Consider the following 46,393-nt stretch of genomic DNA (forward strand, 5'->3'; position numbering starts at 1 on the left):
GGCCCGCGCGCGTTTCGGCATGCGCGCCAAGCGCCGGCATGGCGCCACGGTGCGCAGTTCCGGCCGCGTCTTCAACGACTGGGTCGAGCGCGCCCGCGCCGATGTCGCTCTGCTCACCACAGAGCTCGCGACCGGTCCCTATCCCTATGCCGGCATCCCGTGGTTCTCGACGGCCTTCGGCCGCGACGGCGTGATCTCCGGCTTGCAGATGCTGTGGCTCAATCCCGGTCTGGCGCGCGGCGTGCTGGCCTTTCTCGCCGAGCACCAGGCGACCGAGACCTCGCCCTTCATCGATTCCCAGCCGGGCAAGATCATGCACGAGACGCGCAAGGGCGAGATGGCGGCGCTGCGCGAGCTTCCCTTCGGCCGCTATTATGGCGGCGTCGACACGACCCCGCTCTACATTCATCTCGCCTGCGCCTATGCCGACCGCACCGGCGACATGGCCTTCATCGACACGCTCTGGCCATCGCTCAAGGCGGCCGCCGAATGGACGGAAGAGGCAAGCCGGGCGACGGGTTTCGTGACTTACCAGCGCGCCGCAGAGTCTGGCCTGGCCAACCAGGGCTGGAAGGACAGTATCGACTCGGTCTTCCATGCCGACGGACGTATTCCCAAAGGGCCGATCGCCCTGGTCGAGGTGCAGGGCTATGTCTTTGCCGCCTACCGGGGGCTCGCGGCGCTGGCGCGCCGCCGTGGCGAGTATGCCGAGGCCGAGCATTGGGAAAACCGCGCCGAAGAAATGCGGGTTGCCGTCGAGCGCGATTTCTGGATAGACGATCTCAACTTCTACGCCCTGGCCATCGACGGCGAGGGCAAGCCCTGCGAGGTCCGCACGTCCAACGCCGGTCATCTCCTCTATGTCGGGCTGCCGCAGCCGGAGCGCGCAAAGATGGTCGCCGACCAACTGCTCTCGGCCTCTTTCCATTCCGGCTGGGGGTTGAGGACGCTCGCCGACGACGCGGTGTTCTTCAACCCGATGTCATACCACAACGGCTCGATCTGGCCGCACGACACCGCGCTCTGCGGCGTCGGCCTGGTGCGCTACGGCGAGCGCGACAGCGTGGTGCGGCTGATGAGCGGCACTTTCGAGTCGGCCGTGCACTTCAACATGCGGCTGCCGGAATTGTTCTGCGGCTTCACCCGGGCGCCGGGCGAGGCGCCGATAGCCTACCCGGTCGCCTGCCTGCCGCAGGCCTGGTCGGCAGGCTCCACCTTCATGCTGATGCAGGCCTGCCTCGGTCTGGAAATCGATGGATGGCAAGGCGAGTTGCACGTCACGCGCCCGAGGCTGCCGATCGGTATCGATACACTCACGCTCCGGCATTTGACGGTCGCCGACAAATCCATCGACCTGACCTTCCAGCGGGTCGGTGACCGGGTCGTTGCCTTCCTTGCCGACCGGCATGAAGGCATGGTCCCGCTTATCGTACGAACCTAGAACAAAGGCTGGCAAGGTTACCTCCGGAAACCGAAAAATGTCGGAACCGATCGCAACTTTGTGCGTTGCAAACTGGTACCGGCCTACCGGTCCGCAGCCGGCAAGAACGAAAAACAAAATAGCGGACAGCCTGAGGCAACCTGGCATTCAATGACACAGTACGGCGTCGACCTCTTGTGGGTCCTTATCCTAGCGAGTCTCGGACTTTCCGCTCTCGCGATCTTCGTTTCAGTATCCAGGCACCGTCATCAGCATTCGAAGGCTGTAAACTCGCCCACTTCGGGTGACGACGTCGCGTCGGAAGCCGCGCGCAAGGTATTGCGCGAATTCGAGAAGAACGGGCAGTCGGTTGACGCCGCCCTCGTCACCTGGTCACCGGAGACGCTGCGCAAGATCCTCGCCGAGGATCTGCCGGACGCGCAGGTCCTCATCGTCTCCAACCGCGAGCCTTACATCCATAACGAAAAGAACGGTGACATCGAACTGGTCGTGCCGGCGAGCGGACTGGTTTCGGCGCTGGAGCCGATCACGCGCGCCTGCGCCGGCACCTGGATCGCCTATGGCGGCGGAAGCGCAGATCGCCAAATGGTCGACAGGGACGACCGAGTGCAAGTGCCGCCCGAAAATCCATCCTATGCACTGCGCAGGGTCTGGCTGACCGAAGAGGAATATCAAGGCTACTATCTCGGCTTCGCCAATGAAGGGCTGTGGCCGCTCTGCCATATCGCCTTTACCCGACCGACCTTCCGCGAGTCGGACTGGGAGGCCTATGAGGCCGTCAACCGCAAATTCGCCGACACGGTGGTTGCCGAGGCCCGCAACGAACGACCGATCGTGCTGGTCCAGGATTACCATTTCGCGCTTTTGCCGCGCATGATCCGCGAACGCCTGCCGGAAGCGATCGTCATCACCTTCTGGCACATCCCGTGGCCGAACTCGGAAGTGTTCAGCATCTGCCCGTGGCGTGAGCGCATTCTCGACGGGTTGCTGGGCAGCTCGATCATCGGCTTCCACACCCAGTTCCATGCCAACAACTTCACCGAGAGCGTCGACCGCTTCATGGAGAGCCGGATCGAGCGGGCGGATGCTGCCATATCCTACGGCGGCCAGACGACGCTGGTGCATGCTTATCCGATTTCGATCGAATGGCCTGTCGAACTCCTGAACAGGCTGCCGCCGGTCGAGGAATGCCGCCAGAGCATCCGCGAGCGGTTCGGCATTCCGGCGGATGCCAAGCTGTGCATCGGCGTCGAGCGCCTCGACTACACCAAGGGCATCCTCGACCGCTTCCATGCGCTGGAGGAGCTGTTCATTCGCTACCCCGAAATGATCGGCAAAGTGGTTTTCCTGCAGATCGCAGCGCCCAGCCGGGGCACGTTGCCGGCCTATAAGCAGCTGCATGACGAATGCCAGCGCCTCGCCGAGGAACTCAACGAGCGCTATGGCAGTGGGAGCTATCGCCCGGTCGTGCTCGTGGCCGAGCATCACTCGCAGAAGGACGTCTACAAGATCTACCGCGCGGCCGACATCTGCCTGGTCACCAGCCTGCATGACGGCATGAACCTCGTGGCCAAGGAATTCGTCGCCGCGCGCGACGATGAAGAGGGCGTGCTTCTGCTCAGCACGTTTGCCGGCGCCTCGCGCGAATTGCTCGAGGCGCTGATCGTCAATCCTTACGACGCCGCTATGATGAGCGAAGCCATGCGGCAGGCGCTGATCATGGGACCCGACGAGCAGCGCGAGCGCATGCGGCGCATGCGTGAGATCGTGCGCGACAACAACGTCTATCGCTGGGCCGGCAGCATGCTGCTCGACGCGGCGCGGCTGAGGAAGCGCGGCGAGCTCGACCGGGTCACCGCATTATCCGAACGGCCGGCGAACGCCAACGGCGACAATGTCGTCTCCATATTCGAACGCAAACAGGCAGCCGGATACCGATGAATATTCAGACAGATTTGACGCCGCGCCTTCCCGACGGCCGGTGGGCGCTCTTCCTCGACATTGACGGCACCTTGCTGGAGCATGCCGCACATCCGGATAGCGTGTCGGTCAGCGACGACCTGCGGCTCCTTCTGGAGACGGTCGAGCGCCGGCTGGACGGCGCGCTGGCCTTCATCACCGGCCGTTCGATCGCGGCAGTCGACGGACTGTTCGAGCCCTTGAAGCTGCGGATCGCCGGTCTCTACGGGCTGGAGCACAGGCTGACACCGGACGGGCAAATCGGGGCCGCCGACGAGCCGGCGGATATGGCCGCACTTGCCGACGAGATCGAGCTGGAGCTGGCAAGCCAGGCCGTCTATGTCGAGCGCAAGGGCCCGGTGCTGGCCATTCACACAAGGGCGGCGCCGCATTTGCTCACCCGCGCGACGGAACTGGTCGAGGCGGCACTTGCCCGGCTGCCGCAAGGCTACCGCGTGATCGCCGGCAATGCAGGTGTCGAGCTGATGCCGCTGGAGGCGGCCAAGGGTGCCGCGATCCGGCGCTTCATGCAGCTCGATCCCTTCACCGGCCGGCGCCCGGTCTTTCTCGGCGACGACACGTCCGACGAAAACGGCTTTGAGACTGTCAATGCCGCGGGCGGGATCTCGATCCGCGTGAAACCGCAGGGCGAGACCACGGCACGTTTCGCCATTGCCGATGTCGCGGGCGCGATCGCCTGGCTTGAAGCCAATTTCGGTGGCGGCGCCGGACAGGCGAACCGCGACGATCTCGTTGCCTAGAGCAATTCGAGGTGCGCGAAAACGGCCCCGCTACGGGAACCGTTTTACACAAGACTGCAAAGCGGCTACTTGCTGCCGCCGTTCTCCTTAACGCTGCTGCAGAACTCCGGATGGCTGTTGGCTGCGTTGGCATTCTTGGCCTCATCCGCGCAAGCAGTCATCATCGCGGTCTGGTCTTCCGGCGACAATGCCTTCCACGCCTTTGTGAAGGCATCCTTACTGACCATCGTCTTCATGCTGGAGTCTGTGTAGAAGGGTTGCATTTTGGCCGGGTCGTCGAGTGCTGACGTACCGGTCTGTCCGGCGGCGAGAGCCGAGCCGGCGACCATCGAAAGCGCCATGGCGCCGAAGCAGATCATCTTGATGTTCATAACATAGACCTCCTGTTTCTCCGGATCGTTCGAGAAACGATCATGTTACCAACGGAAGGTCTGGATCAAAGTTCCTCCATTCCCATGCAGTGCAGAAAAAGTTTCTGAAACAAACGTGCCCACGAGAGCCGAAACTTTTCCGTCATCCGCCGTTAGGTTTGGTTGCACTACGCCGGGACGCAATCACTAGCAGGAACGCTGCCGTTTCCAGGTGACAAGGCGCGATCAGTTCCTGTCGACCGGCTTGGAGCGCATCCGGGAAACGGTCTCGCGCTCGGCGCGTTTGGAGCGCATCGGCGGCAGGCCGCGATCCACGAGGTCCATGTCTTCCAGCACCATGTCGCCCATGCGCTTGAAGGCGACGTCGAGCGCGCCGGCGCGGTGGGCCGAGCGCAGGAAGCCGGGGAGGGCGCGCACCGGATGCTTTTTTGCCAGCGGCTCTTCCGGGAAGACGTCGCTCGCGGCAACGATATGGCCGCTTCGCACGGCCTCCATCAAGGCCGGGAAATCGACGACGCCAGCGCGGCTTAGCAGGATGAAGGCAGCCCCTTTGCGCATTTTCGCGAAGGCGTCGGCGCCGAGAAAACCCTGGTTCTCGCTGGTCACCGAAGCGACGACGAAGACGAAATCGCTTTCCGACAGCACCTTGTCGAGCGAGGCCGGCTCGACGCCATGCTCGACCAGGACGGAAGGCGGCAGCCACGGATCGAAGACCCTGGTGCGGGTGCGGAAGCCGGTCAGCAGGCGATTGAGCGCGCGGCCGAGATCGCCGAAGCCGATGATGCCGACATCGGCGCCGGAGAGGAGACGCGCCGTCTGGTTGCCGTCGCCTCCCCACAGTTCCTTGCCTTGCCGGAAGGCGAGGTCGGCATCGACGATGTCGCGCGCCAGGTTGAGCGCCATGGCAAGACCCAGTTCGGCGACCGGCTCGGCGAAGACCAGGCCGGTGGTGACGACGTGGATGCCGCGGGCAAACAGCGTCTCATAGGGCATGTTGTTGATGAGATTGGTCTCGACGTTGAAGATGCAGCGCAGCGCCGTCATCTTGTCCAGCGTCTCCGGCGCTATCGGCGGCTGGCCGACGATGTAGCGCGCCTCGGCCAGTATATCAGGCGGCAACCCAGCGACGCCTTCGGGCGTTGTCTCGACGATGCGATATTTCCTGCGAAACAGCGCCAACTGCGGCGGCGTGAAGATCAGGTCGAGCGTGCGCGGTTCGGGCGCGCTGATCACCAGCGGCAGGGCCTTGTCGGACATCGTTTATCCTCCCAGTGCGATTGGATCGCGTCAATCAGATTTGCGTTCTTTACTCAGGATTAAACGATTTACAACTGCGAAAAATCGATTTATCGAATTAAACTAGAAAGGCAGCAAGCGGCTGTCTGCCCTCAGGAGGCGGTCAATGGCGCAACAGGAAGTCCAGCGGCAACGTCCGTCGATCCACGATGTGGCAAGCCATGCCGGCGTGTCCGCCGCGACCGTCTCCAAGGTGCTGGCCGGCGTCACCACGGTTAAGCCGGAAAACGCGCAGCGCGTCCTCGATGCCGTCGAGCTTCTGGGCTACCGCGTCGACCCGCTCGCTTCCGACATGCGGCGGGCCAAGCGCCGCATCATCGGCGCCATCATGCCGGAATTCGAAAGCGAGTTCTTCGGCCAGATGGTGAGCGAGCTCGAAGGCTTCGCCGAGCAGCGCGGCTATACGCTTGTCGCCGCTTCCAGCCGTGAATCGGAAGCGCGCGAGAAAGAGATCCTTGCCCGCATGCATGACTGGCGCGTCGCCGGCGTCGTGCTGGCGCCGGTGCGCAACGAGCACGGGCCAGCGGCCGGTTTCATGAAGGCGAACGGCATGACCGGCGTGCTGATCGACCGCGTGCTTGCCGACGACGCCTTCGACACGGTTTCGGCCGATAGCGCGGCGGCAAGCGCTGAAGTGGCGCGCGCGCTTGTCGGCCAAGGCCACCGCCACATCCTTGTCGTCGGCCTCGGCCAGCAGGCGGCGACGGTGCGCGCCCGTCTCGAGGGGTTCCGCAACACGGCGCTCGATCTCGCGCCGGATGTCCGTATCGACGTCGTGCTTTGCGAAAGCGACGTCGAGCCGTTGCGGACGCTGCTTCGCGACTATTTCAGCAAGCGGGAAGCCGGCGGCGACCGGCCGACGGCGGTCTATTCGCTCTTCCTCAAGGGCACGCTGGTGGCGCTGTCGGAATTCCGGCGGCGCGGCTGGCATTGCCCCAACGACATCTCGCTGGTCGGCTTCGACGACGCCGAATGGATGCAGGTGACCTGGCCGGCGATCGCCGCGGTGGTGCAGCCGGTGCGCGAGATCGCCGGCAACGCGATGGAGGTCTTGTTTCGCAGGATCGAAGGCGAGGGGGGGCCGCCGAGGGCGCGGCTCGAGCCTTGCAAGGTGTTAATGCGGGAATCCGTTGGCTCGCCAGGCAGCGTCCCGCATTCCGGGGGAGGAGACCGACAATAGCCCCCATTGTCGACAACGGAAGAAGGGCGCCGGCCCTGGCCGCGGCATCCGGCGCAAACAACAAACGGAGGATGGAATGACATCGCTTTTCCCAAAGTTGAATCGATTTACTCTGGCATTGGGCGTGGCTCTGGCATTTTCGGCCATCGGTGTCGCCAAGGCCGAGGACGGCGAATATGGCGTGCTGATGAAGACGCTGGCCAATCCGTTCTGGGGCGCGATGGCCCAGGGCGTCGCGGATGGCGCCAAGGAAGCCGGCGTGAAGTATTTCCAGCAGGCGGCCGAAAGCGACCAGGCGGCCGAGCCGCAGCTCAACCTCTGCAACACGATGCTCGAGCGCAAGCCGGTGGCGATGATCACCGCCGCCATCAACTCGACCAACCTTTTGCCCTGCCTGAAGTCGGCGCAGGACGCCGGCATCAAGATCGTCGACCTCGACAATAATCTCGACCAAGCGGTGCTCGACAAGGAAGGCGTCAAGGTCACCTTCCACATCGGTTCCGACAATGTGGCGGCCGGCGCGCAAGGAGCGGAATACCTCGTCTCCAAGCTCGGCAAGGACGCCAAGGGTCCGGTGCTTGTGATCGAGGGTCTCTCCGGCAACATCACCGGCGAGAAGCGCGCCAAGGGCTTTGCCGACAAGCTCAAGGAACTGGCACCGGGGCTGCAGATTGTCGCCTCACTGCCGGGCGACTGGGATCGCGGCAAGGCGGCCTCGATCGCCACCGACACGCTGACGGCGCATCCCGATCTCGTCGCCATCTTCTGCGCCAATGACGGCATGGCGCTGGGCGCGGTGGAATCGGTCTATGCGGCAGGCAAAGGCCAGCAGGTGACGATGATCGGCGTCGACGGCAATGTCGATGCGGTGAAGTCGATCAAGGAAGGCCGGCTCAACGCCTCCGTCGCGCAGCTTCCCTATCTCGTCGGCAAGCAGGCGGTGGAGAACGTCAAGAAGGCGCTGGCCGGCGAGAAGGTCGAAGAGAGCATCGCCGTGCCCACCCTGGTGCTGACCAAGGATGTGCTCGACGCCGGCAAGGAGCCGATGCTGCAGTATGTGAAGTAGGAAGGGAATAGGCAGTAGGCAGTAGGGCAAGAGGCATGTCCTGCCCCTCAGACCGCGTCACACTCCTTACCTGCTGCCCTACTGCCTAATCCCTACTGCCTTACCCCCTATCCGAAGGGCAAAAACATGGCTTCCGAAACGGCGCAGCCCGGCTTCTGGGCTCGGGTGCAGCGCGCATCCGTCGAGAGACTCCACATCAGGCTGGAGTCGCTGCTGGTGCTTGTGGCGCTGAGCGCGGCGATGGCGCTGCTGTCGCCTTTCTTCCTGTCGCTCAGCAATTTCCTCAACATCCTCTTGGCGACATCGACGATCGGCGTGCTGGCGATCGCCGCCACCTTCGTCATCGGCTCGGGCGGGCTAGATCTGTCGCTCGGCTCGGTCATGGGGTTGGCCGGCGTGGCGGGCGCCTTCGTCGCCGTCAATCTCGGCTGGCCCTCGGTCTTCGCGGTGATAGCCTGCGTTCTGGCTGGAAGTATCGCTGGCTACATCAACGGCCAACTGGTCACCCGCGCCTTCGTGCCCGCTTTCATCGTCACGCTCGGCATGCTCGGCCTTGCCCGCGGGCTGGCGCTGGTCATCTCGCAGGGCAGGGCGATCTACGGCCTGCCGGCCGAGATCGTCTATATCGGCCAAGGCCGACCGCTCGGCGTCCCGATGCCGGTGATCATCTTCGTGCTCACCGCGATCGTCGCGCATTGCGTGCTCGCCTATACGCGGTTCGGCCGCCACACGCTGGCGCTCGGCGACAGCGAGGGTGCGGCGCGCGCCGCCGGCATCCGTGTCGAGCAACATCGCCGCATCATCTACACGCTCTCCGGCGCGCTTGCCGGGCTTGCTGGCCTGCTCTTCACCGCCCGCGTCAATGCCGGTGATCCGACCGCCGGCATCAACTACGAGCTCACCGCCATCACCGCGGCGATCATCGGCGGCACCAATCTGTTCGGCGGGCGCGCCTCGATCCTCGGCACGATGATCGGCGCGCTGATCATGGGCGGGCTGCAGAACGGGCTGACGCTGCTTGCGGTGCCGCGCCTCGATCCTCGGCACGATGATCGGCGCGCTGATCATGGGCGTGCTGCAGAACGGGCTGACGCTGCTTGCGGTGCAGTCCTACTACCAGCAGATGGCGATCGGCGCGGTGCTGATCCTCGCGGTCTTCATCGATCAGTACCAGGTGCGGAAGGAGTCGCGCGTATGACCCTTCTTTCGCTCCACGGCATCCGCAAGAGTTTTGGCGCTGTCGACGTGCTGCACGGCGTCGACCTCTCGGTCGCGGCCGGTGAAGTGGTCGGCCTGGTCGGCGACAATGGCGCCGGCAAGTCGACGCTGATGAAAACCATAACGGGCATCTACCGCGCCGACACCGGTTCGATCGAGTTCGACGGCAAGGACATTCTCGCCCTCGACCCCGGCCAGCGCCGCCGCCTCGGCATCGAGATGATCTACCAGGATCTTTCCCTCGCCAAGCAGCAGGACGTTGCGTCGAATATCTTCCTTGGCCGCGAGCCGACGAAAAGGCTGCTCGGCCTGTTCCCCGGCTTTGTCGACAAGGCCGAGATGGATCGCCAGGCGGCGCGAATGGTCGAGCGGCTCGGCGCGCATCTGCCGTCGATCAACCGGTCCGTCGGCTCGTTCTCCGGCGGCCAGCAGCAGACGGTGGCGATTGCGCGGGCGCTCACCTTCAACCCGAAGCTTGTCATCATGGACGAGCCGACGGCGGCGCTCGCCGTGCGGGAGGTGCAGAGCGTGCTCGATCTCATCCGGCGGCTGAAGTCGGAAGGCATCGCAGTCATTTTGATCTCGCACCGGCTGAACGACGTGCTGTCGGTTACCGACCGCATCGTCGTGCTGCGCCACGGCAGGGCGGATGCCGATCTCGTCACCGCCAAGACCAACATGAACGAAGTCGTCAGCCGCATCGTCGGCGGCGGCGATATCAGCGCCGCGGCGGCGCATGAGCAACGAGGCTGACATGAATACATTTGGACTGCACACTTTCGCCATCGCTCCGGTCTGGGACCTCGCCCGCATCGAGCCGCAGATGGACCGGCTGAAGGAACTCGGCATCGGTCTGATGGAGATTCCGCTGCTGCGCCCTGAGGAGATCGACACCAAGCACACGCGCGGCTTCGCCAACCACTATGGCGTCCAGCTCATCCCGTCGCTCGGCCTGCCGCGAGCGCTCGACGTGGTCGAGCGGCCGGAGGAGGCGCTCGACTTCCTGCAGCCGGCCTTCAAAGTGTGCAACGAAGTCGGCGCAGAGGCGCTTGGCGGCGTCACCTACGGCACGATCGGCAAGACCACAGGGCGGGCGCCGACGCGCAAGGAGATCGACGGCATGTGCCGCTTCCTCGAACGCGCGGCGAAGGCGGCGAAGGCCCGCAGCCTGAAGCTCGGCATCGAGCCCTGCAACCGCTACGAGACGCATCTCATTAATCGCGGTGTCGACGCGGCGCGGATCATCGAGCGCGTCGGTGCCGACAACATCTTCATCCATCTCGACACCTATCACATGCATATCGAGGAAGAGAGCTTTGCCGCGGGCTTCGAGGCGGCGGCCCCCTTCCTCGGTTATGTGCATGTGTCGGAGGCCAATCGCGGCGTGCCGGGGCGCGGCATGCTCAACTGGGCGGCCTGCATGAAGGCGATCGCCGACATCGGCTATCAGGGCGCGATCACGCTCGAAAGCATGAACCATGTCGATGTCGATATCGCCGGTGGGCTGGCGGTGTGGCGCCCGGTGGCGGAAGACCCGCGCGACGTCATCGAGGTGGGCCTGCCGTTCCTGCGCGAGGAAGCGCGCAAGGCGGGATTGACGCTCGGATAGCGAAGTTTACTTGCGGTCTCGGCGCGCCAGCCAGCGGCGGCGCGCCTCCTGCTGTTCGGCAAGTTCGGCCTCGTCCCAGTAGCCGATGAGCACGCCGGAGCCGAGGATAGGGTCGAAATGCTCGATCTTGTCGTCGATCTCCGTCAGCCATTCGTCCGGAACGGTGATGCGGTTGTTGGGCAGCGCCAACCAGCGCATCAGCGCTTGCCGCAACCGCTCTATATCGCTGGCCGCCCATGGGTCGCGGCCGAGATCGCACAGTTCGCCGGGGTCGTTCTGCAGGTCGAAGAGCATCGGCTCGACACCTTCGCCATGGACGAGTTTGAAGCGGCCGTCGGTGATCATGTAGAGCTTGCAGTTCGACACCGGCATGGCGAGCTTCAGCCGCGCCGCGTCGCCGCTGTAGTCGTATTCGCTAACAGCAAAGTTGCGCAGGCTTGTCCGTTCGCCGGAAGTGAGCGACAACAGCGAACGGCCTTCGAGGATATGCGGCTTGGCCCTGCCGCCGAAATAGTCGAGGAAAGTCGGCGCGAGGTCGATCATCTCGACCAACGCATCTGAGCTGGTCCCGCGCGTGGCGTCGGCTTCCGGGCGCGGATCGTAGACGATCATAGGCACTTTGACCGCGACATCGTGGAACAGGTATTTCTCGCCGAGCCAGTGGTCGCCGAGATAGTCGCCATGGTCGGAGGTGAACACGACAAGCGTGTTCTCGAACAGGCCGCGCTTCTCAATGAAGTCAAACAAATGGCCGAGCTGGTCGTCGATCTGCTTGATCAGGCCCATGTAGCAGGGGATGACGGTCTCGCGGACCTCGTCGCGTGAGAAGTTCTTCGAGTAGCGCTCCTGCTGGAAGGCCTCGAAGATCGGATTTGGCGAGGCGCGCTCCGCCTCGCTGCGGATCGGCGGCTGGATATCCGCCTTGCCGTACATGTCATGATAGGGCGCCGGCACAATATAGGGCCAGTGCGGCTTGATGTAGGAAAGATGCGCGCACCAGGCTTCGCCATTGGCTTCGGCCTCCTCGATGAAGCGCATGGCACGGCGGGTCATGTAGGGTGTTTCGGAATGCTCGTCCGGAATGCGCGCCGGCTTGTCGGCATGGACGAGCAGCCAGCCGTTGAAATTCTCGCCGTTCGTGCCTTCGCCGGAATTCGCCCAATGCTCCCATGGGTTGGCGGCGTCGAAACCCTGCTCGCGCAGATAGCTGTCGTAGGCCGGATCGGGGTCGTAGCTGGTCGAGGGATGCAAGCCGTCGTCGCGCTCGAACGGCTCGAAGCCACATTCGGCGACACGCACGCCGATGATGGAATCCCTGGCGATGCCGAGGCGCTCCATGCCTTCCTCGTCGGCGCTCATGTGCGTCTTGCCGATGAGAGCGCAGCGCACGCCGATTTCGCGCAGGTGATCGCCCAGCGTCGGCTCGCCGACCCTCAGCGGCACGCCGTTATGCGTCGAGCCGTGCGAGCGGACATAGCGGCCGGTATAGGCGCTCATGCGCGAGGGACCGCACACCGTCGATTGAACATAGGCGTTGGTGAAGCGCACGCCGCGGTCGGCGAGCCGGTCGATATTCGGCGTCTTCAGGCTCCTGTGTCCGGCGCAGCCCAGATAGTCGAACCGCAGCTGGTCGCACATGATGAAAAGGACGTTGCGTTTTGAGGTCATTGCTATCCGTCGGAATGGCTCTCGGTAATGCCAGAACGGCGAAGGTAATGAAACGCGGCCAAATATCATTTTCTTGAGCCACCAACTGGTGCAATGTCACCTTGGAGGACCGAAACCGTGCCATTCGTCAGCACCGGCGGCGTCACGCTGCACTATCGCACGATCGAAGCGACCGGCACTTCGCGCCCGATCATCTTCATCAACTCGTTGGGCACCGACTTCCGGATCTGGGACGACGTCGTGGCGCGGCTTGCCGGCGAGATGCCGATGCTCGTCTACGACAAGCGCGGCCATGGGCTTTCCGACATCGGCGGCGGTGTGCGCTCGATCGACGACCATGTCGACGATCTGAGCGCGCTGATCGATCACCTAGGCTTCGACAAGGCGGTGCTCTTCGGCCTCTCGGTCGGCGGCATGGTCGCCCAGGGGCTTTATGCCCGGCGGCCAGATCTCGTCGAGGCGCTGATCCTCAGCGACACGGCGCACAAGATCGGCACCGCCGAGAGCTGGAACAGCCGCATCGCGACCGTCGAGCGCGACGGCATCGAGGCGATCGCCGATGGCGTGCTGAAAGTGTGGTTCACGCCGGATTTCCATACGAATCGCGCTGCCGAACTGGCCGGCTGCCGCAACATGCTGACCCGGCAGGCGCTGCCCGGCTATATCGGCACATGCATGGCGGTGCGCGACGCTGATTTCACCGATGCTGCCTCACGCATCGCTGTGCCGACGCTCTGCGTCGTCGGCGACCAGGACGGCTCGACGCCGCCCGATCTCGTGCGCTCGCTGGCCGACCTGATCCCCGGGGCACGCTTCGAGGTGATCCGCGGCGCTGGGCACATTCCCTGCATCGAGCAGCCCGACGCACTGACCACCCTGATCCGCGACTTCGTCGCCTCGTTGCCTGAGGGAACGCATGCCCATGGATGACGACCCCAAGAATACCAGCCGCTACCGGACCGGACTGGAGGTCCGTCGCTCCGTGCTCGGCGATCAGCATGTCGACCGCGCCGTGGACGCGGCAACCGATTTCGATCGGCCGTTCCAGCAGCTGATCACCGAGGCTGCCTGGGGAACGGTGTGGGCGCGCCCCGGCCTGTCGAAACGCGAGCGCTCGATCGTGACGCTGGCGCTGCTCGCAGCCCTTGGCCACGACGAAGAGGTGGCCATGCATGTGCGCGCCACCGCGAACACGGGGGCCTCGCGCGACGACATCCGCGAAGCCTTCCTGCATGTCGCGATCTATGCCGGGGTGCCGGCGGCCAACCGCGCCTTCAGAATCGCCAAGGAGGTGTTCTCGCAGATGGACGGAGCCCCTCATGCCTGAGCCGGGCTCCAACCGGACGCCGGAAACCGGCGCCTTCTTCCAGCGCGACCGCCAATGGCACCCGCCGGCATTCACGCCGGGCTACAAGAGCTCGGTCCTGCGCTCGCCGCAAAAGGCGTTGGTCGCCTTCGACAATACGCTGTCGGAACTCACCGGTCCGGTGTTCGGCCATGCCATGCTCGGCGAGCTCGACAACGACTTGATCCACAATTTCGCCAAGCCAGGCGAGAGCGCCATCGGCGAGCGCATCATCGTCCATGGACGCGTGCTCGACGAGCGCGGCAGGGGCGTGCCCGGCGTGCTGCTCGAGTTCTGGCAGGCCAATTCCGGCGGTCGCTACCGCCACAAGAAGGACGGCTATCTGGCGCCGCTCGATCCGAATTTCGGCGGCTGCGGCCGCACGATCACCGCCGAGGACGGCGGCTATGCCTTTCGCACTGTCCGGCCCGGGCCATACCCCTGGCCGAACGGTCCGAACGACTGGCGGCCGGCGCATATCCACTTTTCTCTCTTCGGCCACGGCTTCGCGCAGCGGCTGATCACGCAGATGTATTTCGAAGGCGACCCGCTGATCTGGCGCTGCCCGATCGTCGGCGGCATCTCCAACAGGGCCGCCATCGAAGCGCTGATCGCCGCGCTCGACATGCAGTCGACGATCCCGATGGATGCGCTTGCCTACAAGTTCGACATCGTGCTGCGCGGGCGGCGCTCGACGCTGTTCGAGAACAGGCCGGAGGGCAATTGATGGCGCAGTCGCTCGACCGGCTGAAGGAGAGCCCTTCGCAGACCGCCGGACCCTATGTCCATATCGGGCTGACGCCGAATTTCTGCGATATCGGCGGCGTCTACGAAAGCGATCTTGGCTCGACCATGGTCAACGATCAGACCAAGGGTGAGCGGATCGAGCTGCGTGTCCGGGTGCTCGACGGCACCGGCACACCGCTCAAGGATGCGCTGATCGAGATCTGGCAGGCGGATGCCGCCGGGCTCTACAATTCGCCCGCCGAATTGCGCGGTACGGCCGATCCGAGCTTTTTAGGCTGGGGCCGGCAGCCGACCGACATGGAAACCGGAATCTGCCTGTTCCGGACGATCAAGCCCGGCCGTGTGCCGTTCCGCGACCGCCGGCTGATGGCGCCGCACATCACGCTGTGGATCGTGGCGCGCGGCATCAATATCGGCCTCAACACGAGGCTCTATTTCTCCGACGAGGAGAAGGCCAATGCCGAGGATCCGATCCTCGCCCGCATCGAGCATCGCGCGCGGGTGCCGACGCTGATCGCCGAGCGCCAGGGCGACGCTTACGTTTTCGATGTACACTTGCAGGGCGAGAAGGAGACGGTCTTCTTCGACAGCTGACCGTGGCCGACATGACCGTTTCGCCGTTCGATCATCCGCTGCTTTCCGGCTTTCTCGGCGACGACGAGGCGGCGAGGCATTTTTCCGTGGAAGCCGATATCGCCGCGATGCTCGCCTTCGAGCGGGCGCTGGCCGAGGCGGAAGCCGAGTGCGGCGCGATCCCGCACGAGGCCGGGGCGGCGATCGTCAAAGCACTGGCCGCCTTCCGGCCGGACACCGCAAAGCTGCGCGCCGGCGTCGCCAAGGACGGCGTCGCGGTGCCGGAACTGGTGCGCCAGATCAGGGCGGCGGCCGGTGCGCAGCACGGCGAATTCGTTCATTTCGGCGCGACCAGCCAGGATGTCATCGACACCTCGCTGGTGCTGCGCCTGCGCCAAGCCATCGACCATATCGGCCTGCTGCTCAGCGAGAATATCGTGCGGCTCGCCGGGCTCAAGGAAGAATTCGGGGACAGGGCGCTGACGGCGATGACACGCATGCAGCCGGCGATACCGATCACGGCAGCGGACCGGATCGCTTCCTGGCGGACACCGCTCGAGCGCCACCAGCAGCGCTTGAAGGAACTGTCCGGCCGGCTGCTGGTGGTACAATTCGGCGGCGCCGCCGGCACGTTCGACAAGCTCGGCGACAAGGCGCCGGCAGTGCGCGTGGCGCTTGCGGCCAAGCTCGACCTCGGCGATGCACCGCAATGGCATAGCCAGCGCGATGCGCTTGCGGAGTTCGCCGCTTGGCTGTCGCTCGTTACCGGCAGCCTCGGCAAGTTCGGGCAGGACGTCGCGCTTATGGCGCAGGCCGGAGCCGACATCGAACTCTCGGGCGGTGGCGGTTCGTCGGCCATGCCGCACAAGCAGAACCCCGTTAAGGCCGAAGCGCTGGTGGCGCTTGCACGCTTCAACGCCACGCAGCTTTCCGGCATGCATCAGGCGCTGGTGCATGAACAGGAGCGCTCGGGCGCGGCCTGGACGCTGGAATGGCTCATCCTGCCGCAGATGGTGGTAGCCACCGCTGCCGCGCTCAGGCTCGCCGCCGAACTCGCCGGACAGATCGAGAGCCTTGGCCACTAACGCATGTCGCCCAAAAGTGCGCAGCGGTTTTGGGACAACGACATGTAGGAAGGGATTTGATGCGCACACGGGTCGCCATCATCGGCTCGGGACCGTCGGGCCTGCTGCTTGGCCAGCTTCTCGCGACCATCGGCGTCGAGACGATCATCCTCGAACGATCGAGCCGCGAGCATGTGCTCGGCCGCATACGCGCCGGCGTGCTCGAGCAGGGCACGGTCGAACTGCTCGGCGAGGCAGGCGCGGCGGACAGGCTCCATGCCGAAGGTCTGCCGCATTCCGGCATCTCGCTCGCCTTCGATGGGCGCCTGCACCGCATAGACCTCACTGGCCTGACCGGCGGCAAGCACGTCACCGTCTACGGCCAGACCGAGGTGACGCATGATTTGATGGACAAGCGCGAAGCGGCGGGGCTTGTCAGCGTCTACGAGGCGGCGAACGTCGCGCTTCACGACTTTGACGGTGCAGCGCCCTTCGTCACCTATGACAAGGATGGCGTCAGCCATCGTGTCGATTGCGACTTCATTGCCGGCTGCGATGGCTATCACGGCGTCAGCCGCAGGTCGGTGCCGGAAGGCGCGCTGAAAACGTTCGAGCGGACTTACCCGTTCGGTTGGCTGGGCGTGCTGGCTGAAGTGCCGCCGGCCGACCATGAACTGATCTACGCCAATCACGAGCGGGGTTTTGCGCTGTGCTCGATGCGCTCGCTGCGCCGCAGCCGCTACTATGTGCAGGTCCCCGCCGACGAGCGCGTCGAAGCCTGGTCGGACGATCGCTTCTGGGACGAGTTGCGCCGGCGCCTGCCGCCGCAGACGGCCGCCGCCATCACCACCGGTCCGTCCTTCGAGAAGTCGATCGCGCCGCTGCGCTCCTTCGTTGCCGAGCCGATGCGTTTCGGCCGGCTGTTCCTGATCGGCGACGCCGCCCATATCGTGCCGCCGACCGGCGCCAAGGGCCTCAACCTCGCTGCCAGCGATGTGCGCTATCTCTTTGCCGGGCTTCGCGAATTCTTTTCCGACAAATCGGAGGTGGGGCTCGACGCCTATTCTGCCAAGGCGCTGGCCAGGGTGTGGAAAGCGGTGCGCTTCTCCTGGTGGATGACGACGATCCTGCACCGCTTTCCCGAGACGGGCGAATTCGGCCAGCGCATCCAGGAGGCCGAGCTCGACTATCTCGTGCACTCCAAGGCTGCGTCGACCGCGCTGGCGGAAAACTACGTCGGCCTGCCGTATTAATCGACTGGAGCAATCAAACCCGCTCAAGCGCAATCGCGATGCCCTGACCGACGCCGATGCACATGGTGGCTAAAGCGTAGCGGCCGCCGCGCTCGCGAAGCTCGAGTGCGGCCGTGCCGGTGATGCGGGCGCCTGACATGCCGAGCGGGTGGCCGAGCGCGATCGCGCCGCCATTCGGATTGACGTGCGCGGAATTCTCCGCGATGCCGAGCTGGCGCAGCACGGCGATACCCTGCGAGGCGAAAGCCTCGTTCAATTCGACAACGTCGAACTGGTCAGGCGTCAGGCCGAGACGGGCGCAGAGCTTCGTCGTGGCCGGTGCCGGGCCGATGCCCATGACGCGCGGCGCCACGCCGGCGACAGCACCTCCGAGGATGCGGGCGATCGGCGTCAGCCCATGTTTCCTCGCCGCTGCTTCCGAGGCGACGATGAGGGCGGCAGCGCCGTCATTGACGCCGGAGGCATTGCCGGCCGTCACAGTGCCGCCCTGCCGGAACGGCGTCGGCAATTTGGCCAGCGCCTCGATCGTCGTGCCGGCGCGGGGATGTTCATCCTTGGCGACAACGACCGGCTCGCCCTTTTTCTGCGGGATGGTCACCGGCGTGATCTCTTTCGCCAGCCGGCCATTGGTTTGGGCGGCCACGGCCTTGTCCTGGCTGCGCACGGCAAAGGCATCCTGATCGGCTCTGCTGACGGAGAAATCCTCGGCGACGTTCTCGCCGGTCTCGGGCATGGAATCGACGCCGTATTGCTTCTTCATCAGCGGGTTGATGAAACGCCAGCCAATGGTGGTGTCGTAGATCTCGGCATTGCGCGAGAAGGCGGTGTCGGCCTTGGGCATGACGAAGGGCGCGCGGCTCATCGATTCGACGCCGCCGGCAATCATCAGCTCGGCCTCGCCGGCCTTGATGGCGCGCGCGGCAATGCTGACGGCATCCATGCCGGAGCCGCAGAGCCGGTTGACGGTCGAGCCAGGGATATCCTGGGGAAGGCCGGCAAGCAGCAGCGCCATGCGCGCGACGTTGCGGTTGTCCTCGCCGGCCTGGTTGGCGCAACCATAGACGACGTCGTCGACCGCGGCCCAGTCGACACCTTGATTGCGCTCCATGAGAGCTCTCAACGGAACGGCGCCGAGATCGTCGGCGCGCACCGAGGACAGCGCGCCGCCGAAGCGGCCGATCGGCGTGCGGATGTAATCGCAGATGAAGGCGTCAGTCATTTATGCAGCTTTCCCTTTGGCGGTACCCGCATGCGCCGCCTTGGTGCGGGCCTGCAGGTCGCGCAATGTCTTCAGCTCGAGTTCCGTCGGCGTCGGCGTTTCGTCAAGCGCCTCGGCAAATTTTACGACCCAGCCACAGGTCGCCTGCACCTGCTCGCGGGTGACGCCGGGATGCAGCGACACCACGGTGAATTCCTTGGTCGCCGGGTCAGGCTTCCAGATGGCGAGGTCGGTGATCAGCAAGGTCGGACCGGCCGTGTCGATGCCGAGACGCTTGCGGTGGTCGCCGCCTTCGCCGTGGCCGAAGGAGGTGAAGAAGTCGATCTTTTCGACCATGCTGCGCTTCGACTGCGCCATGGTGATGTAAACCTCTCTCGACGAGGTGGCGATCTCCGGCGCGCCGCCGCCGCCGGGAAGGCGGGTCTTCGGATGCACATAGTCGCCGATCACCGTGGTGTTGATGTTGCCGAACTTGTCGAGCTGCGCCGCGCCCAGGAAGCCGATCGAGATGCGGCCGCCCTGCAGCCAGTAGCGGAACATCTCGGGCACCGCGACCGTGGTGACCGCCGTCTCGCATAATTCGCCGTCGCCGATCGACAATGGCAGCACGTCCGGCGCGGTGCCGATGGTGCCGCTCTCGTAGATCAGCGTGATGTCCGGCGCATGCGTCAACCGTGCGACATTGCAGGCGGCCGACGGCGCGCCGATGCCGACGAAGCAGACATCGTCGTTTCTCAGCGCACGGCTGGCGGCGATCGTCATCATCTCGTTGGGGGTGAAGCCCAGATCCTCGCTCATGCGGCTTTCCTCAAATGCTCGACGCGGGCGGCAAAATCGCCCGCGCTGCTGTCGATGACGTTCTTCTTGATCCACGCCTGAAAGCGGTCGCGGTCGGCGGCGATCTCGTCCCATTCGAGATAGGCGGCGTTGTCGCGCTCGTAATAGCCATGCGTGTAGGAGGGATGCGAGCCGCCGGGAACGACCGAGATCGCGGCGATCGTCCAGCTTGGCAGCACGGTAAGGTTCGGGTGCAGATCGTCGAAATTGTCGACCACTTCCTCGACCGTCACCACCGCGTGCCTGGCGGCGAGCACGGCTTCCTTCTGGATGCCGATGATGCCTTCGACCAGCACGTTGCCCTTCCGGTCGGCCTTCTGTGCGTGGATGAAGGTGACGTCGGGCCGGATCGCCGGAACGGCGGCAAGCACCTCGCCGGTGAACGGGCAGGTGACGGACTTGATGTTCGGATTGACCGCGGCAAGACCCGCGCCGCGATAGCCGCGAAACACCGCGCAGGGCAGGCCGGCCGCACCTGCTTCATAGGCGTTGGCCATGCCGGCGTGGCTGTGCTCCTCGACCTCGATCGCGCGCGGAAAGCCGTTTTCGATGGCGTCGCGGGCGCGCCTGAGCAGGCCGACGCCCGGATTGCCGACATAGGAGAAGACGATCTTTTTCGCCATGCCCATGCCGATCATCTGGTCGTAGATCAGGTCGGGCGTCATGCGGATCAGCGTCAGGTCGCGAAAGTCCTGGCGGATCGCCTCATGCGCGGCGGCGGTCGGGATCAGATGGGTGAAACCCTCGAAAGCGACCGTGTCGCCATCATGCAAATTTTCCGCGACAGCCTCTTTCAGCGGCAGGAACTTGACCATCGTGGCGGCTCCGGGGATTCAGAAAGTTCGCATTGCGAACACAAGTTTTCCATGGGCAAAGCGGCGCGTCGAGGAATTCTTCTTCGTTTGACGGCGGCCAATACCGCTCGCAGGCACGTTTGAGTCTCATCCAGCATGATATCTTCATCCCACTGCGCGCCTGGCTGCAAAAGCCATGACGCTGATGCTGGAAGCAAACCGTTGAGAGACCAGACCGGTGGAGCAGATACATCCGGCGATTTTTCTCTTTGCAGCCCGTGCCCTGCGGGATTTCGGCGACGGTTTCGTGGCCGTACTATTGCCCGTCTACCTGCTCGCCCTCGGATTCACGCCTCTGCAGGTCGGGGTTATCGCCACGGCATCGCTGCTTGGTTCCGCGCTGCTGACCATAGGTGTCGGGTTCCTCGGCGCCAGACACGATCATCGTCAACTCCTGCTGGCTGGCGCTGGTCTGATGATTGCTACTGGCGTGGCCTTTGCCGTCGTCCATGACTACGCTTTGCTGTTGGTCGTCGCGCTCGCCGGCACGATCAATCCCTCGGCCGGCAGTGTCAGTGTGTTCGTGCCACTGGAGCACGCCGTGCTCACGCGCGAGGTCACGGAGCGCGAGCGCACCAGGATGTTCGCACGCTACAGTCTCGTGGGCGCGTTCGCAGGCGCCGCAGGCGGACTCGCTGCGGGAATACCTGACCTTCTGGCGCCAGTTGGCCTCGACCGACTTGCCGGCATCAAGGCCATGTTCGTCCTTTACGCGCTTCTCGGTCTGCTCGGTGGTTCGCTCTACGCGTGCATCCCGCGCCGCCCGGCGTTGGCTACCGGCACAGCCGCCGCGCTTGGCCCCTCGCGCTACGTTGTCTTCAAGCTTGCGGCCCTGTTCAGTCTCGATGCCTTCGCGGGAGGCTTCGTCGTCCAATCGCTGCTCGCCCTTTGGCTTTTCGAGCAATTCAACCTATCGCTTTCGCAGGCAGGTGTTTTCTTCTTCTGGTCGGGCGTGCTGTCGGCGCTCTCGTTTCCTGTGGCCGCCCGACTGTCGCGTCGCATTGGCCTGATCAACACAATGGTGTTCACGCACATTCCGTCCAGCATCGCTCTGATTTTGGCGGCGCTAGCGCCAACGCTCCCATTGGTGCTTGTCCTCCTGTTGATCCGGGCCGGTCTGTCGCAGATGGATGTGCCGACCCGCTCGTCCTACGTAATGGCCGTTGTCACGGATGCGGAGCGGGCAGCCGCCGCGAGCTTCACGTCGGTGCCGCGCAGTCTGGCCGCCTCGGCCAGCCCTGTGCTTGCGGGCGCTCTCTTCGCGGCTTCGTTCCGAGCATGGCCACTGCTCGTCTGCGGGGTGCTGAAGATCGTCTACGATTTGCTGTTGCTGATGCAGTTCCGGGAGCTGAAGCCGCCGGAAGAACGCTGACGCGTCTTCCGGACTCAGGATCGAAGATTGTCGTTCCCTCGCGAATTTTTAGCGATTGACGTCGCCCTTCAAATCCAATATTGAACAGGGTTATACAGGTTCATTGAACAGGTATTGATATGGCCCGCCGCGCGACGCAACTCACTCCCGGCACGGGCAAGCCCGAGCAGATTGCGACGGTTCTGGAGCACGAGATCCGCTCCGGCGTGCTCGGCTTCGGCGATCGCCTGCAGAGCGAGAACGAGCTTGTCCAGCGCTTCTCCGTCAGCCGCAATACGGTTCGCAAAGGGCTGGAAGAGCTTTCCAGCCGCGGACTGATCACCACCAAGGTCGGCATCGGTTCCTTCGTCACCTTCGACGGCACGCCGGTCGATGATGCGATCGGCTGGTCACGCGCGCTCGCCAATGCAGGTGCCAACGCCGAAACCCGCACGTTGCGGCTCGAGATCATCGAGGATGCCGAGCTAGCGGCAAGACTCGGCGTCGAGAGCGCATCCTTCATCGCCGTCGATCGTGTGCGTACCAATGCCGATGACGGTCATGCCATTTCGATCGAGCGCAGCCGCTTGCCGCTGTCGCCCGAACTGGAAGACGTGCCGCTGCGCGGACTTCGAGAAGGCTCGCTGCACCAGACGCTGCGCGCGGCAGGGCTGGTGCCCGACCATGGCGAGGAGTGGGTCGACATCGAAATGTTGAGCACCGCCGACGCGGCCATTCTGGATTGCGCGGTGGGCACGCCCTTCCTCAGGACGCGGCGGCTGACGCGCGCCGCCGACGGACGTGCCATCGAATTCGTCACCAGCCTGCTCAACCCGGCGCACTTTGCGCTGCATCTGGAGTTCTGAGCATGGCGGATGCGGCCGAGATCATCGACCGGGCGATGGGCGCGCTGATCGGCGGGGCGCTTGGCGATGCGCTCGGCATGCCGACACAGCTTCTGTCGCTCGCCTGCATCGCCGAGCTCTACGGCCATGTCGAAGATTTCGTCGCGCCTGCCGCCGATCATCCGGTGTCGAAAGGCCTGCCGGCCGGCACCATCACCGACGACACCGAGCAGGCGCTGCTGCTTGGCCGCATCCTTGTCGAATCCGGCGATCGCTTCGACCATGCTCGCTGGGTCAACGCGCTGCTTGACTGGGAAAGAGACGTGAAGGCGCGCGGCAGCTACGACCTGCTTGGCCCTTCGACAAAGCGCGCCATCGACGCCATAAATGACGGTGTGCCGCCTGAGGAAGCCGGAAGTGGCGGCGACACCAATGGCGCGGCGATGCGCATTGGCCCGGTCGGCATCATGATGCCGCTGGAGCCACTTCAGGCTCTGGTTGCGAAGGTGGCGGAAACCTGTCGCGCCACGCACAACACTTCGATCGCCATTGCCTCGGCTGCCGCCGTCGCGGCGGCCGTCAGCAGCGGCGTTGCCGGCAGTGACTGGCGCGCGGCTTCCGAGCGCGCTGTCGCTGCAGCGCGTTTAGGTGCCACGTTGGGACACTGGGTCACCGGCGGCGACATCGCCGCCCGAATCGCCTGGGCGCAGGAACTCGTGCGCGGCAAGTCGGAGAACGAGGCGATCCGGCTGATCGTCGATCTGATCGGAACCGGTGTCGCCAGCCAGGAATCGGTTCCGGCGGCGTTCGCCGTGCTGGAGGTCGCTGGCGGTGATGCGTGGCGGGCGGCCGTCATCAGCGCCAATCTCGGCGGCGACACCGACACAATTGGCGCCATCACAGCAGGCATGGCGGGCGCCTGCACCGGCGTGTCACGCCTGCCGCAGGACCGCATTGCTGGACTGAAGGGCATCGACCTCGCCGAAGTTCGCGCGCTGGCCAGTGATCTCGTCGCTGTGCGGACGGCAAAAGCTGGCTCGGGCAAGGAGGCCGCCTGATGAGCGCGCGGCTCGTCCATGTCGGCAGCGCCGTGGTCGACTATGTCTACCGAATCGATGCCTTGCCGGCTCCCGGCACCGAAAAGAGCGCGTCGAGCTACGCGCGTGTCCCCGGTGGTGGCTTCAACATGATGGTCGCGGCAAGCCGCACCGGCATGAAGGTGGTGTTCGGTGGCCAGTTGGGAACGGGACCTGACGGCGACTTCCTGCGCGCCGCTTTCGCAGCCGAAGGCATCGAGACGCTGACGCCGCCGTCACCCTCGATGGACAGCGGCAATTGCGTTGCGATGATCAGCGGCGACGCCGAACGGACTTTCGTCTCCTGGCCCGGTGCCGAAAGCCGGCTCACGCTCGACATGATGGCTCCCGTCAAGGTCGCTCCCGGCGACTGGGTGTTCGCGTCAGGCTACACGCTAAGCTATCCCGGCAGCCGCGATGCGCTCGCCGATTGGGTAGAGGCGCTGCCGCCGGAAATTCCTTTCGTCTTCGACCCGACGCCGGTGATCGCCGAGATTCCGCGGCCGATCCTGGATCGGGTGCTCACGCGCACGACATGGCTGAGCTGCAACACCGATGAGGCCGCAGAAATCGCCGGCGCCGGTGACGCACAGACTGTCGCTGTACGGCTGCTTGCCGAGCATTGTCCAAAGGCGGCAGGTGTGGTGATCCGTTCCGGCGCCCATGGCTGCCTGCTGCGGATGACCGAAAGCGGCACGCGGGCGATCGCGGGCTTCGAGGTTGTTGCCGTCGATACGAATGGCGCGGGCGATACCCACATTGGCGCGTTCGTCAGCGGCCTTTCACGTGGCATGCCGCCTTCCGAGGCAGCTCGCTACGCCAACGCGGCGGCGGCGCTTTCGGTCACCCGCCATGGCGGGTCGTCGGCGCCGACCGACAACGAAATCCGGGAATTCCTTGCCCAGCGCGATCAAGCGGCGGTCGCGCATTGCCGGGAACAAGAGGCCACAACTTAACAAGCCCGCAAACCGGGCAAACAATGAGAGGAAAGAAACATGCGCATGCCCAGACTGACCGCTTTTCTGACGGCGACCGCCGTCGTCGTTTCAGCATTCACGCTCTCCGCCCAGGCCGCCGAAGAAGTGCATGTGCTCAATTGGAAGGGCTATGGCGCCGACGAGCCATGGGCTGTCGCCAACTTCGAGAAGGCGACCGGCTTCAAGGTGGTCAACGACTTCTTCAACTCCGAGCAGGAGATGCTGACGAAGCTGAGGACCAATCCCGGCCTCTACGACGTCGTGATGATCAATGCCGCCTTTAACGACCAGGCGATGGCCGGCAAGCTGATCCAGCCGATCGATGTTTCGAAGCTTTCCAACTATGCCGACGTCAGCAAGGACAAGGCCGGCTCGCCGATGCTCAACCATGACGGCAAGGTCTATGGCGTGCCGTGGGTGTGGGGCTTGACCGCTCTTGCCATCAACGAAAAGTCTTTCGACAAGCCGCCGACGAGCATCGCCGAGATGTGGGACCCGGCGCACAAGGGCCGCGTCATCATCCGCGACGATGCCGTCGAGGCGGTGCAGTTCGGGGCGATTGCATCGGGGCAGAACATCAACGACATCAAGGACATGGACGCGGTCAAGGCGAAGCTCACCTCGCTGATGCCGCAGATCAAGACCTTCTGGAGCTCGGAGAATGACTGGAACCAGATGGTCGCCTCCAACCAGATCGACATCGGCACCTACTGGAGCGGCTCGGCCGATCGCGCCAAGACGCATTTCAAGCTGCCGGTCTCGCTGGTCATCCCGCAGGAAGGCGCCGTCGCCTGGCTCGACGCCTTCTCAATTCCCGCCGGCTCGAAGAACGTCGCCGGCGCCGAGGCCTTCATCAACTACATGATCGACCCGAAATTCTACGTCGAGTGGGTCACCAAGGTCGGCGCTCCGGTCTCGGCCAACACCAAGGCGGTCGCCGCACTGCCCGCGGATGCCTTCAACCGCAAGGTCATGGGCAGCCCCGAGGTCGCCAAGCGCATCCAGTTCCAGGCGCCGATCACCGACGAACAGCGCGAGAAGTATCTGGCGCTCTGGCAGGAGCTGAAGGTCAACGTGAAGTAATCGGCGCCTTTCGGGGAGGAGAAGCAAGATGGGTGACCAGCTCGCGACCGGTTCGCGCCGCGGACTTAAGCCCGCCCTGCCGCTTCTCCTCCCTGCCTATCTGTGGCTGACGGTGGCGATCTTCCTGCCGCTGTCGGCCATGGTGTTCTTCTCCTTCATGACCGACCTGCCGCTGGCCGGGAAGGAATGGGCGTTCACGCTCGGCAACTACGCGGCCTTCTTCTCGCAAAGCCTCTATTCGACGCTTCTTCTTGCGTCACTGCGGCTCGGGCTCGAGGTGACGCTATGGTGCGTCGTTGTCGGCTATCCGGCGGCCTATGTGCTGGCCAAGGTGCTCAAAGGCCGAAGCCGCGAGGCGATCTTCCTGCTTGTCATCCTGCCGTTCTGGTCGAATGGGCTGGTGCGCATCTTCTCTTGGGCGATGGTGCTGCGCGAGGGCGGCATTCTCGATACGGCGCTCAACGCCGTGCTGCCGTTCAAGATCAACATCGACCTCATGTATTCCTATCCGGCCGTCATCATCGGTCTGGTGCACTCCTATGTGCCCTACATGGTGCTGACCTGCTATCTCACACTGCAGGCGATCGACGACTCGCTGCTCGAGGCCGGGCGCTCGCTCGGCGCCTCGCGGCTGCAGGTGCTCAAGCGAGTGATCATCCCGCTGTCGATGCCCGGTTTGATCGCGGGAGCGGCGCTGATCTTCGTGCCGGTCGTCGGCTCCTTCATGGAGCCGCGCATCCTTGGCGGCCGCACCGGCACCTTCTACGGCACCGTCATCGAGGATCAGTTCGTCGCCGTCTTCAACTGGCCGCTGGGTGCTGCGCTGTCCTTCATCCTGCTCGCCGTCGTGCTGATCATCCTAGCGCTGGCCGCTCCGGTCTTGCGGAGGGCCGGCTGATGACGACGACGCGCATCCTCGAATGGCTCGGGCGCTTCTACATCTTCCTGCTGCTCGCCTTTCTCTACCTGCCGATCATCATCATGGCGCTGATGTCGTTCAACGCCTCGCCCTTCTATCAGCTGCCGTTCGAATGGACGACGGACTGGTATGCCTCGCTCTGGCAGAACGACCAGCTGATATCAGCGACCTGGAACAGCATCGAGATCGCGATCATCACCACCATCATCTCGACGCTGCTGGGCTCGATGGCTTCGCTGGCGCTCTATCGCTACGAGTTCCGCGGCAAGAAGTTCCTGCAGGCGCTGCTGTTCCCGCCGATCGCCATTCCGTGGCTGATCACCGGCACGGCGATGCTGATCTTCTTCTTCGGCATCGGCATCGGTCGCGGGCTTGTCGCCATCCTGCTCGGCCATGTCGCGCTGGCGCTGCCTTATGTGATCGTCGTCGTGTCCGCGCGGCTGCAGACTTTTGCACCTGAACTGGAGGAGGCGGCGCGCTCGCTCGGCGCCAACCAGTGGCAGGTTACAAACCGCGTCACCTTGCCGTGGATCATGCCGGGCGTCATTGCCGGTGGGCTGTTTGCATTCGCCGTCTCGTTCGACCAGTTCGTGGTCTCGTACTTCTTGTCGACGCCCGGCCAGACGACACTGCCGGTCGAAATCTACGCCGCGATCCGCAAGGGGTTCACGCCGGAGATCAATGCGGTCTCAACGATCATCATCGTGGTGTCGATGGCGCTGATGCTGCTCACGGCACGCTTCTTCAAATTCGGCGGAGAAAAATAATGGCAGGCGTCCAGGTAGCGAACGTCTCTCGCAGCTTCGGCGCGCACAAGGCGCTGGACGACGTCTCGATCGATTTCCCTGACGGCGGCTTCTATGCGCTGCTCGGGCCATCGGGCAGCGGCAAGACCACGCTGCTGCGCCAGATAGCCGGCTTCGATTTTCCGGACACGGGCCGCATCGCCATCGGCGGCGAAAGCGTCGAGCGGGTGCCGGTCGAGAAGCGGCGCATCGGCATGGTGTTCCAAAACTATGCGCTGTTTCCCAACATGAGCGTTGCCGAGAACGTCGCCTTCGGCCTTTCGGTGCGCGGCGAGCCGAAGGCGACGATCGCTGCCGAGGTGCAGCGCGCGCTCGATCTCGTCCAGCTCGGCAAGCTTGGCGGCCGCCGGCCGCATCAGCTCTCCGGGGGCCAGCGCCAGCGTGTTGCGCTGGCGCGCGCCATCGTCACCAAGCCGCGCGTGCTGCTGCTCGACGAGCCGCTCGGCGCGCTCGACAAGGCGCTGCGCGTCGACATGCAGATCGAACTGAAGCGCATCCAGCGCGAGATCGGCATCACCACCATCTTCGTCACGCACGACCAGGAAGAAGCGCTGACGATGAGCGACCGCATCGGCATCCTGCGCGACGGCCGGCTGGTGCAGGAAGGACCGCCGGAGGAAATCTACGACCGGCCGCAAAGCGAGTTCGCCGCGACTTTTCTTGGCGACGCCAACATCTTTCGCGGCGATGCCACGGGCAACGGGATCCGGCTGCCGGACGGCACGGCGATCGCCGCCGCTTCGGGTGCGTCTGTCGCGGTGGGCACAAAAGCAAGCTGTGCGGTGCGGCCGGAGCGCATCCGGATTTCGACCGGCGCTGCCACTGCCGGTGCCGACATTGCCAATGTGCTGAAGGGGCGGGTCTCGAAACGCATTTTCGCCGGCAACAACAGCACTTACTTTGTCGACCACGACGGGCAGACGCTGAAAGTCATCGTCCAGAACTCGGGCGCCGAACGCCTCGCCGAAGGCCAGCCGGTGGTTCTCAGCTGGTCGTCCGAAAGCACGGTGCTTATCGCCGCTTGAGCTAGTCTAGTTCCCCAGTACAGAAATTTTGACCGGTAGACGGAGGCGGCATGCCTTGGAGATTGGCCGAAACTCCTATCCCGTCGTTATCCCAGGGTCTCCGCGACGCCGCTTCGCGCTGCTCCGCCCTGGGATGACGAGGTTGGGGAGACGTCAGCCAATCCCCAGCGTTTGCGCTGATTTCACAGAACTGAACAGTGAAAATCGTGCCCGCCGACAAACGGCAACCTTTCAAAATCTTGTGTCGAGGAACTAGCCGATCGGTGAAGTTTTGGGAGAGGCCTAAATCTCCGGGATGCTCTCGCGAAAAATCACCTGCAGCCGCGGCTGGTGCAGTTCGTAAGGCAGCCCCCTGACGGCGTGGGACAAAATGTTGAGCGCCTCGCGCGCCTCCACGCGTGGGTTCTGGTCGATCACGGCATCGAGCGTGCCGTCGAGCAGGAGCTCCTTGGTGCCGTCCGTCACCTCATGGCCGAGGAAGAGAACCTCCTTCGCCCGGCCGCGTTCCTTGAGCGCGCGGGCGATGCCGGTGTTGCCGGCGCCGACATTGTAGATGGCCGCGAGGTCGGGATGGCGCTCAAGCAGGGCCGAGGCCTCAGAATAGGCCTTCTCGCGGTCGTCGAGCATTTCGCGCATCTCGACGATTTCGAGGTTCGGGGATTCCTCCGCGAGGATATGGCGAAAGCCCATCTCGCGTTCCTCATGGCCGCGATAGGCAAGCGAGCCGGCAAACAGCGCGACCTTGCCCGGGCGGCCGGCACCCATGAAGCGGTTGAGCAGATAGCCGGCCAGCCGGCCTGCGGCACGATTGTCGATGCCGATATAGGCAACCCTCGGCACATGCAGGATGTCGGAGGCGATGGTGACGACCTTGACGTCGCTGGCTGACAGCGAGCGGATCGCCTCGCGCACCGTCGGGTGGTCGAGCGCGATGACGCCGACACCTTGCGTCTGGCCATGCAGGTCCTGAAGCAGGCGCGCGAGCCGGTCGGGATTGAAGCCCTCGATGGTGGTCACGCGCACGTCGAGATCGGGCCGCGTCTGCGCCTGGGCCTCGATGTGGCGATGCAGCAGCTTGATGAAGGAGTTGGTGCCGGCCGGCAGCGCGAAGTCGAGCCTGATCGTCTGGCCCGGGACGGTTCGCTGCGGGGTGCCGTTCGGGCTTTCGGCAATGTAGCCCAGGCGCTGCGCCATTTCGATGACGATCTCGCGCGTGCGGGCCCGCACTCCGGGACGGTTGTTCAGCACACGGTCGACCGTGGCGGGAGAAACGCCGGCTTCCCGGGCTATGTCTGTCAGGGTTGACCGCACGTCGAGCACCTCATCGCAAGCATCAAAATCCGCAGCTCCCAATCAGCTCCGGAAAACGCCTCAGCGGCGACCGCGATTCTGATGTGAAATGATGTAACCGGCCTTGGCTCGTACGCAAGCCGACGCGTTACACAAGGCAAAGAAGGTCCGGAAAAATTGGCCGGATCGATGCGAAAGCCCCTCAAATCCAAGCAATGGGCGCGACGTGACAAGCTCGGCGAACTGCATTCTCTCCCTCATTTGCGATCTTATGACGTGTTTTGAGTATTTATGATGTTGACAGGCTCGATGCGGTTCCGTCAATATCCCTCATAAGGGCCATGGAGGAACAGGCCCTTGAGGGAGGAGTTCCAATGACTGATTTGATCCGCGTCTCGCGGCGCCGCCTGCTGGCGTCCGGAGGAAAGGCGGCGGTGTTTGTCGCCGCGACAGGTATCGCCCCGCAATTCATTCGTCCCGGCCGCGCCTTTGCGGCGGACGCGCTGGCGCCCGGCATGATCGGCGGCCCGACCGGCTTCGATGGCGCCGAGCGCTACCAATACGGGCCCGATACACCGGAAGGGCGCGCCATCGAAGCGATCAAGGCGATGAAGGGTGCCGGCAAGGCGCCGGCCAAGATCGTGCTCGGCCTTTCGGACGGTTCGATCGGCCAGCTGACGCAGCCGTTCCCGGCCGGCGCGCCGTCGATCAAGGATCTCTGGGAAAAGGAAACCGGCATTCCGCTCGAAATCGTCGGCGTGCCGAACGGCCAGGAATTCACCAAGACGATGCAGGATATCTCCACCAAGGGTGGGGCCTATGACATCTACGCGGTGGAATGGAACCGCCTCGGCGATCTCGCCGAGACCGGCGGCATCATCAAGCTCGACGACTTCGTCGCCCAGCACAAGCCGGCATGGGACGATCCGGCGCGCGGCTACGTCAACGGCGCCAAGGGCGTGTCGCTGCTCAACCAGTATCGCGGCTCGACCTATGGTGTTTCGCTCGACGGCGATTTCCAGACCTGGGTCTACCGCACCGACCTGTTCGGCGACGAAGCCGAGAAGAAGGCCTTCAAGGACAAGTATGGCTACGATCTCGCGCCGCCCAGGACCTGGAAGCAGCACGGCGACATCGCCGCTTTCTTCCACCGCCCAGACAAGGGGCTGTTCGGCTCGACCGACCTGCGCAACCAGGGCTGGGGCTACACCAACTGGTATCAGCGCTATGTCTCGATGGCCTCGCCGAACCAGTACCTGTTCGACGACGCAGGCAAGCCGCTGATCAATTCCGAGCAGGGCATCGCGGCGACGAAGGAATATGTCGATTCGCTCTCGCACCATTCGCCGGATGCGATCTCATGGGGCTGGCCGGAACAGTACGGCAACTTCGCCAAGGGGGGTGCTGCGATGACCTGCGCCTTCTCCAACCTGCCGAAATTCCTCGACAATGCCGGCAACAAGGATTCGCTGGTCACTGGCAAGATCGGTTCGATGCTGCCGCCCGGCCGCGAGATCGACGGCAAGCTGGTCAGCCGCTCGGTGCTGTGGCTCAACCTGTCGGCTTCGGTTTCGGCGCAGTCCAAGAATCCGGAAGCCTGCTACCTCTTCCTGCAATGGGTCGGATCGAGCCGCATCTATGCCTGGATGACGGCCAATCCGGGCGGCTATTTCGATCCGTTCCGGCTGTCCGACTTCTCCGATCCGCTGGTCCGCCAGACCTATCACGCCTACCACATGGACGTGGTGCGCGAGACGGTGGCGCGCACCGTGCCGACCATCAACTATCCCGGTGCTACGGCTTTCCACAACGCGCTCGACGAGAACCTCGTCGCCGCGCTGACCAAGGCCAAGACGCCCGAGCAGGCCATGGCCGACACCGAGGCCGAGTGGAAGAAGATCGCGCGGCGCACCGGCGAGGACAAGCTCCTCGAAGCCATCAAGACCAACAAGGAGGCTTGGCCCACGGTTCTCGATTCGATCGCCTGATCCGTCTCCCTGGATCAGTACTGGAGGGGAGGGGCGACTGCTCCTCCCCTCCGCAAGCAACGCCACCAGCAAAGCAGCCAGATGAAGCGTTCCGTTCCATTCGAGATCTTCCGCTACGCCGCGATTCTCGCGGCGATCGCGGTCACGTTGGTGCCGATCCTGTGGATGGTGTCGATGGCCTTCAAGCCGATCGGCGAGTGGTCGGCTACGGGCACCGACCTGACCTGGTGGCCGAAGCATCCGACGCTCGCCAACTTCCAGTTTGTGTTCGGTGAATCCACCAACGACCTGATCGTCGCGCTGGATCACACGGCGCTGAAGCCGATCCTGTCTTCGCTGCTCTCGGCGGTGTTCGGAACCGCGATCGCCATGTCGGCCGGCACCGCGGCCGCTTACGGCCTGTCGCGCTTCGGCTCCGGCCAGAACCTGCCGCTGGCGCTGATCCAGCTGAGGCTGTTTCCGCCGATGGCCGTCATGATCCCCGTGATGATCATGTGGTCGTTCCTGAACTTCACCGACAGCTGGTGGGGGCTGGCGCTGGTCTACGGCATCGTCACGCTGCCCTTCGCCTTCTGGCTGATGAAGACTTTCTTCGACGACATGCCGCGCGAGATCGAGGAGGCGGCGCTGGTCGAAGGCTGCTCGCGATTGCGTGTCTTCACCCGCATCACGCTGCCGATGATGCGCGCCCCGCTGGCGAGCGCCGCGCTCTTCGTCTTCATCCTCAACTGGTCGGATTATCTGATCGCGCTGCTCTTAACGACGCGCGAATGGGTGACGATCCCCGTCTACATGGCCTCGCTGTCGTCATCGATGACCGGGCAGCTCTATGGCGCCAAGGCCGCGCTCGGCCTGATCGCGGCGGTGCCGCCGGTCATCATGGGCATCGCCATCCAGCGCCATCTGGTGCGTGGGCTGACCTTCGGAGCGCTCAAGCAATGAGCGCGGTGACCGCGACGATTTCGAAGGGCAAGATGGACGCCGCGACCGGCAAGCCGGCCCAGCGGGACGAGGGCGCGCGGCTGGGTTTCCGGCTGACCTTGCCGGCGCAGATCCTGGTGCTGTTCATCTCGGCCTTTCCGCTGCTCATGCAGCTCTACATCAGCGTCACCGACTGGTCGCCGCTTTCGGGCGTCGGCTGGTGGAACGCCTGGGAGATGTGGAACGGTTTCGCCAATTACACCGATCTTGCCGCCGATACGCGCTTCTGGAGCGCGCTGAAGCGCACGGCGGTCGTCATGCTGGTCTGCGTGCCGGCGGAGTTCCTGCTGGGCCTAGCGCTGGCAACGCTGTTCGCCGACGACTTTCCGGGCAAGCGCATCTTCTATTCGATCCTTTTGATGCCGATGATGGTCGTGCCCGCGGTCGCCGGCTACATGTTCTTCATGCTGTTCCAGTCGGGCGGCCCGGTGAACGACATCCTGTCGAGGATCATCGGCGCGCCCGTCACCATCGCCTGGCTTTCCGATCCGAACCTGGCGCTGATCGCCGTCATGATCGCCGACATCTGGCAGTGGACGCCGCTGATGTTCCTCGTCCTGCTTGCAGGCCGCGTCGGCGTGCCGGAAGATCAGATGAAGGCGGCGACATTGCTCGGCGCCAATGCCTGGCAGCGCTTCACCACCATCGTGCTGCCAAAGATGAAGACGATCATCGTCATCGCGCTGGCGATCCGGGTGATCGAGAACTTCAAGATCTTCGACACGCTCTACATCATGACCGGCGGCGGCCCCGGCGTCGCCACCGAGACGATCTCCGTCTACATCTACAAGGTCACCACGCAGGACCTGATCTGGGGCTATGTCGCGGCCATCGCTCTCGCCATCCTCATCGTGCTCTCGATCGTCGCGGTCTACGCCATGAAGCGCATGGCGAAGACCCGGGAGATGACGGCATGAGCGCGATCCACCTCAAGAACCTGGTCAAGAAATTCGGCGACTTCACCGCGCTGAAGACGATGGACCTCGAAATCGCCGACGGCGAGTTCATGGCCCTGCTCGGGCCCTCGGGCTGCGGCAAGTCGACGACGATGAACATGATCGCCGGGATGGAGGAGCCGACCGGCGGAAAAATCCTGTTCGGCGAGCGCGACATGGCCGGCGTGCCGATGGGGCGGCGCGGCGTCGGCTTCGTCTTCCAGAACTATGCCATCTTCACCCATATGACGGTGCGCCAGAACCTCGCCTACGGGCCGAGGATGCGCGGCGCCGGCAAGGCCGAGATCGACCGCCGCGTCGGCGCCATCGCCAAGATGCTGCAGCTTTCGCCGCTGCTCGACCGCAAGGCGGACAGGCTTTCGGTCAACATCCTGCAGCGCGTGGCGATCGGCCGCTCGGCGATCATGGAGCGGGCGATCTTCCTGCTCGACGAGCCGCTGTCCAATGTCGACGCGGCGTTCCGCGCGGTGATGCGCACCGAACTCAAGCAGCTCCAGCGCCAGTTCAAGCAGACCATGGTCTATGTCACGCACGACCAGCTTGAAGCGATGACCATGGCCGACCGCATCGCGGTGATGGATCACGGCGTGCTGCAGCAGGTGGGCACGCCACTCGAGGTCTACAACAATCCGGCCAATGTCTTCGTCGCCCGCTTCATCGGCGCACCGGGCATGAACCTGCTCAAAGGCCGGCCGGCTGAAAGCGATCGCGGCCTGGTCATCGATCTCGGTCCGCTCGGCGTCACGCCGCCCTTGCCGGAGCAGCTTGTCCCGGCGGTGCGCGCGGCGCGCGGAGAGGTGCTCTACGGCTTCCGGCCGGAACAGGTGACGCTCGCCGCGCGTGGGCTGTCGATACTGGTGAGCTTCGTCGAACGGATCGGCGCGCGCACCATCGTGCATCTGGGCGAAGGCGAGAGCGCCGTGAAGGCGGTGTTCGAGAACGACGTCGGGCTGTCGATCGGAGAAACCGCGATTGTCGCGCCGCCCGCTTCGTCGGTGCGCGTCTTCGACGCTGCCAGCGGACTCGCTTTGAGGGCGGGAGGCTGAAAATGTCCGTGCAACTATCTCCACGTCAGCGCCGCCCCTCACCCTTACCCTCTCCCCGTGAAGAACGGGGAGAGGGGGGCGCCAGCGTTGCGGCCAGCTCCCTTCTCCCCGTCACCATACGGGGAGAAGGTGCCGGCAGGCGGATGAGGGGCAGGGCCAAGGTTGGCAGTCTGTCCGCAACCTATAGGGCGGGCTGACCCATGGCCGATATCGTCTTCCGCAATGTCACCAAGCGCTACGCCACCACACTTGCCGTCAACGACGCCTCGTTCACCGTCGACGACAACGAGTTCTTCTGCTTCTTCGGTCCGCCGCTGTCGGGCAAGTCGACCATCCTTCGACTGGTGCTCGGATTGGAAACGCCGGACGAGGGCGAGATCCTGATCGGCGGCAAGCCGGTCAGCAGCGTCTCGCCGGCCGAGCGTAACGTCGCCATGGTGTTTCAGAACCTGGCGCTGTTTCCGCATATGAGCGCACGCGACAATGTGCGCTTCCCGCTGGTCGAGCGGAAGGTGGCGGAAGTGCAGATCGAAAAGCGCCTCGCCGATGTAGCGGCCAAGCTGCATATCGGCCATATCCTGCACAAGCCGCCGGCGCAGCTTTCCGGCGGCGAGCGGCAGCGCGTGGCGATCGCGCGGGCCCTGGTGCGCGACCCTGCTGCCTATCTGATGGACGACCCGATCTCGGCGCTCGATGCGCGGCTGCGCGAGGAAACACGCGTCGAGCTGAAGCGCATCCAGCGCGATCTCGGCAAGACGATGATCTACGTCACGCACGACCAGGAGGAGGCGATGTCGGTCGCCGACCGCATGGCCATCCTGGAGAACGGCCGGATCAGGCAGATCGGCGCGCCGGCCGAGATCTACGACCGTCCGGCTAGCGCCTATGTGGCGCGGATGCTCGGCTCGCCGATGATGAACATCCTGCCGTCGGTGCGTGGCGCCGGCGGGGTCGAGGCGGCCGAAGGCGCAATCCGCATTGCCGACGACAAGGCGCCGGCCGAAGCGATCGAGATCGGGCTGCGGCCGGAGGACATCAAGGTCCGGCCTTGGGTGGACAGCGAGCCGGCGGAAGGGAGCGCGGGCCGCCCGGCGCGGGTGTTCGAGGTCGAGCCGCTTGGTGGCTACACGGTCGTGACTCTTGCCGCCGGGCAGTCAAAGCTGCGGGCACTGTTGCGCGGCCAGCCCGACGTCCGGCCGGACGCGATGGTGGCGATATCCTGCGAGCCGGCCAGAGTGCACTATTTCGGCCAGGACGGAGACGCTTTGTGACGGCAGCCGCGACGACAGAATTTCGGGAGGAGGACATGGCAAGCAAAGGCTTCGAGCCGGACGTTAAGGTTCGCACCAAGGACTACAAAATAGGCTGCGTCGGCGCCGGCATGATCATGGCCGAGTGCCATCTGGCAGCCTACAAGGAAGCGGGCTTTCCGGTGGTGGCGATCGCCTCGCGCACCAAGGCGAATGCGCAGAAGGTCGCCACCCGCTGGGGCATCCCGACGGTGCACGACACGCCGGAAAAGCTGATCGAGGACGAACAAGTCGAGATCATCGACCTTGCCTTCCCGCCCGACCAGCAGCCGGCGCTGATCCGCCACGCGCTGAAGCAGAAGCACATCAAGGCGATCCTGGCGCAGAAGCCATTGGCGCTGACGGTGGAGGAGGCGGTCAAGCTGCGCGACGAGGCGACCAAGGCCGGCAAGATCCTCTCGGTCAACCAGAACATGCGGTACGACCAGTCGATGCGGGTGCTGAAGCAGATCATCGACAATGGCGAGCTCGGCGACATCGTCTTTGCGCAGATCGACATGCATGCGATCCCGCACTGGCAGACTTTCCTCGAGGACTATGACCGGCTTACGCTCGCCAATATGAGCGTGCACCATCTCGACGTGTTGCGCTTCCTGTTCGGCGATCCCGACGAGATCACGACGCTGACGCGCAAGGACCCGCGCACGCGCTTCGACCATTCCGACGGCATCACGGTGTCGACGCTGCGCTTCCCGTCGGGCGTGCTTGCGGTTTCGCTGGAGGACGTTTGGTCGGGCCCGCGCCAGGAAGGTTACAAGGACGACCAGCACATCAATTGGCGCGTCGACGGCACCAAGGGTGTCGCCAAGGGCACGATCGGCTGGCCGACCGGGGCGGCCTCGACATTGACTTATGCTTCGACCGAGACGACCGGCGGCGAATGGGTGAGCCCGAGCTGGAGCACCATGTGGTTCCCGCAGGCCTTCATCGGCGTGATGGAGCAGCTCCAGCATGCCGTGAAGACAGGCACGCCACCGGCGCTTTCCGTCGCCGACAACGTCAAGACCATGGCGCTGGTGGAGGCGGGCTACCGCTCCATCGCCTCGGGCCGCACGGTCAAGCTCTCCGAAATCTCGATCACCTGAAAACACTGGCAACTGAGCCAACCAATCAACTGAATCGCTTACAGGGAGGAATTCACACCATGATGCAGGCAGGCATTTTCACGGGCTATTTCCCGTATGGCCTCGAAGAGACGGCGAAGAAGATCCGCGGCCTCGGTTTCAACACGGTGCAGCTCGACCTGCATTTCAAGGACATCGACCTGTCGGCCGGCCAGATCACCAAGGACAAGGCGAAGAAGGTGCGTGACACCTTCCGCGACCACAATCTGCCGGTCTGCTGCGTGTCGGGCTACACGAACATCATCCATCCGGACAAGGCGGAGCGCGAGAAGCGCGTCGGCTATCTCAAGGAGATCATCCGCAACGCCCGCCATTTCGGCTCGCCGTATGTGATCTCGGAAACCGGCACCTACAACACCGAGTCCGACTGGGTGCACCACCCGAAGAACAAGACCGAGGAAGGCTTTGAGGAATGCCGCAAGGTGATCGCGGACCTCGCCCAGACCGCTTACGACCACGGCGCGGTCTTCCTGCTCGAAACCTATGTCAACAACGTCGTCGGGTCGGTCGAGGAGACGGTGAAGATGTTCGCGCAGGTCGACCATCCTGGTCTCGGCCTCTTGATGGATCCGACCAACTATTTCGAGACCCACAACATCGACCGGATGGACCAGATCCTCAACCAGGTCTTCGATACGCTGACCGACAAGATCAAAATAGCGCATGCCAAGGACGTGAAGCGTTCGGGCAGCGACAAGTCGGAAAAGCATGCCGATATCGGCGACGACGACGCGATGGAAAGCCATACCTTCCGCGGCGTCGGCGAGATCGAGCTACCGGCGCCGGGCCTCGGCTCGCTGAACTACGACCTCTATCTCCAGCGGCTCGCCGAGAAGCATCCGAACATCCCGGTCATCATCGAGCATCTGTCGGAAGACGACGTGCCGCGCGCCAAGAAATTCCTCGACGGGAAATTCCGCGAGAACGGCCTCTGAGACAGGCATGGGGCACCGACGTTGAAAGTCAGAAACCCGAGCGCTGCATGGTAGATCTCTACGGCAAGACGTTGTCGCGAAGGCAAGTGGCTGAACGCTCCGGCATGCTGTCGCAATTCGCCGGCGTGCGGCTGATGACACTTGGCGACGGCGTCGAGCGCGGCATCCGCATGCTCGAATTCCGCACGGGATCGGGCCTGCGCTTCACCGCGCTCGTCGATCGCGCGCTCGACATCGCCGATTGCGAGTACAAGGGCCAGGCGATCGGCTGGCACTCGCCGAGCGGCTTCCGCCATCCCGGTCTGCACGACTATGAGGGCGAGGACGGTTTTGCCTGGGGGCGATCCTTCTCCGGCCTGCTGGTCACCTGCGGCCTCGATCACATTCTCGGCCGCAACGAGGTGCCGGCCGAGAACTACAATTATCCCGGCCGCAAGACCGTGACGCATTCGCTGCATGGACGCATCGGCACCATTCCGGCGCGGCTTACAGGCTATGGCGAAGCCTGGGACGGCGACCGCTGCGTGCTGTGGGCGGAAGGCATCGTCCAGCAGGCAAGCGTGTTCGGCGAGGACCTGCATCTCATCCGTCGCATCGAGGCCGATGTCGGCGGCAACGAGATCCGGCTTTCGGACCGCGTCGTCAATCACGGCTTCCACCGCACCCCGCACATGTATTTCTACCACGTCAATGTCGGGCACCCGTTGCTCGACGAGGGCTCGCGCTATCTGGCGCCGATCCGCGACGTCGTCTGGGCCGCGCATGGCGACGAGCGCTATCAAGCACAGAAGGTCGGCTACCATACCGTGCCGGCGCCGCAGCTCGGCTTCAGCGAGCAGGTCTGGCAGCACGAACTCGGAGCTGACGGCAACGGCGAGGTACCGGTCGCGGTTGTCAACGATCGCCTCGGTCTCGGCTTCGAGGTCGTCACCCGTAAGGACCAGTTGCCTTGCTGCTATCAGTGGCAGAATTTCCAGGCCGGCCAGTATGCGCTCGGCATCGAGCCCTCGACCCACCATGTGCTCGGCAACCTTGCCGCGCGCGAGCGTGGCGAGATGATCTGGCTGGAGCATGACGAGAGCCGTTCCTATGACGCGGTGTTCCGCGTCCTCGATGGCAAGGGGGCGATCGCCGGCGCCGAAGGTAGGATCGCGGCCATCGCCCGCCAGCCCGCGCAGGATTATCCTCAGCCCTCCGGCAAGTTTCCACGACTAGCGGGCGAGGGCATGAGCGCGACAATTATCCATGGCGAGCCCTCCGGCCGGCGGACCGGATCGCCAGCGGTGCGCGAAGATTGGAGGCAAATGTGACGGCAAAGAAGCGCGACTACAGCCTTGTCGGCGAAAGCACGCGTAAGGCGATCGAGACCGGGCTTGCCTCGGCCGAGTGGTATCACACCGACGTGGCGCGCAAGGGCATGAAGGAGCTGATGCAGCGTTCCGACGGACCGGCGATTCGCGACACCATGATCTGGATTGCGGCGATCCTGGGCTCGGCCGCCGGCATCGTCTGGTTCTGGGGTACGTGGTGGGTCGTGCCGTTCCTGTTCGTCTATGGCGTGCTCTACGGCTCGTCGAGCGACTCGCGCTGGCACGAATGCGGCCACGGCACCGCCTTCCGCACACGCTGGATGAACGATGTCGTCTATCACATCGCCTCGTTCATGCTGATGCGCAATCCGGTGCAGTGGCGCTGGAGCCACGCCCGCCACCACACCGACACCATCATCGTCGGCCGCGATGCCGAAATCGCGGTGATGCGGCCGCCGGACCTCTTGAAGGCGGCGCTCGCCTTCACCGGCATCCTCGACTTCCGCTATTCGCTGCCGACGCTGGTGCGCCAGGCCCTCGGCAAGCTGTCGGACGACGAGAAGAGCTATATCCCGGAGATGGAGCAGCATAAGGCAGTGATCGCGGCGCGCTGGCATATGGTCGTGTATGCCGCGACGATCGCTACCGCGATCGCACTCAGGTCATGGATACCGCTGGTGCTGATCGGCCTGCCGCGGCTCTACGGCACCTGGCATATGGTGATGACCGGCCTGTTGCAGCATGTCGGGCTCGCCGACAACGTCACCGACCACCGGCTCAACACGCGCACGGTCTACATGAACCCTATCAGCCGGTTTATCTACTGGAACATGAACTACCATGTGGAGCATCACATGTTCCCGATGGTGCCCTATCACGCGCTGCCGAAACTGCATGAGCTGATCAAGCACGATCTGCCGGAGCCGAACCCGTCGATATGGCATGCCTATCGCGAGGTCTGGCCGGTGCTGCTCAGGCAGCTGAAATACGAGGACTATTACCTCAAGCGCGAACTCCCGCCGACGGCCAAGCCTTATCGCGGCGAATTTCACGAGCTCGACATAACGGCGGCCGCCGCCGAATAGGCTGCGTCTATCAATCCGGAGAGAGACGATGGCGGAATGGGTCGAAGCATGCGCGGTGGACGATGTGGACGAGGAGGACGTGATCCGCTTCGATCATGCCGGCCGCACCTTCGCGATCTACCGCTCGCCTGACGACGAGTTCTTCGCCACCGATGGTTTCTGCACGCATGAAAAGGCGCATCTGGCCGACGGGCTGGTGATGGACGACATCATCGAATGCCCCAAGCACAATGGCCGCTTCAACTACAAGACCGGCGAGGCCAAGGGCGCGCCGGTCTGCGTCAACCTCAAGACCTATCCGGTTAAGGTCGAGGCCGGTAAGGTCTTGATCGAAATCGGCTGATCAGCCGCCCGCCAAGCTACGAAGGAACAGAGTTCGATGAGCCGAAAGAGACCGACCGTTGCCGATCTGCGCGCCATGAAGGGCAAGCGGCAGCTGACCATGCTGCGCGTGCTGACCTTGGAAGAGGCGGAAGCCGCCGAGCGCGCCGGCATCGACATTGTCTCGGTGCCGCTGGAACTGGTGCTCAATCCGCAATACCGCGATGCGGCACCCAGCCTCTTCACCATGCCGGGCGACAATTTTTATGAGATCGGCACGGCGGACGATTTCCTGCGCTGGGCCTTCCGGCTCTACAAGGCCGGCGCCGACGCCGTCTATTGCAGCGCTGGCTACGCTACCATCAAGCGCATGGCCGACGATGCCATTCCCGTGATTGGCCACGTCGGCCTCATTCCTTCCCGCGCGACCTGGACCGGCGGCTTCAAGGCCGTCGGCAAGACCGCCGACACGGCGATCAAAGTGTTCGAGGCGGTGAAGCAGCTGGAGGCGGCAGGCGCGATCGGCGCCGAGATCGAAGTCGTGCCGGTCGAGGTGGCGAAGGCGATCTCCGAGCGCACCTCGCTCATCATGCTGTCGATGGGCGCGGGCACGGGCTGCGATGCCCAATACCTGTTTGCCGAAGATATTCTCGGCACCAATCGCGGTCACATGCCGCGCCACTCGAAAGTCTATCGCAACTTCGCCGCCGAATACGACCGTTTGCAGGCGGAGCGCATCGCGGCGTTTTCTGAATATGTCGCGGACGTCAACAGCGGCGCCTATCCGGAAGACAGGCATATCGTGCATATGGATCCGGACGAGCTCACCCTCTTCATGAAGAAGGTGGACGAAAAAGTCTAAACAAGCAGTATTTGGTGCACCGCAGGGTGCCAATACCCATCGGCGAGCACGGCGTGGAGCGCGTCGGCGCTGGATCCCAGCGGCTGGTCTTCCTTGAGCGTCGGCACATGGGCGCGGACGGCGGCGTGGATCGCTCCGGTGGCGGGCGCCAGCGTTAGCCCTTCGCGCAGATCGATCGCCTGCGCCGCCGCCATCAATTCTAAGGCGATCAGCCGCCGCCACAGCACGATCATCTCGGCGCATTTGGCGACGGCAAGCGGCGTCTGCGTGGCGTGGTCCTCCACGCCCTCGGACACGGGCAGGAAGTCGAGCATCACCGGATTGGCCTTGTGGCGGATGGCGGCCAGGATCGCCGCCACCGTCTTCTGCAGCGGCACGAAGCCGGCGGACGCGCCGCCGACCGGCGAAAGGTATTTCGGCAGGCCGTGGCGGGTGGAGCCGGTGAGCTGGATGAAGCGGGCGGCGGAAGCCGCCGCGCATTGGGCGATCGCGAGGCCCAGCGTCTCGAAGGCCAGCGACAGCGAGGCGGTGTGGAAATTGCCTGTCGACAGCACGAGCAAGTCATCGGCGAGCACCAGCGGGTTGTCGGCGGACGCGTTAAGCTCGATCTCGACGGCGAGCCTGGCATGGTCGATCGCCTGGATCAGCGCGCCGTGGATCGAGGGCATGCAGCGGATCGACAGCGGATCCTGAAGCGTGGTCGGTGCCGATTCCTCGCCCTGGGCAAGCAGCTCGCGCAACGCCTTTGCCGCCACCTGCTGGCAGGCGGCGGGCCGCGCCAGATGCAGTCGGGGGTCAAGGATGGTGCGGTTGGCGCCCAGCGCCTCCATGGTGAGCGCGCCGGCCTGCTGCTGCTGTTCCAGCGCCGAGAGCGCATCGGTTAGCGCCAGCGCGCCGGCGCCGGTGGAGGCGGCGGAAGCGTTGATCAGCGACAGGCCGTCCTTGGGAGCCAAGCCGACCGGCGCAAGGCGCGCCATCATCAGCGCCTTTGCCGAAGGCATGCGCCTGCTCTGATAGTCGGCATCGCCTTCGCCGATCAGCGTGTGGGCGATCGCCGTCATCAGCACCAGGTCGCCGGCGCCGATCGAGCCAAGCGAGGGCATCACCGGATGGACGCCGGCGTTGAGCAGATCGACGAGCGCGGTGAAGACATGCGGCGACAGACCGGAGCCGCCTGCCGCGAGCATGGCGATGCGGGCGAACATCACCGCGCGCACGAGCTGGGTAGGCAATGGGTTTCCCACCGCGGCGCCGCGCCCGTCGAGAAGCTGGCGCTGGAAGGCGCCGGCATCGCCTTCGACTGTCGTGCCGAGATTGGCGCCAAGCCCGGTGTTCAGCCCATAGATCTGCTGATCACCGGCAGCGGCGGCATCGAGGACCTCGCGCGCCTTGGCCAGTTTTTCGATGACGGCAGGCGTGACTTCGATCTTGCCTGCATTGCGCGCGACGGCGGCCACATCCTCGATGCTGACGCCGGCGCCGGTGAGAACGAGCGGGGTCATGCGAAGCGCAGCCTCTGGCCGATGCCGTGTTCCGCGGCTTTGGCCAGCATCGCCTTGCCGAGCGCGATATCGGAGAGCGACAGGCCGCGATGCCAGAACAGGATCGTTTCGCCGTCGCTTTGCCGGCCCGGCTTGCGGCCGGCCGCGATCTGGCCGAGCTCGGCATGCAGCGTCGCCTCGCTCAGCCGTCCGGTCTCGACATGGGCGCGCAGCGAGCCGAACTTGCCGCCCTTGCACTGACCCCAGTCGTCGACGACGATCTTTTGCATGATGTCGGTGAGCGAAAGCTCCACCGCGCTCATCGTGCCGTAAGGCACCACCAGCGCGCCCCGCTTGATCCATTCAGTCTTGAGCAGCGGCTGCGGTTCCGGCAGCCGCGAGGCCTCGACGACGATGTCGGCGCCTTCGACGCAGCCCTTCCAGTCAGCCACGGCCATGACGGGTTTGCCGAGATCGGCAGCCAGCTTCGCGGCGAAAGCGTCGCGGCTTTCCGGGCGGCGCGAATGGACGCGGATCTCGTCGAAGTCGAAGAGGTGATCGAGCAGGCGCACATTCCAGTAGGCGGTGCCGCGCGCGCCGATATGACCGAGCACTTTCGACGATTTTTTGGCCAGATGCTTGGCGCCGATCGCCGTGACGGCGCCGGTGCGCATGTCGGTGATGACGGTGGCGTCCAGGATGGCGCGCGGCGTGCCGGTGCGCGGGTCGAAGAGGTTGAGGATGCCGAATTCGGACGGCAGCCCGCGCAGGTAGTTGTCGACGTAATCGCCGACGATCTTCACGCCGGCCGCATCGAGCGGCGCCACATAGCCGCGCAGCACGTTGAAGTGGCCATGGAAGGACGGATCCGGCTCGAGATGGACGCGCGGCTCGATCACCGTCTGGCCGTTGCCCTGGGCGACGAGCCCGGCTTCGACGGCGCCGATGATCTCGGCATCGGTCATGGCAAGGGCTTCAATGTCGAGAGCATTGAGGTAGTCGATATAGATCGGCTTCATGCATTTCCCTCGGCCGGCCCGCGCTCATCCATAACAGGCGGCGCGGCGACACGAAAGTTTGTTGGTTAAACTCTGGACTGGTTCAGCCTTATGCTGTTCAACCAGCGCGTCATGACCAGCATTCCCGACAACGAGGCCGTGTTTCAGCCGAAGACTTCCGCCCGGCGGTCACGGCGCGTGGCGCTGATCGTCGCCGTCGCCTTCTTCATGCAGTTGCTCGACTCGACCATCATCTCGACGTCGCTGCCGCAGATGGGGCAGTCCTTCGGCGTGCCGGCGGTGGCGATGAGCATCGGCATCACCGCCTATATGCTGACCATGGCGGTGTTCGTGCCGCTGTCGGCCTGGCTCGCCGACCGGTTTGGCGCGCGCAACGTCTTTCTCGTCGCCATCGCGCTGTTCACGCTCGCGTCGATCACCTGCGGCTTCTCGCAAAGCCTGACCGAGTTCGTCGGCGCCCGCATCGTGCAGGGGCTCGGCAGCGCGCTGATGACGCCGGTCGGGCGCATCCTGGTGCTGCGCAACGCCGCCAAATCGGAACTGCTCAATGCCACGGCGCTGATCACCTGGCCGGCCTTGTTCGCGCCGGTGGTCGGGCCGGTGCTCGGCGGCTTCATCACCACCTATCTCTCCTGGCACTGGAACTTCTTCATCAACGTCCCTCTGGGGCTGGCCGGACTGCTGCTGGTCGCCCGCTTCGTGCCGGGCGATCGCGATTCCGAGGCGAGGCCGCTCGACTGGCGGGGCTTTTCCTCACCTCGCTCGGTCTCGCGGTGATGCTCTATGGACTGGAGCGCCTTGCGCATCCCGAGAACGGCATGCTGCCGACAGTCGCCCTGATTGCCGCCGGCATTGCGATCGGCTGGATCGCCGTGCGCCACCTGTTGCGCACGCCGCATCCGCTGCTCGACCTCTCCGCCTTCAAAGTCCTGACCTTCGCCGTCTCGACATTGTCGGCGGGCACGATCTTCCGCGTCGCGATCAATGCAACGCCCTTCCTTTTGCCGCTGCTTTTCCAGGTGGGCTTCGGGATGCGGCCGGTCGATGCCGGCTTGCTGATCCTGGCCTATTTCCTCGGCAATCTCGGCATGAAGGCAGTGACGACGCCGACGCTGAGGCGCTTCGGCTTCCGCCGCGTGCTGATCGTCAACGGACTGATCGCCTCGCTGGCGATCATGGCCTGCGGAGCGATCTCGCCGCAGACGTCGCCGGTGCTGGTGGTGGCGCTGATGCTCATCGCTGGTCTCACGCGCTCGATGCAGTTCACGGCGCTCAATACGCTTGCCTTCGCCGATATCGGCGGGGCGCAGCGGAGCTCGGCGGCGACGCTCTCCAGCATGCTGCAGCAGGTATCGATGCTGTTCGGCGTGGCGGTCGCGGCGGCGATCCTCAACCTGTCGCAGATCGCCGGAGGCGAAGCGACGCCCGATCTCGCCGACTTCAGAATCGCATTCATAGCGATCGGGCTGATCGGGCTCGCGGCATCGTTCCGTTTCATGGTCCTGTCGCCATCTGCCGGGGCGGAGGTCTCGGGCCACTCCGCGGACGATTGACACCGCGCTCGCTGTCTTTTGCGAATGTAAATTCCGCCAGCCCCGCAGGCTTCGAATGCGCTCTTTCACGAGCCGCACGATCGAGGCAATGAATTGCCAAAAGCCCAAGAGTTTCCGCCTATTGCGCCAGTTTCGGCAATCGATGCGACCACTCGGCAAATAGTCGGAGAGGCAGGGTTCTTGAACGCGGATTCATTTGACGAGCCGCTGTTGAGCCGATTAGCTTTCGTCCGGGATGGCGGCCCGGCAGGGCCTTTCCATCGGGGCGAAAAGACATGAACGCGATCGGTTGGCCAGACCAACCATCTCGTGACAGCGATGCAGATCCCGATTGATCCGCAGTTCGAGGTGAAGTGAGACGCCGGCTCACGCAGGCCGATAGACCTTCTCCGCCGTGTTCCAGAGGATGTCCGCCTCGGCTTTCTGGCCATGTCTTGCCACCGCCGCGCGGTGCGCCTTGATCAGCTCGGCGTGGCTGGTCCACAGCTTCTCGATGGGGAAGTTCGAGCCGAACATCAGCCGGCCGCTGCCGAGGATTTCGATCGCGTTGTCGACGATGTAGCTAGGGTCAGGACTCATTGATCCAGAA

General features: G+C 64.4%; 42 protein-coding genes and 1 pseudogene. 33 read left to right on the top strand and 10 right to left on the bottom strand.

Annotated elements, in window-relative coordinates:
• From DH10_RS08130 to otsB, 3 genes are all read left to right on the top strand, one after another.
• Positions 1-1,441 (top strand): amylo-alpha-1,6-glucosidase (locus DH10_RS08130; RefSeq protein WP_192384599.1); only part of this gene is annotated, 1,441 nt, incomplete at its 5' end.
• Positions 1,442-1,591: 150 nt separating this feature from the next.
• Complete coding sequence (locus tag DH10_RS08135; RefSeq protein WP_192243461.1) at positions 1,592-3,382, top strand: alpha,alpha-trehalose-phosphate synthase (UDP-forming); 1,791 nt, start codon at positions 1,592-1,594, stop codon at positions 3,380-3,382.
• A complete protein-coding gene (gene otsB / locus DH10_RS08140) occupies positions 3,379-4,161 on the top strand; it encodes a trehalose-phosphatase (protein WP_192243459.1) in 783 nt (260 codons plus the stop codon). Before DH10_RS08135 ends, otsB begins: the two co-directional genes overlap by 4 nt.
• 65 nt (positions 4,162-4,226) lie before the next feature.
• Here otsB and DH10_RS08145 read toward each other — a convergent pair whose 3' ends face one another.
• Both DH10_RS08145 and DH10_RS08150 read right to left on the bottom strand, forming a co-directional pair.
• Positions 4,227-4,532 carry a hypothetical protein gene (locus tag DH10_RS08145; RefSeq protein ID WP_192243457.1) on the bottom strand — a complete coding sequence of 102 codons (306 nt, stop codon included), beginning with the start codon at positions 4,530-4,532 and terminating at the stop codon, positions 4,227-4,229.
• A gap of 225 nt (positions 4,533-4,757) precedes the next feature.
• Positions 4,758-5,789, bottom strand: a complete 1,032-nt coding sequence (locus DH10_RS08150; protein WP_192243455.1) for a hydroxyacid dehydrogenase — start codon at positions 5,787-5,789, stop codon at positions 4,758-4,760.
• A 145-nt stretch (positions 5,790-5,934) separates the two neighbouring features.
• Between DH10_RS08150 and DH10_RS08155 the strand changes: the two genes are divergently transcribed.
• The 4 genes from DH10_RS08155 to DH10_RS08175 all read left to right on the top strand — a co-directional run bounded on the left by DH10_RS08155 (position 5,935) and on the right by DH10_RS08175 (position 10,901).
• The gene (locus tag DH10_RS08155) at positions 5,935-7,008 is read left to right on the top strand and encodes a LacI family DNA-binding transcriptional regulator (protein ID WP_192243453.1); all 1,074 of its coding nucleotides are present in this window, start codon (positions 5,935-5,937) and stop codon (positions 7,006-7,008) included.
• Between the two features lie 124 nt (positions 7,009-7,132).
• Positions 7,133-8,074, top strand: coding sequence for a sugar ABC transporter substrate-binding protein (locus DH10_RS08160; RefSeq protein WP_210324950.1), 942 nt, complete (start codon positions 7,133-7,135; stop codon positions 8,072-8,074).
• Between the two features lie 126 nt (positions 8,075-8,200).
• Positions 8,201-10,045 carry an ABC transporter permease subunit gene (locus DH10_RS36250; protein WP_210327770.1) on the top strand — a complete coding sequence of 615 codons (1,845 nt, stop codon included), beginning with the start codon at positions 8,201-8,203 and terminating at the stop codon, positions 10,043-10,045.
• A 1-nt stretch (position 10,046) separates the two neighbouring features.
• The gene (locus DH10_RS08175; RefSeq protein WP_192243445.1) at positions 10,047-10,901 is read left to right on the top strand and encodes a sugar phosphate isomerase/epimerase family protein; all 855 of its coding nucleotides are present in this window, start codon (positions 10,047-10,049) and stop codon (positions 10,899-10,901) included.
• Between the two features lie 6 nt (positions 10,902-10,907).
• On the opposite strand, the gene DH10_RS08180 is transcribed toward DH10_RS08175, so the two are convergent.
• Positions 10,908-12,569 (bottom strand): alkaline phosphatase family protein, encoded by a 1,662-nt coding sequence (locus DH10_RS08180; RefSeq protein ID WP_192384600.1) that lies wholly within the window; start codon positions 12,567-12,569, stop codon positions 10,908-10,910.
• Positions 12,570-12,686: 117 nt separating this feature from the next.
• On the opposite strand from DH10_RS08180, the gene pcaD reads away from it, so the two are divergent.
• The 6 genes from pcaD to pobA are packed head-to-tail and all read left to right on the top strand — an operon-like array spanning position 12,687 to position 17,551.
• Positions 12,687-13,499, top strand: a complete 813-nt coding sequence (pcaD, locus tag DH10_RS08185) for a 3-oxoadipate enol-lactonase (protein ID WP_312891174.1) — start codon at positions 12,687-12,689, stop codon at positions 13,497-13,499.
• On the top strand, positions 13,492-13,896 hold the full coding sequence (gene pcaC, locus DH10_RS08190; protein ID WP_192384601.1) for a 4-carboxymuconolactone decarboxylase: 405 nt from the start codon (positions 13,492-13,494) through the stop codon (positions 13,894-13,896). The genes pcaD and pcaC overlap by 8 nt, the downstream gene beginning before the upstream one ends.
• Entirely contained in the window at positions 13,889-14,641 is a 753-nt protein-coding gene (gene pcaH / locus DH10_RS08195; RefSeq protein ID WP_192243439.1) for a protocatechuate 3,4-dioxygenase subunit beta, read from the top strand. The genes pcaC and pcaH overlap by 8 nt, the downstream gene beginning before the upstream one ends.
• Positions 14,641-15,255 (top strand): protocatechuate 3,4-dioxygenase subunit alpha, encoded by a 615-nt coding sequence (pcaG, locus tag DH10_RS08200; RefSeq protein ID WP_192243437.1) that lies wholly within the window; start codon positions 14,641-14,643, stop codon positions 15,253-15,255. Before pcaH ends, pcaG begins: the two co-directional genes overlap by 1 nt.
• Positions 15,256-15,266: 11 nt before the next feature.
• A complete protein-coding gene (locus tag DH10_RS08205; protein WP_192243567.1) occupies positions 15,267-16,319 on the top strand; it encodes a 3-carboxy-cis,cis-muconate cycloisomerase in 1,053 nt (350 codons plus the stop codon).
• A 59-nt stretch (positions 16,320-16,378) separates the two neighbouring features.
• On the top strand, positions 16,379-17,551 hold the full coding sequence (gene pobA, locus DH10_RS08210) for a 4-hydroxybenzoate 3-monooxygenase (RefSeq protein WP_192243434.1): 1,173 nt from the start codon (positions 16,379-16,381) through the stop codon (positions 17,549-17,551).
• 13 nt (positions 17,552-17,564) lie between these two features.
• On the opposite strand, the gene pcaF is transcribed toward pobA, so the two are convergent.
• Genes pcaF through DH10_RS08225 form a run of 3 tightly spaced genes read right to left on the bottom strand, consistent with a single transcriptional unit; the run spans position 17,565 to position 20,422 of the window.
• Entirely contained in the window at positions 17,565-18,770 is a 1,206-nt protein-coding gene (gene pcaF / locus DH10_RS08215) for a 3-oxoadipyl-CoA thiolase (protein ID WP_192384602.1), read from the bottom strand.
• The gene (locus DH10_RS08220; protein ID WP_192243430.1) at positions 18,771-19,568 is read right to left on the bottom strand and encodes a CoA-transferase subunit beta; all 798 of its coding nucleotides are present in this window, start codon (positions 19,566-19,568) and stop codon (positions 18,771-18,773) included. It abuts the gene before it with no gap.
• A complete protein-coding gene (locus DH10_RS08225) occupies positions 19,565-20,422 on the bottom strand; it encodes a CoA transferase subunit A (protein WP_192243427.1) in 858 nt (285 codons plus the stop codon). Before DH10_RS08225 ends, DH10_RS08220 begins: the two co-directional genes overlap by 4 nt.
• A 217-nt stretch (positions 20,423-20,639) precedes the next feature.
• Between DH10_RS08225 and DH10_RS08230 the strand changes: the two genes are divergently transcribed.
• The 8 genes from DH10_RS08230 to DH10_RS08265 all read left to right on the top strand — a co-directional run bounded on the left by DH10_RS08230 (position 20,640) and on the right by DH10_RS08265 (position 28,543).
• A complete protein-coding gene (locus tag DH10_RS08230) occupies positions 20,640-21,833 on the top strand; it encodes an MFS transporter (RefSeq protein ID WP_192243424.1) in 1,194 nt (397 codons plus the stop codon).
• Positions 21,834-21,952: 119 nt separating this feature from the next.
• Positions 21,953-22,678: a GntR family transcriptional regulator gene (locus DH10_RS08235; RefSeq protein ID WP_192243422.1), complete on the top strand. Its 726-nt coding sequence runs from the start codon at positions 21,953-21,955 to the stop codon at positions 22,676-22,678.
• 2 nt (positions 22,679-22,680) lie between these two features.
• A complete protein-coding gene (locus DH10_RS08240; RefSeq protein WP_192243420.1) occupies positions 22,681-23,715 on the top strand; it encodes an ADP-ribosylglycohydrolase family protein in 1,035 nt (344 codons plus the stop codon).
• Positions 23,715-24,689, top strand: coding sequence for a PfkB family carbohydrate kinase (locus tag DH10_RS08245; RefSeq protein ID WP_192243418.1), 975 nt, complete (start codon positions 23,715-23,717; stop codon positions 24,687-24,689). Before DH10_RS08240 ends, DH10_RS08245 begins: the two co-directional genes overlap by 1 nt.
• Positions 24,690-24,728: 39 nt before the next feature.
• The gene (locus tag DH10_RS08250; RefSeq protein WP_192243416.1) at positions 24,729-25,793 is read left to right on the top strand and encodes an ABC transporter substrate-binding protein; all 1,065 of its coding nucleotides are present in this window, start codon (positions 24,729-24,731) and stop codon (positions 25,791-25,793) included.
• Positions 25,794-25,821: 28 nt separating this feature from the next.
• The gene (locus DH10_RS08255; RefSeq protein ID WP_192243414.1) at positions 25,822-26,691 is read left to right on the top strand and encodes an ABC transporter permease; all 870 of its coding nucleotides are present in this window, start codon (positions 25,822-25,824) and stop codon (positions 26,689-26,691) included.
• A complete protein-coding gene (locus DH10_RS08260) occupies positions 26,691-27,479 on the top strand; it encodes an ABC transporter permease (RefSeq protein ID WP_192243412.1) in 789 nt (262 codons plus the stop codon). Before DH10_RS08255 ends, DH10_RS08260 begins: the two co-directional genes overlap by 1 nt.
• The gene (locus DH10_RS08265) at positions 27,479-28,543 is read left to right on the top strand and encodes an ABC transporter ATP-binding protein (RefSeq protein ID WP_192243410.1); all 1,065 of its coding nucleotides are present in this window, start codon (positions 27,479-27,481) and stop codon (positions 28,541-28,543) included. The genes DH10_RS08260 and DH10_RS08265 overlap by 1 nt, the downstream gene beginning before the upstream one ends.
• A gap of 282 nt (positions 28,544-28,825) precedes the next feature.
• Here the strand turns inward: DH10_RS08265 and DH10_RS08270 are convergent, their stop codons facing one another.
• Positions 28,826-29,854 carry a LacI family DNA-binding transcriptional regulator gene (locus tag DH10_RS08270; protein WP_192243408.1) on the bottom strand — a complete coding sequence of 343 codons (1,029 nt, stop codon included), beginning with the start codon at positions 29,852-29,854 and terminating at the stop codon, positions 28,826-28,828.
• Positions 29,855-30,207: 353 nt separating this feature from the next.
• On the opposite strand from DH10_RS08270, the gene DH10_RS08275 reads away from it, so the two are divergent.
• The 11 genes from DH10_RS08275 (at position 30,208) to DH10_RS08325 (ending at position 41,751) form a co-directional block, all read left to right on the top strand.
• On the top strand, positions 30,208-31,821 hold the full coding sequence (locus DH10_RS08275) for an extracellular solute-binding protein (RefSeq protein WP_192384603.1): 1,614 nt from the start codon (positions 30,208-30,210) through the stop codon (positions 31,819-31,821).
• An 81-nt stretch (positions 31,822-31,902) separates the two neighbouring features.
• The gene (locus DH10_RS08280; protein WP_192243406.1) at positions 31,903-32,763 is read left to right on the top strand and encodes a carbohydrate ABC transporter permease; all 861 of its coding nucleotides are present in this window, start codon (positions 31,903-31,905) and stop codon (positions 32,761-32,763) included.
• A complete protein-coding gene (locus tag DH10_RS08285; RefSeq protein ID WP_192243404.1) occupies positions 32,760-33,719 on the top strand; it encodes a carbohydrate ABC transporter permease in 960 nt (319 codons plus the stop codon). Before DH10_RS08280 ends, DH10_RS08285 begins: the two co-directional genes overlap by 4 nt.
• Positions 33,716-34,804 carry an ABC transporter ATP-binding protein gene (locus DH10_RS08290; protein WP_192243402.1) on the top strand — a complete coding sequence of 363 codons (1,089 nt, stop codon included), beginning with the start codon at positions 33,716-33,718 and terminating at the stop codon, positions 34,802-34,804. The genes DH10_RS08285 and DH10_RS08290 overlap by 4 nt, the downstream gene beginning before the upstream one ends.
• A gap of 200 nt (positions 34,805-35,004) precedes the next feature.
• Complete coding sequence (locus tag DH10_RS08295; RefSeq protein WP_192243399.1) at positions 35,005-36,075, top strand: ABC transporter ATP-binding protein; 1,071 nt, start codon at positions 35,005-35,007, stop codon at positions 36,073-36,075.
• Positions 36,076-36,110: 35 nt separating this feature from the next.
• A complete protein-coding gene (locus tag DH10_RS08300; protein ID WP_192243397.1) occupies positions 36,111-37,199 on the top strand; it encodes a Gfo/Idh/MocA family protein in 1,089 nt (362 codons plus the stop codon).
• Positions 37,200-37,258: 59 nt separating this feature from the next.
• Positions 37,259-38,173 (top strand): sugar phosphate isomerase/epimerase family protein, encoded by a 915-nt coding sequence (locus DH10_RS08305; protein ID WP_192243395.1) that lies wholly within the window; start codon positions 37,259-37,261, stop codon positions 38,171-38,173.
• A 47-nt stretch (positions 38,174-38,220) separates the two neighbouring features.
• Positions 38,221-39,483, top strand: a complete 1,263-nt coding sequence (locus DH10_RS08310; protein WP_246505808.1) for an aldose 1-epimerase family protein — start codon at positions 38,221-38,223, stop codon at positions 39,481-39,483.
• Positions 39,480-40,568, top strand: coding sequence for a fatty acid desaturase family protein (locus DH10_RS08315; RefSeq protein ID WP_192243393.1), 1,089 nt, complete (start codon positions 39,480-39,482; stop codon positions 40,566-40,568). Before DH10_RS08310 ends, DH10_RS08315 begins: the two co-directional genes overlap by 4 nt.
• 28 nt (positions 40,569-40,596) lie before the next feature.
• The gene (locus DH10_RS08320; RefSeq protein ID WP_192243391.1) at positions 40,597-40,911 is read left to right on the top strand and encodes a MocE family 2Fe-2S type ferredoxin; all 315 of its coding nucleotides are present in this window, start codon (positions 40,597-40,599) and stop codon (positions 40,909-40,911) included.
• A 36-nt stretch (positions 40,912-40,947) separates the two neighbouring features.
• Positions 40,948-41,751: a 3-methyl-2-oxobutanoate hydroxymethyltransferase gene (locus DH10_RS08325; RefSeq protein WP_192243389.1), complete on the top strand. Its 804-nt coding sequence runs from the start codon at positions 40,948-40,950 to the stop codon at positions 41,749-41,751.
• Here DH10_RS08325 and DH10_RS08330 read toward each other — a convergent pair.
• Together DH10_RS08330 and DH10_RS08335 are read right to left on the bottom strand one after the other, a co-directional pair.
• A complete protein-coding gene (locus tag DH10_RS08330; protein ID WP_192243387.1) occupies positions 41,748-43,253 on the bottom strand; it encodes an HAL/PAL/TAL family ammonia-lyase in 1,506 nt (501 codons plus the stop codon). The two genes, DH10_RS08325 and DH10_RS08330, sit on opposite strands and share 4 nt — an antisense overlap.
• On the bottom strand, positions 43,250-44,251 hold the full coding sequence (locus DH10_RS08335) for an ornithine cyclodeaminase family protein (RefSeq protein WP_192243385.1): 1,002 nt from the start codon (positions 44,249-44,251) through the stop codon (positions 43,250-43,252). The genes DH10_RS08330 and DH10_RS08335 overlap by 4 nt, the downstream gene beginning before the upstream one ends.
• A 111-nt stretch (positions 44,252-44,362) precedes the next feature.
• Between DH10_RS08335 and DH10_RS08340 the strand changes: the two are divergent.
• Positions 44,363-45,804, top strand: a pseudogene (locus tag DH10_RS08340) (DHA2 family efflux MFS transporter permease subunit).
• 366 nt (positions 45,805-46,170) lie between these two features.
• Here DH10_RS08340 and DH10_RS08345 read toward each other — a convergent pair.
• Positions 46,171-46,393: amidohydrolase family protein (locus tag DH10_RS08345; RefSeq protein ID WP_192384604.1), on the bottom strand; the 223-nt coding region annotated here is incomplete at its 5' end.

Origin of the sequence: Mesorhizobium silamurunense (assembly GCF_014843825.1) — a bacterium.
GTDB classification, from domain to species: Bacteria; Pseudomonadota; Alphaproteobacteria; order Rhizobiales; family Rhizobiaceae; genus Mesorhizobium; species Mesorhizobium silamurunense.

Coding starts and splice junctions, on each gene's coding strand:
- DH10_RS08285 (WP_192243404.1), top strand. CDS start 32,760: ATGAGCGCGGTGACCGCGACGATTTCGAAGGGCAAGATGGACGCCGCG.
- DH10_RS08305 (WP_192243395.1), top strand. CDS start 37,259: ATGATGCAGGCAGGCATTTTCACGGGCTATTTCCCGTATGGCCTCGAA.
- DH10_RS08310 (WP_246505808.1), top strand. CDS start 38,221: ATGGTAGATCTCTACGGCAAGACGTTGTCGCGAAGGCAAGTGGCTGAA.
- DH10_RS08145 (WP_192243457.1), bottom strand. CDS start 4,532: ATGAACATCAAGATGATCTGCTTCGGCGCCATGGCGCTTTCGATGGTC.
- DH10_RS08250 (WP_192243416.1), top strand. CDS start 24,729: ATGCGCATGCCCAGACTGACCGCTTTTCTGACGGCGACCGCCGTCGTC.
- DH10_RS08275 (WP_192384603.1), top strand. CDS start 30,208: ATGACTGATTTGATCCGCGTCTCGCGGCGCCGCCTGCTGGCGTCCGGA.
- pobA (WP_192243434.1), top strand. CDS start 16,379: ATGCGCACACGGGTCGCCATCATCGGCTCGGGACCGTCGGGCCTGCTG.
- DH10_RS08135 (WP_192243461.1), top strand. CDS start 1,592: ATGACACAGTACGGCGTCGACCTCTTGTGGGTCCTTATCCTAGCGAGT.
- DH10_RS08255 (WP_192243414.1), top strand. CDS start 25,822: ATGGGTGACCAGCTCGCGACCGGTTCGCGCCGCGGACTTAAGCCCGCC.
- pcaC (WP_192384601.1), top strand. CDS start 13,492: ATGGATGACGACCCCAAGAATACCAGCCGCTACCGGACCGGACTGGAG.
- DH10_RS08280 (WP_192243406.1), top strand. CDS start 31,903: ATGAAGCGTTCCGTTCCATTCGAGATCTTCCGCTACGCCGCGATTCTC.
- DH10_RS08240 (WP_192243420.1), top strand. CDS start 22,681: ATGGCGGATGCGGCCGAGATCATCGACCGGGCGATGGGCGCGCTGATC.
- DH10_RS08335 (WP_192243385.1), bottom strand. CDS start 44,251: ATGAAGCCGATCTATATCGACTACCTCAATGCTCTCGACATTGAAGCC.
- pcaG (WP_192243437.1), top strand. CDS start 14,641: ATGGCGCAGTCGCTCGACCGGCTGAAGGAGAGCCCTTCGCAGACCGCC.
- DH10_RS08300 (WP_192243397.1), top strand. CDS start 36,111: ATGGCAAGCAAAGGCTTCGAGCCGGACGTTAAGGTTCGCACCAAGGAC.
- DH10_RS08150 (WP_192243455.1), bottom strand. CDS start 5,789: ATGTCCGACAAGGCCCTGCCGCTGGTGATCAGCGCGCCCGAACCGCGC.
- DH10_RS08235 (WP_192243422.1), top strand. CDS start 21,953: ATGGCCCGCCGCGCGACGCAACTCACTCCCGGCACGGGCAAGCCCGAG.
- DH10_RS08245 (WP_192243418.1), top strand. CDS start 23,715: ATGAGCGCGCGGCTCGTCCATGTCGGCAGCGCCGTGGTCGACTATGTC.
- DH10_RS08290 (WP_192243402.1), top strand. CDS start 33,716: ATGAGCGCGATCCACCTCAAGAACCTGGTCAAGAAATTCGGCGACTTC.
- otsB (WP_192243459.1), top strand. CDS start 3,379: ATGAATATTCAGACAGATTTGACGCCGCGCCTTCCCGACGGCCGGTGG.
- DH10_RS08320 (WP_192243391.1), top strand. CDS start 40,597: ATGGCGGAATGGGTCGAAGCATGCGCGGTGGACGATGTGGACGAGGAG.
- DH10_RS36250 (WP_210327770.1), top strand. CDS start 8,201: ATGGCTTCCGAAACGGCGCAGCCCGGCTTCTGGGCTCGGGTGCAGCGC.
- DH10_RS08265 (WP_192243410.1), top strand. CDS start 27,479: ATGGCAGGCGTCCAGGTAGCGAACGTCTCTCGCAGCTTCGGCGCGCAC.
- DH10_RS08295 (WP_192243399.1), top strand. CDS start 35,005: ATGGCCGATATCGTCTTCCGCAATGTCACCAAGCGCTACGCCACCACA.
- DH10_RS08175 (WP_192243445.1), top strand. CDS start 10,047: ATGAATACATTTGGACTGCACACTTTCGCCATCGCTCCGGTCTGGGAC.
- pcaH (WP_192243439.1), top strand. CDS start 13,889: ATGCCTGAGCCGGGCTCCAACCGGACGCCGGAAACCGGCGCCTTCTTC.
- pcaF (WP_192384602.1), bottom strand. CDS start 18,770: ATGACTGACGCCTTCATCTGCGATTACATCCGCACGCCGATCGGCCGC.
- DH10_RS08220 (WP_192243430.1), bottom strand. CDS start 19,568: ATGAGCGAGGATCTGGGCTTCACCCCCAACGAGATGATGACGATCGCC.
- DH10_RS08325 (WP_192243389.1), top strand. CDS start 40,948: ATGAGCCGAAAGAGACCGACCGTTGCCGATCTGCGCGCCATGAAGGGC.
- DH10_RS08205 (WP_192243567.1), top strand. CDS start 15,267: ATGACCGTTTCGCCGTTCGATCATCCGCTGCTTTCCGGCTTTCTCGGC.
- DH10_RS08260 (WP_192243412.1), top strand. CDS start 26,691: ATGACGACGACGCGCATCCTCGAATGGCTCGGGCGCTTCTACATCTTC.
- DH10_RS08330 (WP_192243387.1), bottom strand. CDS start 43,253: ATGACCCCGCTCGTTCTCACCGGCGCCGGCGTCAGCATCGAGGATGTG.
- DH10_RS08225 (WP_192243427.1), bottom strand. CDS start 20,422: ATGGTCAAGTTCCTGCCGCTGAAAGAGGCTGTCGCGGAAAATTTGCAT.
- DH10_RS08155 (WP_192243453.1), top strand. CDS start 5,935: ATGGCGCAACAGGAAGTCCAGCGGCAACGTCCGTCGATCCACGATGTG.
- DH10_RS08180 (WP_192384600.1), bottom strand. CDS start 12,569: ATGACCTCAAAACGCAACGTCCTTTTCATCATGTGCGACCAGCTGCGG.